The organism is Dactylosporangium sp. NPDC000244 (assembly GCF_040300725.1).
Lineage (GTDB): Bacteria > Actinomycetota > Actinomycetes > Mycobacteriales > Micromonosporaceae > Dactylosporangium.
The window spans coordinates 1-43,210 of record NZ_JBEPEH010000025.1 but is presented as its reverse complement, the minus strand read 5'-3'; the positions used below and the strand labels follow the sequence as shown (position 1 = coordinate 43,210).

The following is a 43,210-nucleotide window of genomic DNA, read 5'->3' as shown; positions in this document are numbered from 1 at the left end:
GCACCTCGAAGTCCCCGCCGGCTTCCAGGCCAACCCCCACGCCGGCGGCGGCTTCCAGGTCGACAACCTCACGAACGCCGCGCACTTCGAGCGGTTCGACATCAACGGCACCCTCACGCACGTCGGGGTCCGGGCCGACAACCTCGCCGGCAACGTCGAGCACTTCCTCGTCAACCCGGTCGGTGGCGGCTGGCACGCCGAGCACGCGGTCACCGGGGCGCAGATCCCGCACCTGCGGGTGCAGCGGCTGGCCGGCAACGACTTCCGGGTCACCGACACGCGCGGGCTGCACAACGGGGAGTACCGCGTCCACAACCCCGACGGCGGGGTCACCGCGCAGTCGTTCAACGTGCTGCGCGACGGGCGGCCGACCGTCCGGCAGTTCGTCGCCGACGTGCCGAACGGGACCTGGCGGCTGCACGAGAACGGGGCGCCGGTGGTCAATCCGGGGCCGTTCCAGCGCGGTACGGCCGACTTCGCCGGCGCCGTCAACGGTCGCGTGAAGCTGCTCACCGACACCGGGGCGGAGATGTTCCACCGCCGTCCGGTGCCGGGCGCGAACCAGACCCTCGACGTGTTCCGCACCGTCGGCAACGACCTGCGCGGCGGGCAGCGGCCCCAGTGGGCCAAGTTCGACCAGACCGGGACGCTCGTCGACCACGGCGTGCGGCGCTTCGACAACTCGGCGGTGTCGTGGCGGGACGTGAGCCACACCGGCACCCCGTCGCACGCGATCCGGCAGAGCCTCGGTGGCGGCGAGGTCATCGCGACCCGCGACGCGCTCGGCCAGTGGCGCTGGACGCGGGTGGACCGCAACGGCGCCGAGCTCGGCAGCGGCGTGCGGACCGTGGACCACGACGGCGGGTGGACCGACCGGATGACGCCCGGGGCCGGGGGCGCGCCGGGGGCGATCGCCCAGCGGCAGCACGGGCCGTGGCACGGGCCGGACAACGCGGGGATGTACAAGGAGTACGACCTCGCGGGCGGGGCCCCGGCGGCGACGTGGAAGTCGCACTCCCCGCACGGCAAGGACGCCGGGAAGCTGCAGAACCTGCCGAACGGCTCGACGCTGGAGACGGCCCGCTGGTCCGAGCAGCGCCCGCCGCACTGGGCGCGCCGGTTCCTCGCGGGCGTCCCGGGCGGCGTGTTCCGGCTGCACGAGAACCAGTTCCTGCGCACCGACACCAAGTTCCAGGTGTTCACGTGGACGCGCATGGACCCGGGCGCCGTGCGCACCGACGGGTTCCGGTTCGTGTCGATGAGCGAGGCCGCGTACGACGTCGGGCGGGACGGGCGCTTCGTGCGGTACACCGGCAAGTTGGAGCACGGCAACACGCTCACCGTCGGGCACGACGTCGTCCCGCTCCCCGCCGGCGCGGCCCGCAACCCGTTGCACGTCCCGTGGTCCGAGGGGGCCGGCAACCTCAGCGGCTACCGGGTGTCCTTCGGCCGCGGCGTCCACGCGGACGGCCGGGTGTGGGAGGACCGCTTCGTCACGGCCGGCGACTGGTACGCCTTCAACAACAACTACCGGGTCGCCCGGGCCGGCTACGCGGACGGCTCGATCCGCGAGTTCCAGCGCCCGCCCGCCGCGGGTGGGGCCAACGGCGCCTTCGCGTCGCGGATCGACGCGTTCGAGGGCGTGGGCCGGCCGTGGGTGCAGCGCGACATCCACGGCGTCGTGGTCGGCCGCTCCGACGAGTTCCCCACGATGGCCCCCGGCGGCGGGACCGTGCACGTGGAGGCGACGGGCGGGGCGACGACGCGACGCTGGACGTGGACCGACGGCACGAACAGCGGCACCCGCGACTGGGGCCGCAACTTCAACGGCCCGCACACCACGTTCGACGACTCGTTCCGCGACTTCCAGCGGGTCAACGGCGTCAACGTGCTGGTGCGGGAGCGGCGGATGCTCGACGGCGGCGCGTACGTCGACGCGTGGCGGGTCGACAACGCGGCGGGCGGCCACACCTGGCACTGGCACCGGGTGGACCGCCACGGCAACGTCACCGCGCCGCTCGGGGCCGGCCGCGAGTGGTGGAACGGCCGGGCCTGGCACGCGGAGTGGTCGCCGGGCGCCACGAGGTTCCGGGACCTGACCGGCCCGACCCTGGTCCGTGACGTTCCCGCCGCGGATGTGCTGAGGGTGCGCGAGTACCGGGGCGGCGACCTGGGCGTGTGGAAGGAGTTCGACATGGGCGCCGTCGTCCGGGAGCGCAAGCCGCTGCCCGGGGTCGGCTTCATCGAGAAGGACGCGTGGCGGGGGCAGTGGCGGCAGTACGACGCGGCCGGCACCATCGTGGCCAGGCGCGACGACGCCGGCTGGGTGCACGTGCCCGGCGTAGGGCGCGGCCTCGACCTCGCCGGGCGGGAGCTGGACTACCGCGGCTGGGCGTCGGAGGTGCGGGGCTGGAACCGGCGCATCCGCGAGAGCAACCGGATGGCCTGGGGCGGCGAGCTGCACGTCGGCAACCTCAACGAGGCGCTGTACAAGCCGTACTGGCAGCACGCCGCGCAGAAGATCGCGCTGGAGTTCGCCCAGGAGTTCCTGCTCGAGTTCGCGGCCAACCTGGTGGTCAACGCGATCGTCGACGCCATCGCGGGCAAGCAGTTCAACGGCCAGGACGCGCTCAAGGCGTTCGCGAACGCGGCCGTGGGCTCGGCGGTCAAGAGCGCCGTCGGCTCGGTGATGCACGAGAACCGGTTCGGGCCGATGCAGCGCACCGCCGACCTCAAGGCCGGCCTGGCGAACATCGACGGCGGCAAGGCCTGGTTCCGCAAGCCGCTCAACCACGACAAGCACTGGAGCAACGAGTGGGCCGGCAACGAGACGGCGACCCGCTGGCGGGGCGGCACCTATGACTTCGCGTTCAACGTCCCGGTCGCCGGGCTCACCGGCTTCGTCAACGGCGCCATGAACGCCTCGGTCTTCGGCATCACCAACGCCAACGGAGACACGATCTATCTCTCCGGCGGCGCGGCCGCGTTCGACGGGCTGCTCGCGGCCGCGTCGGGCATCACCGGCGCGGTCACCACCACGATCGGCAAGACGCTGTTCAACGCGGGGCTGGGCGGGCGGGCGTTCCACCGGCAGGGCCTGGCCGAGTTCGGCTTCCAGCTGCCCTGGAAGATCGTCGAGAAGGTCGTCACCTCGGAGCTGCTCAAGGCGTTCCGGCCCAGCGTCAACCCGTGGTACTACCAGCCCGGAGGATGGCCGTGACGGTACATCTGGTGGCCCCCGGCCGCCGCGGAGCCCATCCCGACCTGGCCACGGCCGTGCGGGCGGCCGCGCCCGGTGACACCGTCGCCGTGGCCCCGGGCCGCTACGCCGAGACGCTGCGGCTGGACCGGCCGGTGACGCTGCGCCCCGAGGCCGGGACCGGCAGCGTCGAGCTGGTCCCGGCCGGCACCGAGCCGGCCCTGACGGTGGCGGCCGGGGACTGCGCGGTGCACGGGTTCGCGATCACCGGCACCGACCCGTCCCGGCCGCTGGTGTCCGTCGTGGACAGCGGCGGGCTGGTGCTGGAGGACGTCCGCGTCCGCCAGGGGCGCGTCGAGGCCCGGGGGCCGGCCGCGCTGGCCCTCACCGGCGGGGCGATCGAGGGGGCCGCGGGCGCCGCGCTGCACCTGGTCGGGCCGGCCCGGGCCGAGGCCACCGACGTGCGCATCGGCGACGGCGCGGGGGTCGTGCTCTCCGGCGACGCGCAGTTCGCGGCGACCCGGCTGCGGCTGCACGGCACCGAGGGCTCCGCGATCCGGCTGCGCGGCACCGCCCGGCTGACCCTCGCCGACTGCCGCATCGACCGGGCCGGGCGCACCGGGCTGCTGCTGGAGGACGCCGCGACCGCGCTGGCCGAGCAGAGCAGCATCGCCGCCGCCGGCTCCGCGGCCGTGCAGGTCAACGGGGCCGCCCGGGCGAGGCTCACCGAGTGCCGGATCACCGGCCCGGGCGCGAGCGGCCTGGTCGTCGCCGACGACGGCGAGCTCGTCGCCGAGGACTGCACCGTGCGCGACGCCGGGGCCAACGCGCTGCTCGTCACCGGCTCGGCGAAGGCTCTGCTGACCGGCTGCCATCTCGTCGGCTCCGCCTTCGGCGCGGTCCACGGCGCCGGTGCGGCCCGGCTGCGGCTGGAGCGGTGCCGGGTGGTGCGCGGGGCCGAGCACGGCGTGCACGCGGCCGACGACGCCGCCGTCGAGCTGTCCGGCTGCGACCTGTCGGACCTGGCCATGAGCGGGGTGCACGCGACCGGCAAGGCGCGGCTGAGCGCCGACGGCTGCCGGGTCGACGGCGCCGACATCGGGCTGCGGCTCGCCTCGGCCGCGGCCGCGACCGTGCGCAACTGCACGGTGGTGCGCCCGGCCCGGGTCGGCTTCGAGGTCACCGGGGCCGGCGCGGCCACCCTGGCCGAGGTCGCGGTCCGCGACGCGGGCGCCGCCGGGATCGTCGTGGACAGCCCGGCCGAGGTGCGCATCGACGGCGCCACGGTCACCGGGGGCGGCGGCTCCGGCCTGGTGGTGTGGACGGGCGCGAAGCCGGCGGTGTCGGGGCTGCGGGTGCACGGCGTGGCCAAGAACGGGCTCTACGTCGCCGACGACGCCGGGGGCACCTATGAGGACTGCCGCATCACCGAGCCCGGCTTCACCGCCATCCACGTGGGCGAGCGCGCCACGGCGACGTTCGACGAGCGGCCGGACGCCGTGCCGCTGGCCAAGGCCGCCGGCGCGCCGGAGCGGCCGGTCGCCGAGTCCGACCCGGACCCGGCCGAGGAGAGCCTCGACGACCTGCTCGGCGAGCTCGGCGTCCTGGTCGGCCTCGACCGGGTCAAGCGCGACGTGCACACGCTGGTGAAGCTCATGCAGACGGTGCGGATGCGCCAGGAGGCCGGGCTGCCGGCGCCGCCGCTGAGCCGCCACCTCGTGTTCGCCGGCAACCCCGGCACCGGCAAGACGACCGTGGCGCGCCTCTACGGCCGGCTGCTCAAGGCGCTGGGCCTGCTGCGCCGGGGGCATCTCGTGGAGGTGGACCGCTCGGCGCTCGTCGGCGAGTACGTCGGGCACACGGGCCCGAAGACCGCCGCCGCCGTCACCCGGGCGCTCGGCGGGGTGCTGTTCATCGACGAGGCGTACTCCCTCGTCCCCCGCTTCGGCGACGACTTCGGCCACGAGGCGATCGCGACGCTCGTGAAGATGATGGAGGACCACCGCGACGACGTGGTGGTGATCGTCGCCGGCTACCCGGACGAGATGACCCGGTTCGTCGGCGCGAACCCGGGCCTCGCCTCCCGGTTCACCCGCACGCTGCACTTCGACGACTACGACACCACCCAGCTGGTGGCGATCGTCGAGCACCAGGCCGGCGAGCACCGCTACGAGCTGACCGGCCCCGCGGCGGAGGGGCTCGCCGCCTACTTCGACGCGTTGCCGCGCGGCGAGGGATTCGGCAACGGCCGCCTCGCACGCCAGGTGTTCCAGGAGCTGACCGAGCGGCAGGCGCAGCGCGTCGCCGAGCTCGACGGCGCCGGCCCCGACGACCTCGTGCTGCTGCGGCCCGAGGACCTGCCTTCTGTGAGGAGCGACCGTGCCCCAGTCTGAGGAATCCTTCGCGGCCGCCTACGCGCGCAAGCCCGCGACCGCGGCCCGCGGGCTGCTGCCGGACCGGCGGGTGTGGATCGCCGCCGGGGGGCTGGCGACGCTGGCGGTGCTGGTGGTGGTACCGCTGCAGCTGCGCTGGCCCTCGCCGGACCGTCCGCAGGTCGCGGACCCGCAGTATGCCTTCCCCGCGGCGGTCACCGAGTCGCAGGCGTCCCCGAGCGTGGCCCCGGGCTCGCCGGCCCCGTCCGCCGCGCCCGTGAAGTCGGCCGCCGGGCAGCCCGCGGCGACCACGCAGCAGCCGAAGTCGACGGGTGGCACCCCGGCCAAGGCCGCCCCGACGAACACGGCCGGCGCCGCGGGGGTCAAGCCGCCCGCGGTCGCCACGACCGCCGCCGCGCCGACGATCCCGGGCCGCGCGATCGTCGGCGTGCAGTCCGGCCTGTGCCTGAGCGCGAACTCGGGCAAGGACGGCGCGGCGCTGACGATCGCGCGGTGCGACGGCTCGGCGGTGCAGCACTGGGAGACCGCGCCGGACGGCACGATCCGCTCGGTCGGGCTGTGCATGGACGCCGCCTGGGCCTCGACCGACGACTACACCACGATTCAGGTGGCAAAGTGCAACGGCAACCAGGCCCAGCAGTGGCGCCTGAACGGCTCCAACGACCTGGTGGACACGCAGGCCAACAAGTGCGCGGACGTGTTCGGGGAGAACACCGCGCCGGGCAGCGCCGTGAAGCTGTGGCCGTGCAACGGCAAGAGCAACCAGAAGTGGTACTGGCGGTGAGCGCTCAGGACCGGTGCGGCTGAGCGGCCGCCGCCCGGATCCGGCGGCGAAGTGGAAGACTGAGGTGCGTGAGCGTTGACGTCGTCTTCCAGCTCCAGCACCGCGTCCGCCGGCCCGACGGCACGCTGGGCTGGACGCTGTCGCGCGCGGTGCCGCTGCTCGACGAGGACGGCCGGATCGAGGAGTGGATCGGCACCGCCTCCGACGTCACCGAGGCCCGCGAGTAGGCAGAGGCAACACGCGAGGGCGTTCTGTCAACATTTCCCATAACACGTATTGACAACGTTAGTTACAACGCAGTGGAGTGAGGGACAGCATCCGCTCAGTGCTGCCCTGTGAGGTATCTGTGCCCAACCGCCGCCTCCTCCCCCGAGCCGCCGCGCTCGCGCTGCTTGCCGGGGCACTCGTCCCGCTCGCCCCGGCCGCGCCCGCCCAGGCCGCCACGAACGTCGTCACCGACGGCAACGCCCGCTTCGAGGTGCTCACCCCGACCCTCATCCGCCTCGAATACGCCGGCGACGGCGCCTTCCAGGACGGCACCACGCTCAACGCGGTCAACCGGAACCTCCCGGTGCCGTCGTACACGACCACCGCCACGTCGGACGGGTACCGCGAGATCCGCACGAGCGCGCTGACCCTGCGCTACAAGCAGGGCAGCGGCGCCTTCACCGCCGCGAACACCTCGATCGCGCTGTCCACCGGCGTGACCGCCCAGCCCGCGTTCCCCTCCTACTGCGCGTACAACACCGCGTGCGAGGCCGAGAACGCGCTGCTCACCGGGCGCGCGACGCCCGCCTACGACCACACCGGCTACACGGGCTCGGCGTTCGCGGCCGGGATCGAGTCCACCGGCTCCGGGATCGCGGTCGACGTCAGCGGCGTGCCCGCGGCCGGCAGCTACCGGCTCCAGGTGCGCTACGCCAACGCGACCGGCGGCGACGGGCAGAGCACCACGCGCACGCTGTCGACCAGGGTCGGCACGACGGCCGGGCCGCAGCTGAGCCTGCCCGCGACCGCCAGCTGGGACACCTGGGGCACCGCGTCGACGACCGTGAGCCTGCCCGCCGGCACGAGCACGATCACCGTGGCGCAGAACGCGTCCGACTCCGGGCACGTGAACATCGACAGCATCGCGCTGACGCCCACGGCCACCACGACGTTCCCGGCCGCCTCCACGGCGCTGCTCACCACCGCCTACGGGGCCGGGCCGAAGGACGCCCTCGGCGGCTGGTCGCGCTCGCTGGACAACCCCAGGGTGCTCCCGGTCCCCGAGCACCCGGGCATCCTCGCCCGATCCGGCTGGTACCTGCTCGACGACTCCCGGACCGCCCTGCTCAGCGCCGCGCACGTCCTCACCGACCGGCCCGGGCACGGCAGCCAGCCGTACCAGGACGGCTACTTCTTCGGCTACGGGCAGAACTACAAACAGGGCCTGAGCGACCTCAACGCGCTCACCGGCGGCTCCGCGCTGCTGCCCCAGTCCGCGTACGGCGTCTGGTACTCCCGCTACTTCGCCTACAGCACCGCCGACTACCAGAACACGTTGTTGCCGACCTTCCGCGGCACGTTCACCCCGATCGACTGGCTCGTCGTCGACACCGACTGGAAGTCGCCGAGCCAGTGGAACGGCTGGAACTGGAACGCGTCGCTGTTCCCGGACCCGCAGGGCTTCCTGAACTGGACGAAGCAGCAGGGCCTCGACGTCTCGCTGAACGTCCACACGAGCATCGCGGGCAACGACCCGAAGTTCGCCGCGGCCAACAGCACCGCGGGCGGGCTGATCCCCGACGGCGGCAACTACGTCTTCGACTGGTCGAAGCCGGGGCACCTCAGCGCGTACCTGAACCTGCACAAGCCGATCGAGCAGCAGGGCGTGCGCACGTGGTGGCTGGACTACTGCACCAGCTGCGGCGCCTCGATCGCGTCCGACCCGCACGTCGCGGCCGACCCCTGGATCAACCAGGCCTACGCGGACGCCGCGGCGGCCCGGGGGCTGCGCGGGTTCTCCTTCGGGCGCATCGGCGGCGCGGAGTACGGCAACGACGACTCCAGCTTCGCGGTCGGGCCGTGGGCCGAGCGGCGCAACACGATGCAGTTCACCGGCGACACCCCGGCCTCGTGGGACATGCTGGCGTTCGAGGCCCGGTTCACCCCGGACGAGGCGGCCGCCGGCTTCTCCAACGTCAGCCACGACATCGGCAGCTTCCACGGCGGGCACCTCGCCGACGACCTCTACGCGCGGTGGGTCCAGCTGGGTACCTTCCAGCCGGTCGACCGGTTGCACTCCGACCACGGCGACCGGCTGCCGTGGAACTACACGGGCGCGGCCCAGGCCAGCGCGGAGAGCTTCCTGCGGCTGCGGGAGGCGCTGGTGCCCTACACCTACACCCTGGCCCAGCAGGCGAACACCACCGGGGTGCCGATCACGCGCCCGCTGTACCTCAACTACCCGGCCAGCAACGAGGCGTACACGAACCCGACCGAGTACCTCTACGGCGACAACGTCCTCGTCGCGCCGATCGTGAGCAGCTCCGGCTCCCGCTCGATGTGGGTGCCGCCGGGCACGTGGACCGACTACTTCACCGGCCAGGTCTACAGTGGACCGTCCACGGTGACCGTCTCCGCGCCGCTGTCGCAGATGCCGGTGCTCATCAAGTCGGGCGGCATCCTGCCGACCCGCACCGACTACGTGGACAACGCGGGGCAGCGGCCGCTGACCCAGCTGACCGTGAACGTGGCCGCGGGGGCCGACGGGACCTTCTCGCTCTACTCCGACGCGGGCGAGGGCACCCCGACGGCCTCGACCAGCGCCCCGCTGACCTGGAGCGAGGCGTCGCGCACGCTCACCGTCGGCGCGCAGACCGGCTCCTTCACGGGGGCGCCGGCGTCCCGGCAGTACACCTTGCGCCTGTCGAACTCGAACGCGCCCACCGCCGTGAGCGTGGACGGGGTGCAGGTCCCGGAGACGGCGTGGTCCTGGAACGCCAACCAGCGCACGGTGACGGTCACGACGGCCGCGCTGGCGCTCAACGCCCAGCACACCGTCTCGCTGTCCGGCTCGGCCACCGCCAACCCCACCGCGGGCGAGATCCTCGGCGCCGGCGGCCTGTGCCTGGACGTGCGGGGCGGCACGGCGACGGACGGCACGGCGATGCAGCTGTACGGCTGCAACCACACCGCGGCCCAGACGTTCGCCTACGGCGCCGACAACACCGTGCGGGTGCTCGGCAAGTGCCTCACCGCCGGGGCCGGGGTCACGATCAGCACGTGCTCGGGCGCGGCCGCGCAGCAGTGGTCGCACCAGTCCAACGGCGCGCTGACCAACGGCGGGCAGTGCCTCGACGTGCCGAACTCGAACACCACGCCGGGGGCGGTGCAGCTGCAGATGTACACCTGCAACGGCTCCGGCGCCCAGCTCTGGAAGCTGCCGCCGGGCCCGGTCACCGGCCCGGGCGGCCTGTGCGCCGACGTCGCCAACGCGTCGCCGGCCTCGGGCACCGCGGTGCAGCTCTACACCTGCAACGGCAGCGACGCCCAGCGCTGGTCCGCCCCCGGTGACCTGTCGCTGCGCACGCTGGGCAAGTGCCTCGACGTGGTCAACGGCGGCACCGCCAACGGCACCGCGGTGCAGCTGTGGGACTGCAACGGCACGGGCTCGCAGCAGTGGACCACCCGCGCGGACGGGACGCTCTACAACCCGCCGTCGGGCCGCTGCCTGGACGACCCGAACAACAACCAGAAGGCGGGCGACCTGCTGCGCATCTGGGACTGCAACACCACCGCGGCCCAGAAGTTCCGCCTGGGCTGATCCGCAGGCGCATCGGGCCTCGTCGCCGCCACGGCGGGGCCCGGTGTCATGCGGTGCGCAGCTTGCGGACCATCACGCCGATCGTGGTCGCGACCGGGACCGGGCCGAAGAGGCGGGAGTCGTAGCCGGGGCTGTCCCCGAGCACGATCATCGCGTCGGGCCCGACGAGCCCGGCGATGCGCTTGACGAGCCGGCCCGGCCGCTGGGGAGCGACCGGGCCGGCCTGGATCTCCGCGCCCGGTGGCAGCCGGACCGGTCCGGTGGGCCGGTGCAGCACCACGATGTCGCCGACGCGCAGCGGCTGGCCGCGGTACCGGCGGGCGAGCAGCAGATCGCCGTCGTGCAGCGCGGGCGCCATGCTGCCGCCCGAGACCCGCACGACGAACCATGGAAAACGGGTCAGCACGTCCCCGTCGCGTATTTGGCGTAGCAGTGGTTCGGCACGCCGGAGCAGCCGTTCATGCACTTCTGGCACCAGTGCAGGCCGCCGGAGCACCAGCAGCTGAGGTGGTAGGCGCAGTCGGCCTCCGCGCGCGCGGCGGGGACGAGCCGGGCGAGCATGCGGTCGGCGAGCCGGTTGACGAGTGCGACCATGGGCGTCCTTTCCTCGAATCTTGGTGTTGCAGGACGATCGCGAGCGTCGGCGATCACGCGCAGTCGTGTCAACGCGACGCCGCGAAACCCCGGCTCGGCCGTGAAAGAGCCGTGAAAACTGTCCCATCGAGGATGATCACGGTAACGTGCGCGGCGTGCGCCAGCCCTTCCTCGACGCCGGGCACGCGGTGCGGCTGGCCGTGCGCGCCGGCCCCGGCCATCTCGCCGCCGACGCCGCCGTCACGCTGGTCGGAGCGGTCGTGCCCGTCGCCACCGTCTGGCTGCTCAAGCGCGCGCTGGATGCGATTTCCGGCGGCGGTACGGCCGACGCCGCGACATTCGCGATCGCCGGACTGGTCGCGGCGGGACTGCTCGCCGCGACCCTGCCGTCGCTGCACACGTTCCTGCAGAACCAGGTCGGCCGCGCCGTCGGCCGCCGTGCCCAGTCGGACCTGTATCAGGCGACGGCCCGGCTCGGCGGCCTCGCCCGGCTGGAGGACCCCGAGTTCCACGACCGGCTCCGGATGGCCCAGTCGGCCGGCCGCTCGGGCCCCGGCCAGGTCGTGCAGGGCGTCCTGGGCACCGTCCAGCTCGGCATCACCGTGGCCGGCCTGGTCGCCGTCCTGGCCGCGGTCAGCCCCGCGACCGCCGCCGTCACGCTGCTGGGCCTGGCTCCCGCGCTGCTGGCCGAGATCCGCCTGAGCCGCGCGCAGGCCGCGATGATCTGGAGCATCAGCCCGCACGAGCGCCGCGAGTTCTTCTACGCCGAGCTGCAGACCAGCCTCCCGGCCGCGAAGGAGGTGCGGCTGCTGGGGCTGTCCGAGCTGTTCCGCCTGCGCATGCTGGACGAGCTCGCCGAGGCCGACGGACAGCGGCGCCGCCTGGACGCCCGGACGTTGCGCGTGCAGTTCCTGCTCGGCCTGGTTTCGGCGGCGGTACTGGGAGCAGTCCTCGTCTGGGCCGTGTCCCTGCGGCGCTTCTCGGTCGGCGACATCTCGGCCCTGGTCGCCGGGATCGCGGCCCTGCAGACGACCCTGGCCGCACTGGTCGGCCGCGTCTCCATGGTGCACAACGCGCTGCTGCTGTACCGCCACTTCCGCGCCGTCCTCGACGCGGAGCCCGACCTGGCGGTGCCGGACGAGCCTCAGGCGGTACCACCGCTGCGGTCCTCGATCGAGTTCCGGGACGTGTGGTTCCGCTACTCCCCCGAGCAGGACTGGGTGCTGCGCGGCGTGAACCTCGTCCTCCCGCACGGTGCCGCGGTGGGGCTGGTCGGGCTGAACGGCGCCGGGAAGAGCACGATGGTGAAGCTGCTGTGCCGCTTCTACGACCCTACGCGGGGCGCGATCCTGTGGGACGGCGTGGACCTGCGCTCGCTCTCGCTGTCCGGTCTGCGGTCCCGGATCGGCGCGCTGTTCCAGGACTACATGACCTACGAGCTGACGGCCGCGGAGAACATCGCCCTCGGCGACGTGACGGCGTCCCCGTCGCCCGCGGACGTCGAGGCGGCCGCGGCCCGGGCCGGCATCGACCCGGTGCTGCGCGGCCTCCCGCACGGCTACGACACGATGCTGTCCAAGCTCTTCGCCGAGGCGGACGGCGACGGCGTGCTGCTGTCGGGCGGCCAGTGGCAGCGCCTGGCCCTGGCCCGCACCTACCTGCGCGACCGCCGCGACCTGCTGATCCTGGACGAGCCGAGCGCGGGCCTGGACGCCGAGGCCGAGCACGAGATCCACCACGGCCTGCGGGCCCACCGCACCGGCGCCACGAGCCTGCTGATCTCGCACCGGCTGGGCGCCCTGCGCGACGCGGACACCATCGTGGTGCTGTCGGGCGGCGAGATCGCGGAGCGGGGCAGGCACGCGCAGCTGCTCGCGCACGGCGGCGAGTACGCGCGGCTGTTCCGCCTCCAGGCCGACGGCTACCGCCCGGCAACCGAGCCGGTCGCCTGACCCGGTCGGGCCAGCCCCAGCGCGCGGCCGGTGGGCAGCGGGATGGAGCCCGGCCTTGCGGGCCGCGACCATCGACGTATGCGGGACATCGAGCGTTCTCCGGCCGCGGTGCGGCACGCACGCACGCTGTGGTTCGTCGCGATCGGCGCCGGCGTGTTCGAAACGGTCCTGGTGGTGGCGAGCGGACGGGCGGGCACCGACGCGCTCGCCGGCGTGACGGTCCGGGTCCTGGTCTTCGCCGCCGCGGCCCTCGCCGTGCTGCGGATGGCCGCCGGGCGCCGATGGGCCCGGCTGGCGCTCGCCATCGGCCTCGGCGTCTTCGGCACCTTGTCGCTGACCGTGGACCCGGTGCTCTGGCTGGCCCAGGGCCACGCGCTCGGCGCGGTGATCCGCGAGTCGGGCCCGGTCGACCTGCTGTTCGGGGCCAGCCGCGTGGTCCACGTCGCCGCCGTGCTCGGCGCCTGCGCGCTGATGTTCACGCCGCCGGCCAGCGCCTGGTTCCGCGCGACGGCCGCGCCCGTCAGGCGATCGCGGTGATGGTGAGCGTCGCGGAGTAGTCGCCGGGCTGGGTCGTCGACGGGATCCGCAGGTGCAGGCCGGCGCCGAGAACCGTGGTGCCCAGGCCGCCCGCCGCCGGGGCGTGGGCCAGCTCGCTGCCGTCGCGCAGGGTCGCGCTCGGGGCGCCCGGCTGCACGTCCCCGGCCCGGTTCGGGGTCAGGATCGCCGGGGTCCAGCTCAGGTACGCGCCGCTGAAGGTGTTCGCGCCGCTCGTGAAGTCGCCCACCTGGCCGGTCAGGCTCCAGCCGGGGTGGGTCTGGTCGCGGTCGTCGGTGATCGTCACGGGGGCGAGGCTGCCGGTCGAGTCGAAGGTGTGGTCGGGGCGCAGGGCGGCGGTCGTGAGCCGGACCGGGGTGTCGCTCACGGTCATGGTGAAGACGCCCTCGTCGTGGGGGACGTTCGTCACGATGCTCTCGTCCTGCGGGGGCACGCCCGAGACCGTGATGGCGAGCGGGTACGAGGTCGATGCCTGGTAGTAGGGGTAGTCCGCCGGCGGCTCGTACCGGGCCGTGACGAGGTGGAGGCCGGGGTCGAGGGTCGTCGTCAGCCGGGCGTAGCCCCCGTAGACGGGGACCGGGGCGGCGAGCGGGGTCTCGCGGTCGAAGAACCGGACCGTGCCCGGCACGCCGACCGGGTTGACCGAGGCGAGCAGGCTCACGACATCGCCGATCGCGACCTGGTCCGGGCCCGACAGTCCCGTCTCCGTGGGCATGGCGGCGAAGCACGGGCTCTGGCCCTTGCGGTCGCACGCGGCCGGCATCGGGTCGCTCGCCGCGAGCCGGTCGGTGCCGTCGGGCGCGATCGTCGGGTTGGCGGTGCAGGAGCGCACGAAGCCGTCCTCGGTCGGCGGGACCTGCGCACCCGGCACCTGGCGCAGCTGCCGGTACCCGGCCAGGCTCAGGTTCACCGGCAGCGGCGCCAGCCCGAGCGCGCTCAGGCCGCCCTGGCCCGGGCACAGCAGGTAGGTGCCGAACTGGCTCAGGGTGAAGCCCTTGGCCGCGGTGAAGCCGAACGCGTCGGTGGTCGGCACGAGCATGTACGAGTACCACGCCAGCTCGTACGTGCGCGGGTCCGGGTTCGTGTAGACGCCGGAGAGGTCCGCGGTGCCGTCGGGCGCCACCCGCGCGGCGAGCAGGGAGACGCCGACGTGACCGGCGGTGGGCTCGGTGTAGTAGCCGGCCTCGTTGAGCACCTTCGCCGCAGGCAGGCCCCAGGCCCGCGCGGAGGAGGCGTCGGTGTAGCCGATAGCGCCGTTGGCCAGCGAGACGTATCCGGCCACGCCCTGGTCCGCGGGCTGGGCGACCATGCGCGAGCCGTTCAGCACGGGATACGCCGAGGTCGGGTCGCACGGGGTGCGGCCGACCTCCGTGCAGTACGACTGCCAGATCGGACCCTGGCGTGCGGCCATCCAGCGGGTGAGCGCCGCGGTCTGGCCGGAGCCCTCGGAGTGCACGACCGGGACGATCGCGATCGCCGGGAGGTTCACGCCGGGGTTGTCGGCCGCGATCGCCGGGTCGTTCCAGGCGGTCAGGCGGCCGGTGAAGATCTTCGCGACGTTCTCGCCGGACAGGCGGAGGTTCGTGATGGTCGTGAACCCGTTGCGCAGGGTGTAGACGAACGTGGTCGCGACGGCGACGTCGGGCATGTAGGCGAAGGGGCGCGCGGCCGCGGCCGGATCGCCGGCGTCGAAGGGCACATCGGACGCGGCGAAGTCCGTGTCGCCCGCGGCGAAGCGCTGCCTTCCGCCCGCGTCGCCCACCCGCAGGTAGTTGACATGCAGCCGGTACTGCGCGACGTTGCCGGCCCACTGGTTGAACGCGTTGTACACCGTCGTCGAGCCCCCGCCCGAGATCGGCACGTAGTCGGCCGCGGCGGCCGGCCGGGCCGTGCCCAGAACCGCGAGCGCCAGGGCCAGCAGTACGACGATTCCCCGTGATGATCGCGACACAGCCGTACGGTGGACCGGCGGAGTGTCATCGACTGGGGACGGTGGCCGGACGCCAGCAATCCGTTCGGTGAACGGCGGACTTTCTGTCCAGGCACTGGACGTTTACTATAGGCGGCGTGACGGAGGGTGCCGACGCGATCCTGAGCGCGCTGCGGCCGGTCGTGGACGGGATCGCCGCCACGTTCGGGCCGACGTGCGAGGTCGTGCTGCACGACTACCGGCTCGGCGAGCGGTCCGTCGTCGCCGTCGCCGGGAGCGTCACCGGGCGGGCCGTCGGCGGGGCGCTGAGCGAGATCGGGCTGGCCGTGCTCGCCCAGGGCGACGCGGCCGGGAACGACCTCAACTACGTCTCGCGCACCGCGGACGGCCGGATCGTGAAGTCCTCGACGATGCCGTTGCGCGACGGGGACGGGCGCGTGTTCGGGGCCCTGTGCGTGAACGTGGACGTGACCGCCCTGCGGCAGGCCGGGGATCTGCTGGCCGCCCTGGCCGGGGTCCTGCCGCCGCAGGCCCCGGCGACCACGTTCACCAACGACTTCGAGGATGTCGTCGACGCGCTCGTGCGCGCGGAGGAGCTCGCGCGCGGCCGGCCCGCGGCCGGGCTCGGGCGCGGCGAGCGCATCGCCCTGCTGCGCGCGCTGGACGAGCGGGGCGTGTTCCGCGTGCGCAACGCCGTCCCACGCGTCGCCGACCGGCTCGGGGTGTCCCGCTCCGCCGTGTACGCAGATCTGGCCGAGTGCCGCAGAGAGGCCCAGCAGTGACCACATTGGACGATCCCGAGACCCCGTTCGCGGCCCTCGACCCGCACCGCGTCGAGGCGAACGTGCGGCGGCTGCGCACGCATCTGGAGCGGCTCGGCGTACCGTTGCGGCCGCACGTGAAAACGGCGAAGTCGGTCGAGGTCGCGCGCATGGTGCACGGCGGGAGGCCGGGACCGGTCACCGTGTCGACGCTCGCGGAGGCCGAGGCGTTCGCCGCGGCCGGCTTCACCGACATCCTCTACGCCGTCGGCATCGCGCCGCACAAGCTCGACCGGGTGCGGGCGCTGCGGGCGAGCGGGGTCGACGTCACCGTGCTGCTGGACAGCGTCGAGCAGGCGTCGGCCGTGGCGGGGCTCCCCGCGCTGATCGAGATCGACTGCGACGGGCACCGCGGCGGGGTGCGGCCGGACGACCCGGCGCTGCTGGACATCGCGAAGACCCTCGGCGAGCCCCGCGGGGTCCTGACCCACGCCGGCGAGTCCTACTTCGCCGACGGCGACGAGCAGTTGCGGGCCGCGGCCGAGCACGAGCGGGCGGTCGCCGTCGAGGCGGCCGGACGCCTGCGGGCCGCGGGGTTCGCGGCGCCCGTGGTGAGCGTGGGCTCGACCCCGACCGCGCACTTCGCGACCGACCTGCGCGGCGTCACCGAGGTGCGGGCCGGCAACTTCGTCTTCTTCGACCTCGTGATGGCCGGCATCGGGGTGTGCACCCACGCGGATCTCGCGCTCTCCGTCGTCGTCACCGTCATCGGCCACCAGCCGGACAAGGGCTGGATTCTCACCGACGGCGGCTGGATGGCCACCTCGCGCGACCGCGGCACGGCGCGGCAGCGGGTCGACCAGGCGTACGGCCTCGTCGCAGATCTCGACGGCAACCCCTTCGAGGACCTGCTCATGACCGACGCGAGCCAGGAGCACGGGATCCTCGCCATCCGCCCGGACAGCGCCGCGAAGCTGCCCGGCATCCCGGTCGGCGCGCGGGTGCGCATCCTGCCGATCCACGCCTGCGCGACGGCGGCGCAGCACGAGCGGTACCACGTCCTCGAGCCCGGCTCGCGGACGATCCAGGCCCAGTGGCCCCGAGTGCGAGGATGGTGACCGTGATCTTCCTGTCCGAGGCGGAGTCCGCCGCCCTGATCGACGAGGACCTCGCGTTCGCGGCGGCCCGCGAGGCGCTCGTCGCCGCGGTCGACGACCGGGCCGAGGTGTTTCCGGCGGTACTGGCGCACGGTTCCGACCCGCGCAACCGGTTCACGGTCAAGTCGGCCGCGTCGCAGACCCTGGCGGGCCTGAAGGTGGGCAGCTACTGGCCGGACAGCGAGCCGCGCCACAACTCGGTGGTGCTGCTGTTCGACCAGGACGCCGGGCGCATCGCCGCCGTCGTGGAGGCGGGGACGGTCAACGCCTACCGCACGGCCGCCGCCGACGCGGTCGCCGCGAGCGTCCTGGCCCGCGCCGACGCCGCGACCCTGGCCGTGTTCGGCACCGGCCACCAGGCCCTCTACGAGTGCGCCGCCCTCGCGCGCGTGCGGCCGATCGCGTCGATCCTGGTCGTGGCCCGCACCCCCGAGCGCGGCGCCGCATTCGTCGAGCGCCTGGCCGCGCGCGGGCTGCCGGGCACGGTGACGCCGGCCCGCGAGGCATGCCTCGGCGCCGACATCATCGTCACGGCCACGACGGCGACCGCCCCGCTCTTCGACGCGGAGTGGGTGCGCCCCGGCACGCACGTGGCGAGCATGGGCTCCGACGCCGTCGGCAAGCAGGAGCTCCCGCCCTCGCTGCTGCACGACGCGCGGCTGTACTGCGACCTGCCCGCCCAGTCCCGCCGCATCGGCGAGTTCCAGCACGCCGCGGGGCTGGACGTCACCGCGATCGGCGACGTGCTCACCGGGCGGGCGATCGGCCGCGTGGAGCCGGACGACATCACGGTCTTCGACAGCTCGGGCATCGCCCTGCAGGACCTCTTCATCGCCGAGGCCCTGCTGCGCGCGGCCGGTTCCTAGCCTCGGTTCCGGGCCGTCGTCAGGCGGCTTCGGCCACGGGCACCGCTGCCGTTTTTTAGCCGCGGTCCCGGGCTGTCCTCAGGGGGCTTCGGCCACGGGCACCGCCGCCGGTCTTTCGCCGCGGTCCCGAGCTGTCCTCAGGCGGCTTCGGCCACCCGCTCCATCGCGGGCACGGCCGCCAGGACGGAGTCCGCGTGGCGGGCCGCCGGGCAGGGAGCGGGCGAGCCGCAGGCCCGGCACATGCCGTTGGCGGCCCCGGCGGCGTGCCGGGCGAGCAGTTCGGCGGCGGTGTTCGCCAGGATGCTGTCAGACTGGACGATATAGGACACGAGGGCTCCGCAAATTGATCAAGTGGGGTGACGGCGAGCCCCATACCCCGTTGCAGGCGAATCAATCAATTTTTCCTCGGCCGCCGTACGGTGGCCCACACGATCTTGCCGCTGACCGTCGGCGCGCTGCCCCAGGAGGCACTCATGCCCTCGACGATGAGCAGCCCGTGCCCGCCCGTCTCGAGGTCCGGGTCGCGCAGCCGCGGGAGGGTCGGGCTGCCGTCGCGCACTGCGACCACCACGTAGTAGCGGCCCAGCTCGACGGAGAACCCGATCTCCGTCCCCGCGTGCCGGACCGCGTTCGTGACCAGCTCCCCGGTGACCATGACCACCGGCCCGGCGATCTCGGCCACGCCCCACGCGGCGCAGGCGTCCTCGGCGACGGCCCGCGCCCGCGCCACCGACGAGGACAGCGGGAGCAGGAACGCGTGGCGGCGCGACGGCGCCGTCCGCCCGGCGCGCCCGTCCACCGCCGCCCCGACGGACGGCGCCGTGGCCAGCTGCCGGCACACCGCCACGCGGGCGAGCCGGGCGGCCAGCTCGGGCGGCGCCCCGCACACGACGAGCGCCACGCCCGCCCCCTCGCAGCTGCGCCGGAGCACCGCGAACACCGAGAGCTCGAGATCGTCCACGGCCCGCAGCCGCTCCGCGTCGAGCAGCACGACTTCGGGCCGGGCGGTGAGCGCCTTGTGCAGCGCCTGCCGCAGCCGCGGGGCGGTGGCGCGCTCGAGGAGCCCGCTGGGCTTGAGGATCGCGAGCGGATAGTCCTCGACGACGGAACACCGGAACACCAGAGTCTCTTTATCGCATCCCGAGATCGGTAAACATCCGATCGCGCTGCGTGCAGATTTCCGGGGGCCGCCGGCGAGCAGGAGCATCGTTCGCCGGTCGGGTCAGCGGCTGTGCCAGGCTCGCGTACGCGCCGTCGGCCGCGCCCAGACTCGGCATGGGCGCCCTCCTCGGGCCAGCGGGGTCTCCCAGGCTCGCGTACGCGCCCTCCCCGACGACCCGGCCGGGTCGTCGGGTCTTCCAGGCTCGTCAAGGTGCGCCCAGGCGCCCTCGGCCGCGACCAGATCGGCGCGCGGGCGCCCTCCTCGTCAGCGGGTCTTCCAGGCTCGCCGCAGGCGCGCGTACGCGCCGTCGGCCGCGACCAACTCGGCGCGGGGCGCGCCCTCCTCGGCGGCTCGGGGTCAGCGGGTCTCCCAGGCTCGCCAGAGGCGCGCGTACGCGCCGTCGGCCGCGACCAACTCGGCGTGGGTGCCCTCCTCGGCGACCCGGCCGCCGTCGAGCACCACGATGCGGTCGGCGGTCGCGGCCTGGGTCAGGCGGTGCGCGACGACGAGCGTCGCGCGGCCCGCGGTCGCGGCCAGGGCCGAGGTCTCCAGGTGGCGGGCGCCGAGGCTGCCCGCCTCCGCGGTGGCCTCGTCCAGCACGGCGACGGGCGGGTCGGCGAGCACGACCCGGGCCAGGGCCAGCTGCTGGGCCTGGGCGGCGGTGAGCGGATGGCCGCCCTCGCCGACGACGGTACGCAGGCCCTCGGGCAGGTCGCGGGCCCAGTCCAGCGCGTCGACGGTGACCAGCGCCGCCGACACCTCGGCGTCGGTCGCGCCCGGGCGGGCCAGGCGCAGGTCCTCGACCAGCGGACCGGCGAAGACGTGCGTCTCCTGGGTGACGACCGCGACCCGCGCGGTGCTGGGCGGCCGGCCGCCGACGGTGACGGTGCCGGAGCGCGGGTGCAGCAGCCCGGCGGCGATCGCGGCCAGCGTCGACTTGCCCGCACCCGTCGATCCGACGAGCGCGACGCGGGTGCCGGGGGCCACGTGCAGCGTGACGCCGTGCAGGACATCGGTGCCGTCGTCGTACGCGAACGTGACGTCGCGCAGCATCAACCCGACTTGACGAAAATCAACATTGACAATCTCGACATGACGAGAATGCAGATCGTCAACGTCAGCAGCGCGAGCGTCAACGTCAACGTCAGCAGCGCGAGCGTCAACGTCAACGTCAGCAGCGCGAGCGTCAACGTCAACGTCAGCAGCGCGAGCGTCAACGTCAACGGTGCGGGCGTCAACCGCAACGGTGCGCGCGTCAACCTCCACAGCGCGGGCGTGAACCGCAACCGTGCGCGCGTCAACGTCAGCAACACGGGCGTCAACCTCCACAGCACGGGCGTCAACCGCAACCGTGCGCGCGTCAACGTCGACACCTTGGGCGTCAGCATCCGCAGTGTGGGCCGCAGGGACTTCGAGCACGCCGACCAGCCGGGCCAGGGCCGCGCCCGCCGCCTGGATGTCGGCCGCGCTGAAGAGCAGGCCGCCGATCGGGTTGAACAGGCGGTGGAAGAGCACCGCCGCGGCCGCGGTCTCGCCGACGGTTACGTGGCCGGCGCGCACCAGGAGGTAGCCGGCGACGACGATCGCCAGGACCCCCGCGAACTCGGCCCGGTTGACGCGTCCGACGAGCCGGGTGAAGAGCTTGAACACCGAGTACTCGACGTCGCGCGCCCGGGCCGAGGCCGCGTCGATGCCGCGGCGGTGGCGCTCCTCGAACCGGTACGCGTGCACCGTCGGCCGGCCGAGCATGCTCTCGACCAGCAGCCGGGCGCGGTCGGCGATCGCGATGCGCTGCTGCCGGTAGCCCGGGGCCGAGCGCGGGAGGTACCAGCGGAGGCCCAGGACGTACAAGGGCAGCGAAACGGCGGCGGCCAGGCCCAGGCGCCAGTCGATCCCGGCCATCGTGGCGAGGCTGAGGACCGCCAGGAGCACGGAGGAGATCATGGTCGGGAGGATCTCGGACACCACGCGGTGCACGGCCGCCACGTCGGGGCCGACCCGGGCGAGCAGGTCGCCGCGGCCCGCGCGTTCGAGCGTGGCGGACGGCAGCCGCAGCGCCCGCTCGACGGTGGCCTCGCGCAGGGTGGCCAGCAGCCGGCCGCCCGTCCGCGCGACGAGGTAGGCGGCGAGCCCGGCCGTGAGCCCGGCGGCGAGCGCGGCGACGCCGATGACCGCCCCGATGGCGGCGAGGGCCGACGGGGAGGCGCCGGCCCGGACGCGGTCGACGAGCACGCCGAGCGCGGAGACCGGCACGATCGCGGCGGCCGCCCCGACCAGCCCGACGGCGATGGTGCCCGCGACCTCGAGCCGCCGCCGTCCGAGCTCGCCGCGGACCCAGCGCCAGGTGCCACGGGCCGAGGCGATCGGGAGCATCACCGCAGCACCGCCAGCGCGAAGGACGGCTCGCTGCCACGGGCCGAGGCGATCGGCAGCATCACCGCAGCACCGCCCGCGCGAAGGACGGCTCGCTGCCCCGGGCCGAGGCGATCGGCAGCATCATCGCAGCACCGCCCGCGCGTAGGACGGCTCGGCCGCGCCCAGGGCGGCGTGGGTGCCCGCTGCGTGGACGCGGCCCGCGTCGAGGACCACAACCCGGTCGGCTACGGCTAGCAGGGCGGGGCTGCTGGTGACCACGAGCGTCGTCAGGCCCCGGCGCAGGGCCCGCACGCCGAGCGCGACGGACTGCTCGGTGACAGCGTCCACGGCGGTGGTCGGGTCGTGCAGGACGAGGATCGGCGGCCGGGCGAGCAGGGCCCGGGCCAGGGCGATCCGCTGCCGCTGGCCGCCGGACAGCCCGGCGCCGCGCTCGTCGACGGCGTGCTCGATGCCGGCCGGATGGGCGGCGAGGACCTCGTCGGCGGCCGAGGCCCGCAGCGCGGCGGCGAGCGCGTCCGGGTCGGCGCCGCCGGGCGCCAGGTTCTCGGCGAGCGTGCCGGCGAAGAGGTCGGTGTGGTGCGGCTCGACGTGCAGCAGCTCCCGTGCGGATTGCAGATCATGCAGCGGTACTCCCCCGAGCCGCACCTCCCCGTCGAACTCCCCGGGCGCGACCCGCCCCGCGAGCAGCCCGATCAGCGTTTCGGCGTCGGCCGGCCGGTAGGCCACGACCCCCACGAACTCGCCGGGCCGCACGAGCAGGTCCAGCCCGTCGAGGGGGCCGTGGCGCACCCCGGCCAGCTCGAGCGTGACGTCGTCGCCGGCCGGCGCGCGGGTGGGCTCCGGCCGCACCTCGGGGGCGTTGAGCACCAGCGCGACCCGCTCGGCCGAGCCGCGGGCCTCCGCGATCCAGCTCGGCACGATGGCGAGCATGCCCAGCGGCTCCATGAGGAACTGGGCGAGGCCGATGACGGCGATGAGCTCGCCGACGGTGATCCGGCCGGTGAGCGCGAACCAGCCCGCGAGCACGGCCACCCCGCCGGCGAGCAGGCCGCTGGTGGCGGTGGAGGCGGCCAGGTACGTGCCCTGGGTCCGGGCCGCGCGCAGCGACGCGGCTAGGGAGGCGCGGCTGACCTCCCGGTAGCGGCGGGCCGCGGCGCCCTCGGCCCCGATGCCGCGCAGCGGGCGCAGGCCCGTGACGAGGTCCGTGGCCAGCGACGAGGCCCGGCCGGCGAGGTCCTGCTGGGCCTCGACGCGGCGGGCGATGCGCGGGCCGGCGAGCTGCAGCAGGCCGAGCACGACGGGCGTGCCGCCGAGCACGGCGACCCCGAGGCGCCAGTCGACGGCGACGAGCGCGACGGCGCTGATCAGCGTCGCGGTCACGGCGCCGGCGACGCGGGGCACGTAGTCGAGCAGGTAGGAGACGTTGTCGGCGTCGGTGGACGCGACGGTGAGCAGTTCCCCGGCGCGCAGCGGGGTGCGGATGCCGCGCGGGTGCAGGATCTTCGCGGCGAGCTCGTCGCGCAGGAGGTACGCCTCGTCGGTGATGGCGCGCATGAGGTGGCGGCCGCCGAAGCGGTACGCCAACGTCAGCAGCCCGAAGAGGACGGCCAGGGCGCCGATCCAGGCGATCAGGGCTCGGCCGTCGCCGGGGGCCACCGCGCGGTCGATGCCGACGCCGATGAGGATCGGCACCATCGACTCGCACAGCTGGTGGCCGCAGTAGAGCAGCGTGCCGAGGCCGAGGTGGCGGCGGTTGCGGGCGAGCGCCCGGCGCAGGATGCCGGAGGCGTGCAGCAGGGCGGTCACCGGAGTGAGGGTAGCCTAACCTGGGCGCGCCGCGGCACCGGGCCCGCATGTGGGCCCGGGCGCGGCACCGGGTCCGCGCCCGGGCCGTTCGGGCGCGATACTCGTCGGATGGACGAGCACGGACGGCCGGAGCCGCCGCCGGACGGGGACGAGGCCGCGACCCTGCTGGGGTTCCTCGACTACCAGCGCGCGACGCTCGCGTGGAAGTGCTCCGGGCTCGGCGCGGACGCGCTCCGGGCGACCGTGGGGGCCTCCCCGATGACGCTCGGCGGGCTGCTCAAGCACCTGGCGTACGTCGAGGACGACTGGTTCGCGTACCGGCTGGACGGCGAGGACCGCCCCGAGCCCTGGGCCGGCGTGGACTGGGCGGCCGACCCGGACTGGGAGTGGCACTCGGCGGCCGGGGACGACCCCGAGGAGCTGTGGCGGCTCTGGCGGTCCAGCGTGGCCGGGGCGCGCGAGCGGACCGCCGCCCTGCGCGACGGCGGGCTCGGGCGGGTGGCGGCCCGGCCCTGGGCGGACGGGCGCAGTCCGAGCCTGCGCTGGATCCTGTGCCACATGATCGAGGAGTACGCGCGGCACAACGGGCACGCCGACCTGCTCCGCGAGTCGATCGACGGCGCGACCGGCGAGTGACGGCGCGGCCCCCGGGCGGAGTTCGCGGTACGCAGATTTGCGTACGCCCGCACCGACGCTGAGGCGACGCTCGATGCCGGGCCGCCGCCCGATGATCGGACCGTGACAGATCAAGCGCTCCGGCGCCGCCGCACGCTCCTCGGGCTGCTCGTCGTCGCGGTCGGGTTCGCGGTGGTGCTCGCGTGGCCGTACCTGAGCCTCGACCCCGCCGACGGCCGCCTCGACGTGCGCGGCGGCCCGCACTACGCCGTGCTCGTCGTGCACATCTTCACGGCGGCGGTGGCGCTCGTGATCGGGCCGCTGCAGTTCATGCCGGCGGTGCGGGCGCGACGGCGGCTGCATCGGACGCTCGGGCGGGTCTACCTGCTCGCCGGGGTGCTGCCCTCGGCGGTCGCCGCCGTCCCGGTCGCGATCTGGTCGGGGCGGCCCGTCACGCAGGCCGGCCTGACCACCGCGGCGGTGCTGTGGCTGGTCACGGGCGCCCTCGCCTACCGGGCGGCCCGGCGGCGCGACTTCACCGCCCACCGGGCCTGGATGCTGCGCAACTACGCGCTGACGTTCCTCGCCGTCACGTCCCGGTTGCTCGTACCGCTCCTGCTGCTCGCCCAGATCCCCTTCGGCGGCGCCACGGCGGGCGAGATCGGCGAGCGCGCACCGGCAATGATCCCGATCGGTCAGACGCTGGGCTGGGTCGTGAACCTGCTCGTGGTCGAGCTGCTGGTCATCCGGCGTTCACGGGCCAGAGCGGCCTGATCGCGATCGTTGTGTTCCAGCAACGAAATTTGGCCGAGCATTGCCTGGTAGGAGCGTTGCCGCGGACCGCCGGCGCCGCTGCCGAGTCGCGCGGCGAGTGATCGGGTGTAAAACTACGTCGATGCAAGTGCGGGTCCTGGGCGGGCGATACCGGCTCGACGACATCCTGGGCGTCGGCGGCGTGTCGACGGTCTGGCGGGCCCGGGACGAGGTGCTGGCCCGGGACGTGGCGGTGAAGCTGCTGTCCGGCCGGTACGCGAGCGACCCGGCGTTCCGGCTGCGCAGCCGGGTGGAGGCGCAGGCGGCCGCGGCGCTGTCGCATCCGAACGTCGCCCAGGTCCACGACTTCGGGGAGACCGTCGTGGGCGGGCTCCGCACGCCGTACATCGTCATGGAGCTCGTGCCCGGCCTGCCCCTGGATCAGCGGGTCGCCGCCGAGCCGCTGTCCCCCGCCGAGGCCCTGCGGATCTGTGCCGAGGTCGCCGCCGGCCTGGCCGCCGCGCACGCCGCGGGCCTGGTCCACCGCGACGTGAAGCCGGCCAACGTCATCCTCGCCCCGACCGGCGCGAAGGTGGTCGACTTCGGCATCGCCGCGACCGCCGACTCCGGCGACCCGGACGAGCAGCTCCTGGGCACCCCGGCCTACCTCGCGCCGGAACGCATCGTCGGCGACCCGATCACCCCGGCATCCGACGTGTACTCCCTGGGCATGCTCCTCTACAAGCTGCTCGCCGGCCGCCTGCCCTGGCCCGTGTCGCGGCCCACGGAGACCCTCGACGCCCAGCTCTTCGCCGAGCCGCCGCCGCTGCCGAAGCTGGACGGCGTCCGGCCGGAGATCGCCCACCTGTGCCTGCGCTGCCTGGCCAAGGACCCCGCCGACCGCCCCACCGCCGCCGAGGTGGCCGCCTTCCTCGCGGCCTACGATCCGCCGGCCGGCCCGGCGGCCGGTACCCCGCCGCAGCGCCGGCGCCCGCTGCTCGTCGCCGTGGGCAGCGTGGCCGCGGCCGGCCTGCTCGCCTGGGCGCTGTTCCCGGCCTCGGAGCAGCAGGTGCCCGCCGCGGCGCAACCGGCCCCGTCGCTCGAACCGACAACGGCGCCGGGCAGCACGCCGCCGGCGGAGCCTTCCCCGGCACCCGCGGCGGCCGTCCCCTCGGCCCGGCCGGTGACGACGACCGGCCCGCCCCCGACATCCGCGGCCGCGCCTCCGACAACGGCGACGGGGACGGCGACGGCGACGGCGACGGCGACGGCGACGGCCTCGCCCGAGGCGGTGCCCGGGCCGCCGCGCACGTTCACGACCGCGGGTGGCATCGTCCAGGCCCGGTGCACGCCGTCGGGCCAGGCCGAGCTCACGTCGTGGTCGCCGACCTCGCCGTACCGGGTCGACTGGGTCAACGCCGGCCCGGCGGTCGCGGCGGTGGCCGCGTTCACGCACGGCAACCGGTCGGTCGACGTGACGGTCACCTGCGACGGCGCCACCCCGACCGCGACCGCGACCAGCCACGGCGGCTGACCCTCACCGGCCCGGGAGCGGGGTGAGGAACAGCCCGCGGGCCTACGCGGCCGGGGCCGGCCAGTCCTCGGTCACCTGCGCGAGGCCGGACGCCGAGACGAGCAGGGCCGCGTGGCCCTCCAGCGTGCCGAGCCAGGGCAGGCAGCCGGGGCCGCGGGCCACCGCGGCGGTCGCGTAGACGTCCGCCCACAACAGCTCCGGGCCCGTCACCGTCACCGCGCGGACCGCCGACGCCGGCCGGCCGGTGGTGGGGTCGATGATGTGGTGGCCGCGGTGGGCGGTGCCGGAGGTGGCCACGGCGCCGTCGCGCCGCTCGAGCACGTGCAGCAGGCGGGCGCGGTCGTCGGGGTGCTCGATGCCGACCCGCCACGCCGGGTGGTCGTCCTCGGCGTGCACGAGGACGTCGCCGCCGGCGTTGAGGCACCAGGAGTACCGCCGCAGCCGCCGCAACCGCCCGGCCGCGCGCTGCACGGCCCAGCCCTTCACCAGGCCGGACGGGTCGAAGCGGGGCGTGCCGGTGCGCGGGTCGGGCAGCCCGTCCGGGTCGAACCAGCCGCCCGTGCGCTCCCGGGCCCGCTCGCACAGCGCGAGGACCTCGCCGAACGCCGGGTCCGCCGCGTCGGCCGCGAGCTCGCCGCGGGCCCAGCGGTTCAGGTCGCTGTCGTCGCGGTACGGGCTGAAGACCGCGTCGGCGTGGCGCAGGTCGGCGAAGACGGCCTCGACACCGGCCCGGACCTCGGCCCCGTCCGGGTCGTCGCCGCGCACGTGGATGCTGACCGGCAGGCCCATGATCTGCTGGACCCAGGCACGCCGCGGGAGAGTCGCGGTGCTCATGCGTTCAGGTGTGCGGCGTCGAGGGCGGCCTGCAGCGACTCCTTGTAGCCGTCGCTGGTGACCGTGGCGCCGGAGACGGTGTCGATGTCGGCGCTCTGGGCGGCGATGGTCTCCTGGACCAGGGTCGGCAGGGCGCGCGCGTTGATCTGCCGGTCCTTGCCGTTGCCGTTCGGGTAGACGGGGACCGAGACGGCGGTGATCTTCCCGCCGGCGACGGTGATGCTGACCTGGACGTTGCCCCAGCGGGTCGGCGCCACCGATCCCTGGTAGGTCGTCCCGCTCGCGGTGCCGTCCCCCGACCCCGAACCGGTGCCGGTGGTGGACGAGGACGTGGTGCCGGCCGCGGTGGCCGGCGTGGCCGCGGTGGTGGTGGAGCCGAGGCTCGTGCGGTAGCTGAAGAGCAGCACGACGGCCGCGAGGGTGGAGAGCAGCCAGAGGGTGATGCGTCGCAAGGAAGGCTCCTACCAGGCGAACTGTTCGGTGTGGATGGGACCGGCTCCGGCACCGCGGGCCGCGGCCGTCGCGGCGGCGGTCCAGGCGTCGGGGCCGCAGACGTAGACCTGCGCGCCGGCGATCTGCGGTGCGAGGTGGTGCAGGGGCGGGGCGCCGGCCGGCAGCCACGAGGTCTCGTGGGCGCGGGGGCCGAGCAGGTACACGACCCGGACGCCGCGGTGGCGGGCCAGCCAGCCGAGCTCGGCCCGGAAGGCGAGTTCGGCCTCGCTGCGGGCCCGGTAGACCAGGGTGGCCTGCCCGGGGGCGTAGGGCAGCTCGCCGAGGAGGGCCAGCAGCGGGGTGACGCCGATGCCGCAGGCCAGCATGACGACCGGGCCGCCGGTGTACCGCTCGCCGGTCAGCCTGCCGTACGGGCCCTCGATGAGCGCGCGGGTGCCTGGCCGCAGCCCGGCGACGCGGGCGCTGCCGTCGCCGAGGTCCTTGACGGTGATGCGCAGCACGCCGGTGTGCGGGGTCGCCGACAGGGAGTACGGGTGGGAGCGGGACCAGCCCGGCCCGTCGAGGAACCGCCACTGGAAGAACTGCCCGGCCCGCACCGGCAGCTCGGCGAGGTCCCGGCCGCGCAGGTACACCGAGGTCAGGCCCGGGCCCTCGGGGACGACCCGGTCGACGACGATCCGGTGCCGCCAGTTGCGCCACGCGGGCAGCCCGAGGCGGTAGAACACGACGGCGCCGGCCGAGACCGCGTACAGGGTCCACCAGTAGGCCCGCGACCACGGCGAGGAGACGAAGTCGGTGCCCGTCCAGATCTGGTGCGGCAGGGCCAGGCCGACGCCGAGGTACGCGTACAGGTGCAGCAGATGCCACGACTCGTAGCGCAGCCGCCGCCGGGCCGCCCGCACCGACGTCACCACGACGAGCACGAGCAGCAGGGTCCCCGCGGTGGCCAGCAGCATCCCCGGGTAGTCGACGACCAGGTCCCACAGCTCGGCGAGCACGTTGACGTGCGCGTCGCCCGCGTAGCCGATGGTGATGAGCACGATGTGCGCGAGCATGAGGTGGAACGAGGTGAACCCGGTCCAGCGGTGCCAGCGGGCCAGGCGGTCCTGCCCGAACGCCCGCTCGACCACCGGCACCCGGGCCATCAGCAGCACCTGCAGCAACAGCAGGTCCGAGGCGAGCAGCCCGGTGAGCCGGCCGAGCGAGTCCGTCCACGACTCGGCCACGGCCTGCACCCCGCCGCCCGCGACCCACAGCGCGGTCACCACGAGCAGGCTCACCCACGCGGCCGCACCGCCGGCGTCGGCCCACCATCGGGGGGTGGCGGCGCGCACGGCGCGCGCCGGTGGGGCGAGGGTCGTCGTCGTCATGACCGCAACCATCGGCGACGATCCTGTGAACTGACCTCCGCAGGTCTAAGAATCCCTTAAGAGGCGCGGCTCTCAGCGCCAGTCGAAGTGCTCGCGGTGGATCTGACGGCCCGGGACGCCCGCCCGGCGGAGCCGGCGCACGAACGCGTCGACCATCGGGGCCGGGCCGCACAGGAAGACCGACACCCGGCCCGGGTCGTGGCCGGTCCCGGCGGCGGCAAGGATGTCGTCGGCGGTGAGGAAGCCGCGGGCGGTGGAGTCGTGCTGGTGCACCCGCAGGTTCGGGTGCGCGGCGGCGACGGCGGCGATCTCGCCCGCGAACGGCGCGTCGCCCACGGCGCTGTAGAACAGGTCGACGCGGGCCGGGAGCGGATGCCGGTCGAGGGCCCGCAGCCAGCTCAGGAACGGCGTGATGCCGATGCCCCCGGCGATCCAGATCTGCCGGTCCGTGCCGCGGGTGTGGTCGAAGCGGCCGTGGGGGCCGCCGACGACCGCGGGCATGCCGGGCCGCACGAGGGTCTGGATGCGGGTGGTGTCGTCGCCGAGCGCCTTGATGGTGAAGCGCAGCACGTCGTCGTGCGGGGCGCTGGAGATGGTGAACGGGTGCCGCCGCCAGCCGTCGGCGCTCTCCAGGAACAGCATGGCGAACTGTCCCGGCGTGAAGTGCAGCGGCCGGCCGACCGGGGTGAGCGCGAGCTCGGTCAGGCCCGGTGCGACCGTGGTGACCGCGGCGACCTGGTAGTCGTGCAGCGGCAGGAAGTACCGGGCCATCGTCTCGCGGTACGCGTAGAAGGCGATCCCGATCCCGCCGGCGATCAGGTAGCTCCAGCGCAGGACCTGGGAGCCGAACATCGTCGCGTCGAGCAGCCCGTGCACGAACGCGGCCGCCAGGAACAGGCCGGTCAGCCGGTGCAGCGCGCGCCAGCGCTCGTAGCCGCCGAGCAGCCACCGCGACGCCCGCCGCAGGTGCGGCACCACCGCCGACCGGGCGACGTACGGCGCCAGCCACGGCAGCATCATGCGCCACCGCGGCGCGACGGCCCAGACCGCGAGCGCGGCGAGCCCCCACACGCCGATCTGCGCGAGCAGGCCGCCGAAGTCGGCGCCGCGGCCACCGGACATCGGCTGCCCGGCCTGCGGCGGCGGACCGTGGTGGCCGGAGGAGAACAGGACGTGCGGGATCACCAGGACCATGCCGGTCACCGAGAGCCGCCGGTGCCAGATCGCGGCGCGGTCGATGCCGTCGAACCACGACTCGACGGCGGGCAGCACCGAGATGAGGACGATCGCGGCCGACATGAGCAGGACGGCCTCGGCGCCGGCGAGCTGGCCCGCGAACGACAGCCAGCCGCCGTCGCCCGGCCCGACGACGAGCCACAGCACGGCGAACAGCCCGGCGACGGTGAGGACGCCGGCGGGGCCTCGGCGGCGGGCCGGTGCCGCCGACCTGCGCACCGGCGGGGCGAGCACACTCACCCCCTCACCATCCCACCGGACGGCCCTCTATGCTGGCGCAATGCCGCGCGACCCGGGGACCGTGCCGCGCGGAGCCTGGCGCACGCTCGCCGCCTGCAGCGGCCTCGCGGCGCTGCTGCAGATCGATGGCACCCTCGTCACGGTCGCGCTGCCGGACGTCGGGCGGTCGCTGCACACGGCCCCGCAGCCGCTCGGCTGGGTCATCACCGTGTACTTCCTGGCGTTCGCGCTCCTGCTGCTGCCCGGCGGCCGGCTCGTCGATCGGTTCGGGGGACGCCGGGCCGCGCTGGCCGGGCTCGCGCTGTTCGCGGCCGGGGCCCTGCTCGGCGCGCTGGCCCCGAGCTTCACGGTGCTCGTGGCGTCGCGGGCGCTGCAGGGCATGGGCGCGGGTTTGGCGAGCCCGGCGGCGCTGTCGGGGGCGGTGAGCGGCTTCCCGCCGGAGCGCCGAGGCACCGCGCTGGGCATCTGGGGCGCCGCGTCCGGGGTCGCCAACATCGCCGGGCCGCTGCTCGGCGGGCTGCTCACCACCGCCTTCGGCTGGCGGGCGGCCTGGTGGGCGCTGCTGCCTCTCGCGGCCGCCGCGGCCGTCGCGGTGGCCCGCCTGGTCCCGGGCCGCGTGCCCGACGCCGGGGCCGAGCCGGCGGCCGGGGTGCTGCGCCGCCGCGCCGTGCTCGTCGCCGTGGCCGCCGCGGGGCTGAGCTTCCTCGTGATGATCGGGGTGTTCTTCGTCATCGAGCAGTACCTGCAGGAATCCGCCGGCTACAGCCCGCTGCTCGCGGCCGCCGCGCCGATGGCGATCGCGGTGTGCGTCGGGGCGGTCGGGCCCGTGGCGGGGCGGCTGATCGACGCGCGCGGGGAGCGCCCGGTGCTGCTCGGCGGGTTCGCGGTGGCGGGCGCGGGCCTGGGCTGCTACGGCCTCACGAACGCGCCTCTGCACGGCCTCGGCGCGCTGCCGCTCGCCGTCCTGCTCGGCCTCGGGCTCGGCCCCCTGTTCGCGGGGGTGTCGCGGGCCGGGCTCAATGCGGTACCGCAGCGGCATCACGGACGCGTGTCGGCGCTGATCTCCGCGGGCCGCCTGCTGGGGGCGGGGCTCGGGGCGGCGCTCGCGGGCGTGGCGCTGCGCGACGGGGCCGACGCCGAGGACGTGCGCACGGCCCTGACCAGCGGCGCGGCGCTGTGCCTGCTCGCCGGTGTGCCGCTGGCCGGGTGGCTGCGCGGGCGCCCGGAGGCCGAGACCGTCTGAGTGCTCCTTGTCGCTGCCGCGCCTGCACGGCCACGTGATTGAGCTCCGGTCCGGTGGGGTAGCGCCTTCTTGTGCGGTGGCGTCCGGCCGGTTCACGGCCCGTCCGGCCGGACGCCTCCCGCGCGGAGCGACCGGATCGCGGTCTACACGGCACATGTCGGGGTAGCGGCGGCCGTATGACGACTACGACCGCCGGTCCGACCATCGTCGAGGGCCCCGCGCCGCTCGGCCCGGCCCAGGGCGTGCTCGACCGCGACCGGCTGGAACGGCTGGACGCCTGGTGGCGGGCCGCCAACTACCTGTCCGTGGGCCAGATCTATCTGCTGGACAACCCGCTGCTGCGCGAGCCGCTGCGCCCGGAGCACATCAAGCCGCGGCTGCTGGGCCACTGGGGCACGACGCCGGGACTGAACCTCGTCTGGGCCCACGCGACCCGGCTCGTGCGCGAGCGGGACCTCGACGCGGTGTTCGTCGCGGGACCGGGCCACGGCGGGCCCGGCCCCAACGCGGCCGCCTGGCTCGAGGGCACGTACAGCGAGCTGTACAGCCACATCTCCCAGGACTCCGAGGGGCTGCGGCGCTTCTTCCGGCAGTTCTCCTTCCCCGGCGGCGTGCCCAGCCATGCGGCCCCGGAGACGCCCGGCTCCTTCCATGAGGGCGGGGAGCTGGGGTACTCGCTGCTGCACGCGTTCGGGGCCGTGCTGGACAACCCGGGCCTCGTCGCGTTCTGCGTCGTCGGCGACGGCGAGGCCGAGACCGGTCCCCTGGCCGCCAGCTGGCATGTCGGCAAGCTGCTGGACCCGGCCCACGACGGCGCGGTGGTGCCGGTCCTGCACCTCAACGGGTACAAGATCGCGAATCCGGCGATGCTGGCCCGCATTCCCGAGGACGATCTGGTGGCGCTGCTGCGCGGCTACGGGTACGACCCGGCGATCGTGGCGGGCGACGACCCGGCCGACGTCCATCAGCAACTCGCCGCCGTCTTCGACCGCGCCGCCGACACGATCCGGGAGATCCAGGCGGTCGCCCGCGACGGCGGCGACCTGGTCCGGCCGGTGCGGTGGCCGATGGTGGTCCTGCGCACGCCCAAGGGCTGGACCGGCCCGGTCGAGGTCGACGGCCAGCCGGTGGAGGGCACCTTCCGCGCCCACCAGGTGCCGCTGCCGGGCGTGCGCACCGATCCCGAACACCTGCGGGCGCTGGAGCGCTGGATGCGCTCGTACCGCCCCGAGGAGCTGTTCGACGCGGACGGGCGCCCGGTGCCGGCGCTGCTCGACTCGAACCCGGCCGGCGGTCGGCGCATGAGCGCCAACCCCCACACGAACGGCGGGCTGCTGCGCAAGGACCTCGAACTGCCGGCCTGGCGGCGGTACGCCGTGGAGGTGCCGAACCCGGGCACCATCGCGCACGAGGCGACCCGGGTGCTCGGCCGCTGGCTACGCGATGTGGTGGCGATCAACCCGGACTCGTTCCTGATCACCGCCCCGGACGAGCTGGCCAGCAACCGCCTGCAGGACGTGCTGGAGGTGACCGGTCGCCGGTGGAACGCGCTCGACGAACCCGGCGACGACCGGCTCGACCCGGCCGGGCGGGTCGTCGAGCTGCTGTCCGAGCACGTCTGCCAGGGGCTGCTGGAGGGGTACCTGCTCACCGGCCGGCACGGCCTGTTCACCTGCTACGAGGCGTTCATCCACATCGTCGACGCCATGCTCAACCAGCACGCGAAGTGGCTGGAGTCGACGGCCCACATCCCGTGGCGGCGGCCGCTGGCGTCGCTGAACTATCTGCTGTCCTCGCACGTGTGGCGCCAGGACCACAACGGCTTCACGCACCAGGACCCGGGCTTCCTCGACGTGGTGCTGAACAAGAAGCCGGAGGTGGTCCGGGTCTACCTGCCGCCGGACGCCAACACGCTGCTGTGCACCTACGACCACTGCCTGCGCAGCCGTCACTACGTCAACGTCGTGGTCGCCGGGAAGCAGCCCGCGCTGTCGTACCTCTCGGCCGAGGACGCCGCCCTGCACTGCGCCCGCGGACTGGGCATCTGGTCATGGGCCGGCACCGAGCCGACGGGCGTCGCGGACGCGGAGCCCGACGTGGTCCTGGCCTGCGCCGGCGACATCCCGACGCTGGAGACGCTGGCGGCCGCCGCGATCGTGCGCGAGCGGCTGCCGGATCTGCGCGTCCGCGTCGTCAACGTGGTCGACCTGATGCGCCTGCTGCCCGAGTCGCGGCACCCGCACGGGCTGCCGGACCGCGAGTTCGACGCCATGTTCACCGCCGACCGGCCGGTGATCTTCGCATTCCACGGCTACCCGTGGCTCATCCACCGGCTGACGTACGCGCGCGGCAACCACGAGCACATGCACGTCCACGGGTACCAGGAGAACGGCACCACGACCACACCGTTCGACATGGTGATGCTCAACAACCTCGACCGGTACCGGCTCGTCATCGACGTGGTCGACCGCGTGCCGGGCCTGGCGGTGCGGGCGGCGCCGCTGCGCCAGGAGATGGCGGACGCCCGGCTGGCGGCCCGCAGCTATACCCGCGATCACGGCGAGGACCTGCCCGGGATCGCCGGCTGGACCTGGCCCGGCGATCCGCCCGCCCCCGCCTGACCTTGCCCGCGGCTCGTGACCGGCGTCACACCGGCCGGTGGAATCGCAATGGGCCGGGCACCGTTACGTAGAGCGTCGGTGTGACTGTGTCCCAGGGCCTCAATCACATTGCCTTCGCGGAATACCGTTCGGCTGGAGCCGCGTCGCGCCACTCGCCAGTAGGCGACCACACACCGGCCTTCGCAACGGCGGCCCGGCACCCATGGTGCCGGGCCGTCTTGCTGCGGTGCTCAGGCGAGCGCGCCGAGCAGCGCGGTCGCGGCCGACGCGCCCAGGCTCGCCACGGCCGGCCGGTCGTCGTCGATGAGCACGGACGGGCACGGCACCGGGGTCGAGGCCCCGATCAGGATCGCGCCGCACAGGTCCGGGTCCTCCGGCGGTGCGCCGCGGCCGAACCGGACCACGAACCCGTGGCGATCGAGCGTCTCCACGATGCACTCGACGACCGCGGCCCACGGACCCGTCAGCGGGTGCGGGCAGCGGACGTACACCACCCCGGGTAACTCGCGCTCCGGCGCCGGCCGCTCCCGCACGCCGGCGATCGCCGAGTTCGGCATGCCTCTCCTCTCTAGGGAGAGCGCTCTCAGCATCACCTCGGGCAACGTATTACATGCTTGAGAGCGCTCTCAGCACAAGCTTGGCGGGACCGCCGGTGGAGTGTCAAGCGGGGCTCAGACGGCCACGAGCCGCTCCGCCTCCTCGCCGCTCACCTTCGTCACCGACCGGCAGGCCGGGTTCTGGCACTCGACGAGGTGCTTGACGCGGATCGGGAAGAGCGGGATGAAGAACAGGCTGAACTTCGTGACTTCCCGGACGAGCGGCAGGCGCTGGCTCTGCCCGCACACCCGGCACACGAACGACACCCAGCGCAGGAACTCGCGCTTCGTGCGGAACCCGAAGATGACCAGCATCGCCGCAGCTTACGCGGCGAGGTCCGGCCGCGTGGCCCGCGGGCTCACAGGCGGCTGCCAGGTTGCCCGCAGCGGCGTGCCAGCCGCCGCCGACAACCTTGGCCCACAGGAATTGGTCAGCGTGCATCGAGTGGAGGTCCGGTCGTGGGACACGGCAAGCAGGACGGGCAGCGGCCCACGTATGAGGGGCGGCCGTTCGCCCGGCCCGACGAGGAGCTCGTCGACCAGGGGCTCGGCTTCGACATCGGGACCATGGTGCAGCGGCGGCAGCTGCTGCGCATGTTCGGGCTCGGGGCGGCGGTCGTCGGGCTGACGGCCGCGTGCGGCGACGAGCTGACGGCGGCCCCGTCGAGCAGCACGAGCACCGGAGCGAGCACGAGCGCGAGCGGCGGGACGGCCGCCGGGGAGATTCCGGACGAGACCGCCGGACCATATCCCGGCGACGGTTCCAACGGGCCCAACGTGCTGAACCAGAGCGGCATCGTCCGCAGCGACATTCGATCCAGCTTCGGTACCGCCAGTGGCACCGCGGCGGGCGTGCCCATGACGCTCGAGCTGTCCATCGTGGACATGGCCAACGGGGACAAGCCGTTCGCGGGCGTGGCCGTCTACGTGTGGCACTGCGACCGCGAGGGCCGGTACTCCCTGTACTCGCAGGGCGTCACCGACCAGAACTACCTGCGCGGGGTGCAGATCGCGGACGCCTCCGGCAAGGTGCGCTTCACCAGCATCTTCCCGGCCTGCTACTCGGGGCGGTGGCCGCACATCCACTTCGAGGTGTACCCGGACCAGGCGAGCATCACCGACTCCGCGAAGGCGATCGCCACCTCGCAGGTCGCGCTGCCCAAGGACGTCTGCGACACCGTCTACGCCACGTCCGGCTACTCGGCCTCGGTGCAGAACCTGAAGCAGGTGACGCTGGACAGCGACAACGTGTTCGGCAACGACGGCGGGGCGCTGCAGCTCGGCACCGTCACGGGCAGCGTGAGCGCCGGATACGCCGTGGCCCTGACCGCGAAGGTGGACACCCGCACGACACCGACCGGCGGCGGCGCCCCGGGCGGAGGTCCTGGCGGCGGGGGTCCGGGAACCGGGGGCCCGCCGCCGAGTCGTTAGGCGGCGAGGATGCGCGAGAGGGTCCTGCGGCCGATGCGGCTCATCGCGGGGTTGCTGTCGCGGTAGTACCAGACCACGCCCATCGACTGCACGAAGGCCCAGGCCCGGCCGCGCTCCCACTCCGCCTCGCCGCAGCCGAGGCGCGATCGGAGCGCGGCCCGGGGCGCGGCGTCGAGCAGGTGCCAGGCGCCGACGAGGTCGAGGGCCGGATCGGCCGGGCCGAGGCCGCCGACGTCGAGCACGCCCGTGAGCCGGCCGCCGGACACGAGCACGTTGCCCGGCATGAGGTCGCCGTGGTTCGTCACGTCCGGGGCGTCGCCGCGCGGCAGGTCGCGCATCCGCGCCCACAGCCGGCGCAGCCGCGGCACGTCCAGCAGCTCGGTGCTGCGCGCGAAGCAGGTCTCGATCCACGCGTCGTGCGTCGCGATCCGGCCGCCTCTGCCGGTACCGCCGAACATGCCGCCATCCGTGGGGATGCCGCGCGTGTCGGCGATGAGCTCGGCCAGGTCGTCGGCGAACGCGACGGAACCGGCGACCGCCTCGGAGGCGACGGTGCCGGGCACCCAGCGCAGCACCGACCACGGCAGCGGGTACCCGGGCCCGGGCGAGCCGAACGCGACCGGGCGCGGCACCGCGAACCGGGTGTACGCGGCGAGCCTCGCGGCCGCGTCGGCCTCCGCGCGCAGCTGCGAAGCCGAGTCCGGCTGCAGCGGGAACCGGGCGACGAGCTCGTCGCCGATCCGGAACACCGCGTTGACCGTGCCGGGGGCCAGCTCCCGCACCGGCAACTCCCGCCACTCGGGAAACTGCCCGGCGATGAGCCCGCGCACCGTGGACAGCGACAGCGGCAACTGGTCGGGATGCATCAGCACACCGCAGCGTAACGAGGCCGCCGGGAAAACGCTCAGAGTCGCCTCCGGCGGGCCGATGACCCACGCGACCGGGCACGGAGGTGGCGCGTGGACTACGAGTCGGACGCTCGTGCGCAGCTGCAGCGGCTGCTGCGCTTCGCCCGCACCCAGCTCGGCATGGACGTCGCCTGGATCTCGCGGTTCAGCGCCGACGAGCAGGTGATCAGGCTTGCCGACGGCGCCCTGGACCAGATGCGCGTCGTGCTCGGCGAGGGCCGCCCGCTGGCCGGCTCGTTCTGCTCCCGGGTGGTCGCGGGCACGCTGCCGCCGCTGGTCCCCGACGCCCGGCGGCACCCGGTCAGCCGGGACCTGGACGTCACCGCCGAGATGGGCATCGGCTCGTACGTCGGGGTGCCCTGGCGCGACGCCGACGGCCGGACCGCGGGCATGCTGTGCTGCGTGAGCCGCAGCCCCGCCCCGGCGCTCGGGGACCGGGCCGTGGACTTCCTCGGGCTGCTCGCCGAGGTGGTCAGCGGGCACCTCAACCACACCACCGCGCTCGGCCCGGCCCACGCCGGGACCCGGGACCTCGTCGCGCTCGACGTCCGGATGGTGTTCCAGCCCGTGGTGCGGCTGGCGCCCGACACCGTGGTGGCGTACGAGGCCCTGGCGCGCTTCGACGACCCGCGCTTCCCGACCCCCGCGCACGCGTTCGCCGAGGCCAGCCACGCCGGGCTGGGGGCCGAGCTGGAGCATCTCGCGGTGCGGCGCGCCCTCGAGCACCTCGACACGATGCCGGACGGCACCTGGCTCGGGGTGAACCTCTCCGCCGAGGCCGTGCTGACCACCGAGATCCAGGCGACGCTGCTGCGGCAGGCGCACCGCCGCATCGGCATCGAGCTCACCGAGCACACCCAGGTCGGCGACTACGGCCGCCTCGTGACCGCGACCGACCGCCTGCGCGACGCGGGCATCCAGCTGGCGATCGACGACGCCGGCGCCGGGTACGCGAGCCTGCGGCACATCCTGCAGCTGCGCCCCGACGTCATCAAGCTCGACATCGACCTCATCCGCCAGGTCCACGCCGACCCCGTGCGGCAGGCGCTGACCCGCTCGCTCGTCTCCTTCGCGGCCGACATCGGGGCGTCGCTGATCGCGGAGGGCATCGAGACGCGCCAGGAGCGCGATGCCCTGCTGGAGCTCGGTGTCACGTTCGGTCAGGGGTACTTTCTCGGCGGACCCGGCACCCTGCCCTCCCGTGGCCTCGACTCCGACTCGGGTGCGCTCGCGCTCTTTCGGCCGGAGCTTCGCTGACACGCGGGCGGCGCCCCGGTCTACGCCACTGACACGCGGGCGGCGCTCCCGGTCTACGCCCCTTCGGGGTGTGCTTTCGCTCTTACGGCCGATCGAAAGGAAATCGTAAGGCCGGTGCGGCAAGGTCGTTGGTGTCAGACGAACACGGGAACGACACCGAGGAGCATTCGATGCGCAAGCTGGTCAACTCGACGTATATCACCCTCGACGGCGTCATCGAGAGCCCGATGTGGACGGTGCCCTACTTCGACGCCGAGGCCCAGGCCTTCGCGGGCCAGCTCACCCAGGACGCCGACGCGATGCTCATGGGCCGCGTCACCTACGACGGCATGTCGGTGGCGTGGCCGGCGCGGGACGAGAGCGACCCGACCACCGGTGCCGCCTACTTCAACAACGTGAAGAAGTACGTCGCCTCCACCACGCTGACCGACCCGACGTGGAACAACACGGAGGTGCTGCAGGGCGACCTCGTCGAGGCGGTGCGCACGCTCAAGGAGGTCGACGGCAAGGGCATCATCCAATACGGCTACGGCTCCGTCACGGCCCAGCTCGTTCAGGCCGGCCTCGTCGACGAGGTGCACTTCTGGATCCACCCCGTGCTGGTCGGCGGCCCGAGCCTGACCGCCCAGCTGACCGACTTCGCGGCCTCCTTCGAGCTGGCCGGCACCCGCGTCCACAAGAACGGCCTGATCATCGCGACCTACGTTCCCGTGCGAGCATGACGTCCGCCTCGCCGCCCTCGGCGTGCAGCGCCTTGAAGCGCTCCGCGCCGAGGGCGGCGAGCAGGCGTTGCGTCACCCGTTCGATCTCGTCGCGCTCGGCGGGGGCGGCCGCGACGCCGTAGGTCTCGCGGGACTTGGCGGCCGCGCCGAGGAGCCGGGCCGCGTCCTCGTCCGCGGCGGTCACGGCGGCCAGGCCCTCCACGGCGATGATGGCGTCGCGAGGGGCGCCCATCGCGTCGGCGGCGTCGAGCGCCTCCAGGTGCAGGGCGCGGGCCTCGTCCGGGTCGCCGCGCTGCTCGGCGGCATAGCCGAGCTCGACCAGGACCATCGGGAGATACAGCGCGGGCTGGGGCTCGCCGCGGCCCTGGTCGGCCAGGCGGCCCAGGTGCGTCTCGGCCTCGTCCAGCCGGCCGGCGCGGCGGGCGCCGATGCCGAGGCCGAGCTCCGCGAAGACCACGGCGGCCGGGTTTCCCTGCTCGCTCGCCCGGGCGAGGGCGCGCTCGCCGAACTCGCGGGCGGTCCCGTAGTCGCGGGTCTGCACGGCCAGCCAGGCCAGCCAGGAGAGCTTGCTTGCCACCTCGGGCCAGAGCGCAAGCTCCTCGGCCCAGCGCAGGCCCTCGCGGTGCAGGGCCGCGGCCCGCTCGTGCTCGCCGCGCATCTCGGCGAGGCCGCCGACCCAGTCCGTGGCCTGCAGGCGGCCCCAGCGGTCGCCGAGCCCGGCGAAGAGCGCGGCGGCGCGGGTGCCGTAGTGCTCGAGCGCGTCGAGATCCCCGGCGGCGTGGGCGAACGTCGCCCGCGTGACCGACGTCGCCGCCTCGACCCAGGGGTCGTGCTCGTCGGCGACCCAGGGGTCGTGCTCGTCGGCCGGCAGCACCTCGTCGGCCAGGGCCAGGTCGCCGCGGTCGAACACGGCGTTGGCCACGAACCAGCGGGCGACGCCCGGCGCGCCGGCGAGCGCGGCGCGCACGTCCCGCGCGACGACGGGGGCGCCGAGCAGCAGCGCGAAGCCCAGCTTCCACGGCCCTGCGGCGACTGGGCCGAACGCCCGCCGGGCCTCGGTCAGCCGGCCGCGCAGGAACCAGTACCAGCCCAGTGCCGTCGGCAGCCGCGGGTCGCCCGCCGTCCGGTCCAGGGCGCGGCCGAGGTTCGCGGACTCGGCGTCGAGGACGGCCAGCCAGCGCTGCTGCTCGGGGCCGCGCAGGTGCGGGTCGGCGCGCTCGGCGAGGGCGGTGTAGTAGGCGGCGTGCCGGTCGCGGATCTCGTCCCCGTCGCCGAGGCGTTCGCCGGCCTGCCTATTGCGGACCTCGTCCCCGTCGCCGACGCGTTCGCCGGCTTGCCTGTTACGGACCCCGTCGCCGACGCGTTCGCCGGCTTGCCTATTGCGGACCTCGTCCCCGTCGCGGAGGCGGTCGGCGGCGAACGCGGCCACGGACTCGAGCAGGCGGTAGCGCGGGCCGTCGTCGACGACGATCAGCGAACGATCGACCAGCCGGGCGAGCACGTCGAGGTCGGTGCCGCAGACCTCCTCGGCCGCCTCCGGCGTGCAGCCGTCGGCGAACACCGAGAGCCGGGCCAGGACCCGCCGCTCCTCGGCGTCGAGCAGGTCCCAGCTCCAGGTGATGACGGCGGTGAGGGTGCGCTGGCGCTCGGGCACATCCCGCTGCTGGGTCGCGAGCAGCGCGAAACGGTCGTCGAGGCGCTCCACCACGCCGTGCAGGCCGAGCGCCCGCACCCGGGTCGCGGCCAGCTCCAGGGCGAGGGGGAGCCCGTCGAGGCGCCGGCACAGGCGGGCGACCTCGGGCGCGGTGCGCTCGTCCAGGCGGAACGTGCGCTGCTGGGCCGCGGCGCGGGCGGTGAACAGACGGGCGGCCGCGGAGCGCCGGACCGCGTCGAGGTCGCGCTCGTCGTCCGGGAGGCTCAGCGGCGGTACGTCCCATACGCACTCCCCGCCGATGCCCAGCGGCTCCCGGCTGGTCGCGAGCACCCGCACGCCGGGCGCGTCGCGCAGCAGCCGCCCGGTCAGCGCGGCGGCCGGGGCGATGACGTGCTCGCAGTTGTCGAGCACGACGGTCACGGCACGCGGCCCGAGCGCGGCCAGCAGGCGGTCGTCGGCGCTCAGCCCCGCCCCGGCCGCCTCCCGCACGCCGAGCGCGGCCAGCACCCGCTCGGCGATGTCACCGCCGGCCGGGACCGGGGCGAGCTCGACGAAGACGACGTCGGCCGGGTTCAGGTCGCGGACGGCCTCGGTGGCCAGGCGGGTCTTGCCCACGCCGCCGGGCCCGACGAGGGTGACGAGGCGCTGGCGGGCGAGCAGGGGCCGCAGCTCGGCGAGCGCCTCGGCCCGGCCGACCAGCTCGTCCAGCCGCGCGGGGAGGGCGTTGCGGATCAGCGCCGCCGGTGGCTTCACCTCCGGCGCCTTCCGGGTCGGGACCGTCGCCTCCGGACCCGCCTCCGGGGCGAGCGCCCCCGGGCCTGCCCCCGGGCCTGCCGCCGGGGCGAGCGCCCCCGGGCCCGCCGCCGGGGCGAGCGCCTCCGGGCCCGCCGCCGGGGCCAGCGCGGCGTCGTGGCCGAGGATCTGCCGGTGGATGGTGACCAGCTCGGGCCCCGGGTCGAGCCCGAGCTCCTCGGCGAGCCGGTCGCGCAGCTCGGCGTAGCTGTCGAGGGCCTCGGTCGGGCGGCCGGCCGCGTACAGGGCCCGCAGCTGCAGCGCGCGCAGCCGTTCGCGCAGCGGGTACCGGGCGACGAGCCCGGCCAGGTCGGCGGCGACGAGGTCGGGTTCGCCACGGGCCAGGCGGGCCTCGGCGAGCCGCTCGTGCACGGCCAGGCGCTGCTGGGTCAGCCGCTCGACCTCGGCGCGCACAAACTCCCCGTCGGCCATGTCGGCAAACGGCTCGCCACGCCAGAGCGCGAGGGCCGCGGTCAGGTCGGCGACGTCGTCGGACCCGGCCAGCGCGCCGAACCGGTCGGCGTCGACGGCGTCGGTGCGCAGCAGGTACCCAGGCGCCCGGGACTCGACCAGGTCACGGGCGCCCGGCTCGGCGTCGTTGAGCGCCTTGCGCAGCTGGGAGACCCGCACCTGCAGCGCGCCGGCCGGGTTCGCGGGCGGGTCGTCGCCCCACAGGTCGTCGATGAGCCGGTCGGCGGACACGACGCGGTTGCGGTGCAGCAGGAGGTCGGCGAGCAGGACGCGTACCTTGATCCCGGGCACGACGACGGCCTCGCCGGCGTCGGTGGTCACGGCGAGCGGCCCGAGCACCCCGAACTGCATCGCGCGCCAGCGTACGACGTCCCCCGGCTCCGCTCAGACCCGGATTGGCCGACGGTAACGCTGGGTAATCGCCTGCCGACTGCCCCGCGGCTCGACGCTCACGTGTGAGCGTGCGCCGACCGGCCTGTGTCTCGCCGCTCACGTGGGCCTAAGTGCGGACCGGCTCGCAGTCCGGTGGGCCGGTCGCCCCGATCGTCGCGCTGGAAAGCCCCCGGCTCGCTGGGCGTGGCCCCTGTTCCGCACCGCGGCTTGATTGTCGCGCTGCCGGGCCCCCGCACAGCGGCAGCCTGACCGCCCCGCGAAGCCATCCGTTGGCCAGCTCACCAGAACGCCTCAGAACGCTTCTCAGCCCGATCCCGCACAAACAAAAAAAGCCGGCCCCGCAGCAAGCGGGGCCGGCTCAAAAAGGCGTCGTGCCCAGGAAACACTTCAGGGGCTCACCGAATTCGGTGAGCCCCTGAAGGAAAGTTTGTCCGGCGGCGTCCTACTCTCCCACACTCTCTCGGGTGCAGTACCATCGGCGCTGGAGGGCTTAGCTTCCGGGTTCGGAATGGGACCGGGCGTTTCCCCTCCGCTATGGCCGCCGTAACACTATGAACCTGTCAACCCCGCACACCCACCCATCATGGTGGGGTGCGTTCGGTGTTGGTTCAGAATCACACAGTGGATGCAAGATCTTCAAAGCTTGTTTTGTAGGTCAAGTCCTCGGCCTATTAGTACCGGTCAGCTCAAACCTGTTACCAGGCTTCCACTTCCGGCCTATCAACCCAGTGGTCTCGCTGGGGG

Annotated in this window: 33 protein-coding genes and 2 rRNA genes; 18 read left to right on the top strand and 17 right to left on the bottom strand. The window is 74.4% G+C overall.

The features are described 5' to 3' along the window. The 5 genes from ABT369_RS32695 to ABT369_RS32675 form a co-directional block, all read left to right on the top strand. On the top strand, positions 1 to 3,220 hold a 3,220-nt coding region (locus ABT369_RS32695), incomplete at its 5' end, for a hypothetical protein (protein ID WP_350617777.1). Further along, positions 3,217 to 5,592 (top strand): right-handed parallel beta-helix repeat-containing protein, encoded by a 2,376-nt coding sequence (locus tag ABT369_RS32690; RefSeq protein WP_350617776.1) that lies wholly within the window; start codon positions 3,217 to 3,219, stop codon positions 5,590 to 5,592. The genes ABT369_RS32695 and ABT369_RS32690, both read left to right, overlap by 4 nt. Next, positions 5,579 to 6,376, top strand: coding sequence for a ricin-type beta-trefoil lectin domain protein (locus tag ABT369_RS32685; protein ID WP_350617775.1), 798 nt, complete (start codon positions 5,579 to 5,581; stop codon positions 6,374 to 6,376). The genes ABT369_RS32690 and ABT369_RS32685 overlap by 14 nt, the downstream gene beginning before the upstream one ends. A gap of 68 nt (positions 6,377 to 6,444) precedes the next feature. Continuing rightward, entirely contained in the window at positions 6,445 to 6,603 is a 159-nt protein-coding gene (locus tag ABT369_RS32680) for a PAS domain-containing protein (protein WP_350617774.1), read from the top strand. A gap of 119 nt (positions 6,604 to 6,722) precedes the next feature. After that, entirely contained in the window at positions 6,723 to 10,184 is a 3,462-nt protein-coding gene (locus ABT369_RS32675) for a ricin-type beta-trefoil lectin domain protein (RefSeq protein WP_350617773.1), read from the top strand. 46 nt (positions 10,185 to 10,230) lie between these two features. Here ABT369_RS32675 and ABT369_RS32670 read toward each other — a convergent pair whose 3' ends face one another. Next, positions 10,231 to 10,590 (bottom strand): S26 family signal peptidase, encoded by a 360-nt coding sequence (locus ABT369_RS32670; protein ID WP_350617772.1) that lies wholly within the window; start codon positions 10,588 to 10,590, stop codon positions 10,231 to 10,233. Next, a complete protein-coding gene (locus ABT369_RS32665) occupies positions 10,584 to 10,778 on the bottom strand; it encodes a hypothetical protein (RefSeq protein WP_350617771.1) in 195 nt (64 codons plus the stop codon). Before ABT369_RS32665 ends, ABT369_RS32670 begins: the two co-directional genes overlap by 7 nt. Positions 10,779 to 10,933: 155 nt before the next feature. On the opposite strand from ABT369_RS32665, the gene ABT369_RS32660 reads away from it, so the two are divergent. Beyond that, the gene (locus ABT369_RS32660; protein WP_350617770.1) at positions 10,934 to 12,730 is read left to right on the top strand and encodes an ABC transporter ATP-binding protein; all 1,797 of its coding nucleotides are present in this window, start codon (positions 10,934 to 10,936) and stop codon (positions 12,728 to 12,730) included. Positions 12,731 to 12,808: 78 nt separating this feature from the next. After that, positions 12,809 to 13,267 (top strand): hypothetical protein, encoded by a 459-nt coding sequence (locus ABT369_RS32655; RefSeq protein WP_350617769.1) that lies wholly within the window; start codon positions 12,809 to 12,811, stop codon positions 13,265 to 13,267. Here ABT369_RS32655 and ABT369_RS32650 read toward each other — a convergent pair. Further along, positions 13,251 to 15,236, bottom strand: coding sequence for a substrate-binding domain-containing protein (locus tag ABT369_RS32650; protein ID WP_350617768.1), 1,986 nt, complete (start codon positions 15,234 to 15,236; stop codon positions 13,251 to 13,253). The two genes, ABT369_RS32655 and ABT369_RS32650, sit on opposite strands and share 17 nt — an antisense overlap. Before the next feature lie 116 nt (positions 15,237 to 15,352). Between ABT369_RS32650 and ABT369_RS32645 the strand changes: the two genes are divergently transcribed. Genes ABT369_RS32645 through ABT369_RS32635 form a run of 3 tightly spaced genes read left to right on the top strand, consistent with a single transcriptional unit; the run spans position 15,353 to position 17,999 of the window. Further along, entirely contained in the window at positions 15,353 to 15,997 is a 645-nt protein-coding gene (locus tag ABT369_RS32645) for a helix-turn-helix transcriptional regulator (RefSeq protein WP_350617767.1), read from the top strand. Then, on the top strand, positions 15,994 to 17,094 hold the full coding sequence (locus ABT369_RS32640; protein WP_350617766.1) for an alanine racemase: 1,101 nt from the start codon (positions 15,994 to 15,996) through the stop codon (positions 17,092 to 17,094). The genes ABT369_RS32645 and ABT369_RS32640 overlap by 4 nt, the downstream gene beginning before the upstream one ends. Before the next feature lie 2 nt (positions 17,095 to 17,096). After that, positions 17,097 to 17,999 carry an ornithine cyclodeaminase family protein gene (locus ABT369_RS32635; protein ID WP_350617765.1) on the top strand — a complete coding sequence of 301 codons (903 nt, stop codon included), beginning with the start codon at positions 17,097 to 17,099 and terminating at the stop codon, positions 17,997 to 17,999. Between the two features lie 137 nt (positions 18,000 to 18,136). Here ABT369_RS32635 and ABT369_RS32630 read toward each other — a convergent pair whose 3' ends face one another. The 4 genes from ABT369_RS32630 to ABT369_RS32615 form a co-directional block, all read right to left on the bottom strand. Then, positions 18,137 to 18,328, bottom strand: a complete 192-nt coding sequence (locus ABT369_RS32630; RefSeq protein ID WP_350617764.1) for a hypothetical protein — start codon at positions 18,326 to 18,328, stop codon at positions 18,137 to 18,139. A 65-nt stretch (positions 18,329 to 18,393) separates the two neighbouring features. After that, the gene (locus ABT369_RS32625) at positions 18,394 to 19,119 is read right to left on the bottom strand and encodes an ATP-binding protein (RefSeq protein WP_350617763.1); all 726 of its coding nucleotides are present in this window, start codon (positions 19,117 to 19,119) and stop codon (positions 18,394 to 18,396) included. 399 nt (positions 19,120 to 19,518) lie between these two features. Next, complete coding sequence (locus ABT369_RS32620) at positions 19,519 to 21,537, bottom strand: ABC transporter ATP-binding protein (RefSeq protein ID WP_350617762.1); 2,019 nt, start codon at positions 21,535 to 21,537, stop codon at positions 19,519 to 19,521. Positions 21,538 to 21,657: 120 nt separating this feature from the next. Beyond that, on the bottom strand, positions 21,658 to 23,343 hold the full coding sequence (locus ABT369_RS32615; RefSeq protein ID WP_350617761.1) for an ABC transporter ATP-binding protein: 1,686 nt from the start codon (positions 23,341 to 23,343) through the stop codon (positions 21,658 to 21,660). Positions 23,344 to 23,451: 108 nt separating this feature from the next. Between ABT369_RS32615 and ABT369_RS32610 the strand changes: the two genes are divergently transcribed. The 3 genes from ABT369_RS32610 to ABT369_RS32600 all read left to right on the top strand — a co-directional run bounded on the left by ABT369_RS32610 (position 23,452) and on the right by ABT369_RS32600 (position 26,245). Next, positions 23,452 to 23,979, top strand: coding sequence for a DinB family protein (locus ABT369_RS32610; RefSeq protein ID WP_350617760.1), 528 nt, complete (start codon positions 23,452 to 23,454; stop codon positions 23,977 to 23,979). A 102-nt stretch (positions 23,980 to 24,081) separates the two neighbouring features. After that, complete coding sequence (locus tag ABT369_RS32605; protein ID WP_350617759.1) at positions 24,082 to 24,732, top strand: DUF2306 domain-containing protein; 651 nt, start codon at positions 24,082 to 24,084, stop codon at positions 24,730 to 24,732. A gap of 121 nt (positions 24,733 to 24,853) precedes the next feature. Next, complete coding sequence (locus ABT369_RS32600) at positions 24,854 to 26,245, top strand: serine/threonine-protein kinase (RefSeq protein WP_350617758.1); 1,392 nt, start codon at positions 24,854 to 24,856, stop codon at positions 26,243 to 26,245. A gap of 42 nt (positions 26,246 to 26,287) precedes the next feature. Here ABT369_RS32600 and ABT369_RS32595 read toward each other — a convergent pair whose 3' ends face one another. From ABT369_RS32595 to ABT369_RS32580, 4 genes are all read right to left on the bottom strand, one after another. Next, a complete protein-coding gene (locus tag ABT369_RS32595) occupies positions 26,288 to 27,079 on the bottom strand; it encodes an FAD:protein FMN transferase (RefSeq protein WP_350617757.1) in 792 nt (263 codons plus the stop codon). Then, positions 27,076 to 27,531 (bottom strand): FMN-binding protein, encoded by a 456-nt coding sequence (locus tag ABT369_RS32590; protein ID WP_350617756.1) that lies wholly within the window; start codon positions 27,529 to 27,531, stop codon positions 27,076 to 27,078. Before ABT369_RS32590 ends, ABT369_RS32595 begins: the two co-directional genes overlap by 4 nt. A gap of 9 nt (positions 27,532 to 27,540) precedes the next feature. Next, the gene (locus ABT369_RS32585) at positions 27,541 to 28,902 is read right to left on the bottom strand and encodes a ferredoxin reductase family protein (protein ID WP_350617755.1); all 1,362 of its coding nucleotides are present in this window, start codon (positions 28,900 to 28,902) and stop codon (positions 27,541 to 27,543) included. 72 nt (positions 28,903 to 28,974) lie between these two features. After that, complete coding sequence (locus tag ABT369_RS32580; protein WP_350617754.1) at positions 28,975 to 30,378, bottom strand: ferredoxin reductase family protein; 1,404 nt, start codon at positions 30,376 to 30,378, stop codon at positions 28,975 to 28,977. A 40-nt stretch (positions 30,379 to 30,418) separates the two neighbouring features. On the opposite strand from ABT369_RS32580, the gene ABT369_RS32575 reads away from it, so the two are divergent. Both ABT369_RS32575 and ABT369_RS32570 read left to right on the top strand, forming a co-directional pair. Further along, a complete protein-coding gene (locus ABT369_RS32575; protein WP_350617753.1) occupies positions 30,419 to 31,621 on the top strand; it encodes an MFS transporter in 1,203 nt (400 codons plus the stop codon). 176 nt (positions 31,622 to 31,797) lie between these two features. Further along, positions 31,798 to 34,242, top strand: a complete 2,445-nt coding sequence (locus ABT369_RS32570; RefSeq protein WP_350617752.1) for a phosphoketolase family protein — start codon at positions 31,798 to 31,800, stop codon at positions 34,240 to 34,242. A 230-nt stretch (positions 34,243 to 34,472) separates the two neighbouring features. Here ABT369_RS32570 and ABT369_RS32565 read toward each other — a convergent pair whose 3' ends face one another. Then, complete coding sequence (locus ABT369_RS32565) at positions 34,473 to 34,799, bottom strand: hypothetical protein (protein ID WP_350617751.1); 327 nt, start codon at positions 34,797 to 34,799, stop codon at positions 34,473 to 34,475. 114 nt (positions 34,800 to 34,913) lie between these two features. After that, positions 34,914 to 35,153, bottom strand: a complete 240-nt coding sequence (locus ABT369_RS32560) for a zinc ribbon domain-containing protein (RefSeq protein WP_350617750.1) — start codon at positions 35,151 to 35,153, stop codon at positions 34,914 to 34,916. A gap of 144 nt (positions 35,154 to 35,297) precedes the next feature. On the opposite strand from ABT369_RS32560, the gene ABT369_RS32555 reads away from it, so the two are divergent. After that, positions 35,298 to 36,269, top strand: coding sequence for an intradiol ring-cleavage dioxygenase (locus tag ABT369_RS32555; protein ID WP_350617749.1), 972 nt, complete (start codon positions 35,298 to 35,300; stop codon positions 36,267 to 36,269). On the opposite strand, the gene ABT369_RS32550 is transcribed toward ABT369_RS32555, so the two are convergent. After that, positions 36,266 to 37,135 carry a phosphotransferase gene (locus tag ABT369_RS32550; RefSeq protein ID WP_350617906.1) on the bottom strand — a complete coding sequence of 290 codons (870 nt, stop codon included), beginning with the start codon at positions 37,133 to 37,135 and terminating at the stop codon, positions 36,266 to 36,268. The genes ABT369_RS32555 and ABT369_RS32550 overlap by 4 nt on opposite strands. 93 nt (positions 37,136 to 37,228) lie before the next feature. Between ABT369_RS32550 and ABT369_RS32545 the strand changes: the two genes are divergently transcribed. Together ABT369_RS32545 and ABT369_RS32540 are read left to right on the top strand one after the other, a co-directional pair. Further along, the gene (locus tag ABT369_RS32545) at positions 37,229 to 38,434 is read left to right on the top strand and encodes a sensor domain-containing phosphodiesterase (RefSeq protein WP_350617748.1); all 1,206 of its coding nucleotides are present in this window, start codon (positions 37,229 to 37,231) and stop codon (positions 38,432 to 38,434) included. Positions 38,435 to 38,604: 170 nt separating this feature from the next. Then, a complete protein-coding gene (locus ABT369_RS32540; protein ID WP_350617747.1) occupies positions 38,605 to 39,156 on the top strand; it encodes a dihydrofolate reductase family protein in 552 nt (183 codons plus the stop codon). Here ABT369_RS32540 and ABT369_RS32535 read toward each other — a convergent pair. From ABT369_RS32535 to ABT369_RS32525, 3 genes are all read right to left on the bottom strand, one after another. Beyond that, positions 39,125 to 42,424, bottom strand: coding sequence for an AfsR/SARP family transcriptional regulator (locus tag ABT369_RS32535; RefSeq protein WP_350617746.1), 3,300 nt, complete (start codon positions 42,422 to 42,424; stop codon positions 39,125 to 39,127). The two genes, ABT369_RS32540 and ABT369_RS32535, sit on opposite strands and share 32 nt — an antisense overlap. A gap of 471 nt (positions 42,425 to 42,895) precedes the next feature. Next, positions 42,896 to 43,012: ribosomal RNA gene (gene rrf / locus ABT369_RS32530) — 5S ribosomal RNA — on the bottom strand. A 105-nt stretch (positions 43,013 to 43,117) separates the two neighbouring features. Beyond that, positions 43,118 to 43,210 (bottom strand): 23S ribosomal RNA (locus ABT369_RS32525); the annotation flags it as partial.

Coding starts and splice junctions, on each gene's coding strand:
- ABT369_RS32665 (WP_350617771.1), bottom strand. CDS start 10,778: ATGGTCGCACTCGTCAACCGGCTCGCCGACCGCATGCTCGCCCGGCTC.
- ABT369_RS32655 (WP_350617769.1), top strand. CDS start 12,809: ATGCGGGACATCGAGCGTTCTCCGGCCGCGGTGCGGCACGCACGCACG.
- ABT369_RS32610 (WP_350617760.1), top strand. CDS start 23,452: ATGGACGAGCACGGACGGCCGGAGCCGCCGCCGGACGGGGACGAGGCC.
- ABT369_RS32600 (WP_350617758.1), top strand. CDS start 24,854: ATGCAAGTGCGGGTCCTGGGCGGGCGATACCGGCTCGACGACATCCTG.
- ABT369_RS32595 (WP_350617757.1), bottom strand. CDS start 27,079: ATGAGCACCGCGACTCTCCCGCGGCGTGCCTGGGTCCAGCAGATCATG.
- ABT369_RS32585 (WP_350617755.1), bottom strand. CDS start 28,902: ATGACGACGACGACCCTCGCCCCACCGGCGCGCGCCGTGCGCGCCGCC.
- ABT369_RS32575 (WP_350617753.1), top strand. CDS start 30,419: ATGCCGCGCGACCCGGGGACCGTGCCGCGCGGAGCCTGGCGCACGCTC.
- ABT369_RS32570 (WP_350617752.1), top strand. CDS start 31,798: ATGACGACTACGACCGCCGGTCCGACCATCGTCGAGGGCCCCGCGCCG.
- ABT369_RS32565 (WP_350617751.1), bottom strand. CDS start 34,799: ATGCCGAACTCGGCGATCGCCGGCGTGCGGGAGCGGCCGGCGCCGGAG.
- ABT369_RS32560 (WP_350617750.1), bottom strand. CDS start 35,153: ATGCTGGTCATCTTCGGGTTCCGCACGAAGCGCGAGTTCCTGCGCTGG.
- ABT369_RS32550 (WP_350617906.1), bottom strand. CDS start 37,135: ATGCATCCCGACCAGTTGCCGCTGTCGCTGTCCACGGTGCGCGGGCTC.
- ABT369_RS32540 (WP_350617747.1), top strand. CDS start 38,605: ATGCGCAAGCTGGTCAACTCGACGTATATCACCCTCGACGGCGTCATC.
- ABT369_RS32535 (WP_350617746.1), bottom strand. CDS start 42,424: ATGCAGTTCGGGGTGCTCGGGCCGCTCGCCGTGACCACCGACGCCGGC.